A 55,133-nucleotide genomic window follows, 5' to 3' on the forward strand; every position below is an offset into this window, starting at 1 on the left:
CACGAGGGAGGCTGACCAGGGGAGTGGTCGTCAGGGAGGGGACGGAAGTCCGGGCAGGTCAGGCCGCCTCGTCGTCGATGTTCTCCTCCCGGCGGATCATCCGCCAGGCTGCCCGGCGCGCACTCTGGTTGAGCGACTGCTTGAAGCTGTCGTCGTGGCTGAAGTACTGCCGTCCCATGTCGGCGATGGTGTCGATGTGTTCGGCCATCTTGTCCTCGAAGACCTCGTCGAAGACGAGACCGAAGTTCTCCTCGTCGTTGACGGCGGCGGCGCGTACCTTCGGATCCGCCTTCGCCTCCGAGAACGGCGTGATCACGTCCTGATCAGTGAAGCTGGTGCCGTACTTGTCGTTGAACTTCTCGATCAGCTCCGACAGCAGCGACTTCTCCGGCTCCTTGGCGCCGCCCGCACCTTCGCCGAAGCCGCGCAGCTCCGCCGCTCCCTCGGAGGTGAGCGCGAGGTCGTGCTCGCCGGTCTTCTGGATGCGCAGGTGGCTGAGGTCGACGTCTCCTATGTCGACGCCGCCGTCTCCGCGTCGCGGCAGGCGGTTGAGCAGGTGACGGCCGTAGAGGTAGAGGCATTCGAGGTCGGCGTCGCGGTAGGGCACGATCTGCGAGAGGAAACCGTACTTCCGTACGTAGTCGTTGAGATCCGCGCGGAACTGCTCGGCGGCCTCGGCGGCTTCCTCGTCGGGGTCGCCCGCCTCGTCCTTGCGGTCCAGCAGGTCGGTAAACCGCTGGACAGCTGGGGCGAGTTGCCGGTACAGCTCCGCATGCAGCTTCTCCCAGCGGGCCACCGAGCCCGCCGCCTTCTCCTCGGCCGCCAGATAGGCGTCGGCGAATTCCCGCATCTCCTCCTCGACGAGGATGTCGGGCTGCATGACCTGGCTCTGCGCGATGTAGAGCAGGTTGGGGTCGGAGGGAAGGGTGTTCGCCTCCTCGAAGTACGGGCGGAAGGACTCCTTGATGTCCTCGGCGTCGTTGACGAAGTCCAGTACGGCCAGGTCCGCCTGCGACTTGCGGTCGGCGGTGCGGTTCAGACGGGAGAGGGTCTGGACGGCGCTGATGCCCGCGAGCTTCTTGTTCACGTACATCGTGGTGAGCAGCGGCTGGTCGAAGCCGGTCTGGTACTTCTCGGCGACGACCAGGATGCGGTACTCGCGCTGAGTCACCGTCCCGCCGGTGCGCACGGCCTTGTCGTCCTTGCGCGTGTACGCGAACGCCTTCGGCAGCGCGGACTCGGCCAGACCGCCGTTCTCCTTCGGCTCGGTCGTCTCCTCGCCGTCGTACGTAAGGCTGCCGGAGAACGCGACCAGAACGCCGGGGTCGGCGTACGCGTTGTCGCCGACGTACTTCCTGATCGCACGGGCCATCTGCACGGCACTGTGCCGGGAGGCCGTCACTACCATGGCCTTGGCCCGCCCGCCGAGCCGGCCGGCGGTGTGCGTGCGGAAGTGCTCGACGATCACCTGCGCCTGCTGCGTCACGGTGGAGTCGTGCGTGAGCGCGTACCGGGCGAGCAGGGGATTCGCCTTGGACGGATCCACCTCGCGCTCGTCCGGGTTCTTGTTCACCAGCTTCCAGTACGTGTCGTACGTGACGTAGGTACGCAGTGGGTCGAGGATGAAGCCTTCCTCGATGGCCTGGCGCATCGAGTACGTGTGGAAGGGGACGTACGTAGGCTTGCCTTTCACGCTGTCCAGGGTGCCGAAGAGTTCGAGCGTCTTATCCTTGGGCGTGGCCGTGAACGCGAAGTAGGAGAGGTTGGAGGCCTTGCTGCGCTGGGCGGCCTTGCGGATGAGTTTGACATCGGTGGTGGCAGCCGCCACTTCCACCTCGGTTGCCCCGGCGTCGTCGGAGTCCGAGTCCAGGCCGAGGTCACGCAGCGCCGCGCGTACGGCCGTGGCCGCGTCGCCGGACTGCGAGGAGTGCGCCTCGTCCACGATGATCGCGAAGTTGTGGCCCTGTATCTCGGTCGGGTTGCGGCGCAGGTAGTCGATGAGGGCAGGGAAGGTGTGCAGCGTGACGGTGATGATTCTTCCGGTCTCGCGGGACAGTGCCTTGGCGAGCTGGTCGGACTTCGCGCCGTGCTTCTCATCGATCTTCACGACCAGACCGGCGGTCTTCTCGAAGCTGCCGACGGTCTCGCGGAGCTGGGCGTCGAGATTGCGGCGGTCGGTGATGATCACGACCTTGTCGAAGACGGGCACACCGGGCTTGAGTCCGGCGGCCAGGGCATCGGGGTCGATCTCGGCGGGGTCGGTAGGCGTGTGCAGCGACGACAGGCGGTGCGCCAGCCACCCGATGGTGTTCGACTTGCCGGAACCTGCGGAGGCCATCCCCAGGTAGTTGTGACCGGCACCGTGGCGGGCCGCGTGGCCGGCGAGCTTCTTGACGATGTCCCACTGGTGGTAGCGCGGGAAGATCAGCTTCTTCCGTGTCCGTCCGTCCGGGCCCCTCTCCTTGCTGAGGTGCACGAACCGCTCGATCAGGTCCAGCCAGGTGTCCCGCTCCCAGATCTGTTCCCAGAGGTAGGAAGTCGCGTACGTCCCGGGGACGGTGGGCGCAGGATTCCCGGCACCGCCGGGCCTCCCTGGGCCCTCCGATCCCGTGTTGAACGGCAGGAACCGCGTCAGCTTGCCGCGCAGTTCGGGCGCGACGTAGACCACGTCCGTGTCGATGGCGAAGTTCGCGATGACGCGTCGCGCGAAGATCAGCTCAGTGGGGTCCCGCTTGAGTCGGTACTGCTCTTTCGCGTGCTCCGCTCCCTGCCGTGTGAGGGCGTTCTTCAACTCGGCAGTCGCCAGCGGGATTCCGTTGAGGAACAGGGTGAGGTCCAGCTCGTTGCCCTTGTCCGCCTGCTTCGCCGCGTACTGCAATTCCTTGACGAAGGTCAGCCGGTTCGCCCGATAGTCGTCCAGGACAGCGTCCGAAGCTACGAGCGACGGCTTGAAGTACGCGAGCCTGATCAGGACTCCGTGGTCCTTCACGCCCTTGCGGAGTACGTCCAGCACACCGTCGGTTCCGATCGCCTGGTCCACGCGCTTGGCGAACCCGGCCTGGGCGGCGTTGGCGTCGTCACCGTAGAGGGCGATCAGTTCGGCCCAGTCGTCGGCTTGGGTCTTGCCGATGAACTCGAAGAGCTGGGCGGTGTCCAGGCCGAGTTGGGGTTGGTAGTCCTGCTTGTTTCCCTCACTCCAACCGCGCTCCAACAGGGCGGCGACTATGGCGTTTCCGAATGCTGCTTCGTCGTGGACGGACATGAGCGGCTATTCCCCCCGCTTTCCGGTAACCAGATAGGTGATGTCGCGGCAGAACTTGTCGAACGACGGTGAGTTGCCGCGGGCCAGGTCGAGATCCATGTCCTGGGTCAGTGCCGGCTGGTCCACCCGGGGGCGGTACCGCACCCCGTCGCGCCGCTGGTGGGTCAGCCAGCCCTTGCAGTCGCGTCGCGTCTCGCTGTCGGCCGGAACCTCCAGCTGCTCGGCGAGCCCCGCCCGGCCGCTGAGGGAGGGTGCCGATGCGAGGAACCACGCCTCGAACTCCCGGTTCGCCAGCACGACAGCCGTCCGGCGGTCCGGGCGGGTGGCTTCGGCCCTCGCGAGCAGCGAAGGCCCGAGGCTGGCCGGGCAGTCGTCGTCGGCGTCGATCACGACCAGGATGCCGCCCGGGTGGTCGGCGGGTACACGTCGAGCCTGGGCCTCCACGGCGTTTTCCACGCCGCCTGGCCTGACGAGGCGGCCACGGTCGACCAGGAAGGGCGGCTGGATGTCGGCGTCCCAGATCTCAGCCTCGTACATCAGCCGCCGGAGAAGGACCGGCAGCGCGCCGATCTCGCCCTCGCCCTCCACGACGGAGGCGATCGTGACTCTCGGCTGGTTCACTCCTCACCCTCCGGTTGCTCGTCCGGTTGGGCTGGGGGCTGGACGACCGGGCGTAGTTGGTCGGAGCGCAGCAGCTCGGCCGTGGTGGCCAGGCCGTCGGCCACGATCGACCGACTCACCGGGTCGACTTCGCCGATCACCGTGACCCCGTGCTCGGCGGCGACCACGCGGATGGCCGACAGGTCGGCCTCCTTACGGTCGAACAGCTCCGTGCTCTGTGTGGTGGCGAGAACCTGTACGTGCTCACTGGCTTCCGTGAGCGCGTCGTAGAGGGCTCCGGCCGCGAGTGGGTGCAGCGCCAACTCGGGCTCCTCGACGGCGATGAGCGGAATCCACCCGTCGCGGGCGTCGTGCTGGAAGAGTGCGGTCAATAGACCGATGGCGCGGATGGTCCCTTCCGACATGGACTCGGCCCGGAAGATGTGCGGTTCGGTGTCGCCGTCAGCGGCGAAGCTGATCCGCGCCGCGATGTAGTCGGCGGAGGGGTCTGTGGGGCCGACCTCTACGACTCCGGGCACGATCGCCCCGAGATATTGCGAGATGCGCTCCCGCTGCCGCTCGCCGAGCGCGGCCAGTGCCGGGCCGAGGCCGCTGCCGTCCTCCTTCAGCATCCCGGCGGTTGGCGTGTTGGGACGGACCGCACGGAGGTTGGACAGGTCAGGGCTGTAGAAGAACATATCCGCGAGCGTCCCGTGAAGTTTGAAGAACGGCTCTGTGTCAGCCACTCGTGCAAGCTCCAGTCGACCCTTACGATGTCCCGTTTCCGGGCGGTCTCGCACCTCGAATCGCTTGGTGTCAGTCCCGCTCTGATCGCCAGGTCGGTGCATTTCGCAGAACTCACGCTGAATGCGGAAACCAGATCCTGTGTCGCGGCCCAACCTGGCGGCGGCCGCCGGTGCGAGGGTGATCTCGTACGACCCCACCCATGGCTTCCTGTCATGGGGAGGGAACGCTGGCAGGTAAAACTCCAGACCGATCGTGCAGGAGGTCGCCGGCTTAGGGACCCGGCGCACAACTTCCTCCCACCCGCCACGCGCCGCCACAGCCTCGGCCGGACCGTCCAACAGCGCGTCGCGGACGAAGCGCAAGGCGTCCAGGAAGTTCGACTTGCCTGCTGCGTTCAGTCCGAACAACACGGTGAACGGGCCGAGAGCCACGTCGCAATGGGCGATGGACTTGTAGTTGCCGACGCGGACACGGGTGATGATCGGCATCGGGAGGTGAGACGCGGCGGGACTCATGGCGCGATCATTCCTCGATCCCTCGTCCACTGGCGGTGGACACGTCGATCTGGCCGGTGACGGCGGCGGTGATCAGGGCTTGGCGCCGCTCAGTGAGGAGAGCAGAGTGTCGTGCAACTCGCGAGCGGAGCGCCTCATGTGTACCCAGTGATCGGCTGACGGAAGCGGCAAGGGAAGCTTGCTCTGCCAAGCTGGGGGTCGGTACCAGAACACGCTTCAGGTCCCAAATGTTGATGCCCTTGATTGTTGCCCCTGTGACTCGCTGCTGAATTTGATGAACCACTGCGGGTGACTCCAGGACAAGGCGTAGCCAATCGGCGGAGATTCCAGAAGCAACTGAAATGCGAGCCGCATCTTGTGTCAGGTTCGCGCCAGTCAATTCATCCGGCACTACAGCGATCTCGCCTACGCTTCCACGGATGGCGATAACAATGTCACCGCCCTTGACGCGAGAGCGAGCGTAGCCCGACTCAATCTCCCGAGTTGTGCGATTCAAGGTGCCTAGCGACAACCTGTCGGCTGCTACGTCGCCGCCCTTGATGATGGGAACGCCCTCTGTCACGTTAGGGCCAGGCAAGACAATGCCGTACATAATTTGCCGGAATTGATCCGTCACGTGTGCCAGTGGCGTCCACTTCCAGCCATTTGGAAGGCTGTCACCTGGCTTCTCGGCGCCCGGATGGAGCATCTGCGCCAGTACGGCCTGCTCTCTTTCGCGGACGACCCCATCGAACCGTGACAACGAGGAACGAAGCCTGTCCATGCGAGCGGTCTCGGCATCGAGGAAGTCGGCGATTCGGCGCTGCTCAGCAGTCGAAGGAACTGGAACCCTCAATTGCTCAATGTCCGGCATGTAGATCGTCTTGTGAGTGGACCCTGTGGAAATTCGCTTGAAATCCGGAGTCATCGCCCTGAGGCAATGTAGGAGATACCTGGGGTCCAACTTGGGCCCGCACGTCCACGTGGCAAAATCCTGACTCGTCGCCATATCCGTACCCATGATGGCGGAGTAGCCGACTGATGCGGTACGTGAGAGAATTACAGTACCGGCTGGATGTTTTACCGCTGCCGAATTGGCCAAGCCCAGCGTGCTAACTTTTTCTTTTGTCTCCTGAATGACATCGGTGGTGCCGCTGCGCAACTGCCATACGTCTGCCAGGGTAATCCAGGGAACCGTGCAATTATCCCAATATTCGGGCATGCTCCGGCTGGGCGTGTGCCCGGAACCAAGCCGGGCAACAAGCCGAATTGGCACGGTTGGCCAGTGGGATTCTTCAAGCCATGGGGCGACGGGAGTTCGTGTCACTTCGTCACCTCCCCGAGCAGCGCCTGAATCTCCGCCTCCAGAGCCTGCAACTCCGCGTCGATCTCCCCCAACGGCCGCGGCGGCTTGTACACGTAGAAATGCCGCGTGAGCGGAATCTCGTATCCCACCTTCGTCTTACTGTGGTCGATCCACGCGTCCGGCACATGCGGCAGCACCTCCCGCCGCAAGTACGCCTCCGCGTCCTCCTCCAGCGGAACGTTCTCGTAGTCCCGCAGCTCCGGATCGGGCTCCGGCTCGCCCTTGACCTTCTGCACCTCGCCCCCCGGGTCCCGGACACCCACCGCCTCCCGCAGCGCCTTTCCGAACGGCGCGCCCGTCGGCCACAGCAGGCCGGCCGCGACGACCGCGTCTTTGAGGTCGATCCACGCGTCGGATTTCGTCGTCCAGGACTTGCCGACCAGCGGGCGCAGCGCCGCCACGAATGCCTCGGCGTCCGTGGCCCGTGCGATCGGCTTTGAAGCGACGATGGTCGCCAGTGTCTCCTCCGTCACCTCGAAGCGGAGCTTCAGCGGCCGTTCGACGGTGATCCGGTGATACCCGAAGTCCTCGTTGCGGAAGACCTTGATCTTCCCGGCCCGGTCGGCCAGGTCGTGCCCGCCGCCCCTCTCCGCCGCGTCGAGGACCGCCAGCGCCTCCGTGTAGAGCCGCGTGATTTCAGAGATGTGCTGTGCGCTCAGTTCCTTTCGCTTGTCGCCGAGTGACTTGCGCATCTTGCGCCAGTAGTCGCGCGCGTCCAGCAGGACGACCTTGCCGCGCCGGTCCCTGGACTTGCGATTGCTGAGCACCCAGAAGTACGTGGAGATGCCGGTGTTGTAGAAGAGCTGGTCGGGCAGGGCCACGATGCCCTCCAGCCAGTCGTTCTCCAGGATCCACTGCCGGATCTTCGACTCGCCCGACTCCGCCGCCCCAGTGAACAGCGGGGAGCCGTTGAAGACGATCGCGATACGGCTGCCGCCCGCCCCCGACGCGTCCACCGGCTTCATCTTCGAGATCATGTGCTGGAGGAAGAGCAGCGAGCCGTCGTTGATACGCGGCAGGCCGGCCCCGAACCGCCCGCTCTCACCGAGGTGTTCGTGTTCGTACTCGACCGTGTCCTTGACCTTCTTCCACTCCACGCCGAACGGCGGGTTGGCCAGCAGGTAGTCGAAGGTGGCGCCGGTGTGGCCGTCGTCGCTGAACGAGTTGCCGAACTTGATGTTCTCCGGGTCCTGGCCCTTGATCATCATGTCCGACCGGCAGATGGCCCAGGACTCGGGGTTGAGTTCCTGGCCGAAGACCTTGACGGTGGCGTCCGGGTTGTGAGCTGTGATGTGCTCCTCGGCCGCGCTGAGCATGCCGCCTGTGCCGCAGGCCGGGTCCATGACCGTGCGGACGGTGCCCGGCAGGGCGAGGGCATCGCTGTCCGGTGCGACGAGCAGGTTGACCATCAGCCGGATGACTTCCCGCGGCGTGAAGTGCTCACCGGCCGTCTCGTTGGACTGCTCGGCGAAGCGCCGGATCAGCTCCTCGAAGATGTAGCCCATCTGGTGGTTGGTGACGATCTCGACCGGCTTGCCGTCCTCGCCGAGCACGACATTGCCGTCTTCGTCCCTCTTCACCGGCCGCAGGTCGAGGTCGGCGAACCGTCCGACCACCTGGTACAGCAGTTCCGCCGCGTCCAGCCGCTTGATCTGCTGGGCGAAGTCGTACCTCTCCAGGACCTCCCGCGCGTTGGGGGAGAAGGCGCCGTAGTACTCGTTGAGGTATTTCGCCGCGTGCGAGGCATCGCCTGCGATGGCCTTCAGCGTGTAGGTGCTGGTGTTGTAGAAGCTGTGGCCGGACGCCTTGCGCAGGAAGCGGTCGGGGTTGATGTCCTGGTTCTCGTAGCGGGCGGCGACCTCCAGGACCTTGTCCTTGGTCGGGGCGAGGACACACTCCAGGCGTCGCAGGACGGTGAACGGCAGGATCACCTTGCCGTAGTCGGACTGCTTGTAGTCGCCGCGCAAGAGGTCCGCGACCGACCACGCGTGGTTCGCCAGTTCCGTGTGCTTACTGCTGTTCAACACTGTCCTTCCGGGGTTTCGCCGTCCCCGAGGGACGGAGAGGTCAAGTCTGGCCGTTCGCGGTGCCGGGCCGAAGGTTTCACGCCGATCCGTGACCGTCCGGCAACAGTGCGCCGCCGGTGAGTCCGGTGCTGAGGAGCCGTGTGACGTCCTCGGCGGCCCGGTCGGCTCGGTGGGCGGCGGTACGCAACTCGTGCAGGCGGCGGAACGCGGCGCCGTAGCGCTGCTGTTCGGCGAGTGGGAGCAAGGGGACGCGTAGTCGCCGGGGGTCCACCCGAACGATGGATGTGCCGGTGGCCGCGGCGTTGACGTTCTGTTCCGCCGCGAGGAACCCGGCCAGGAACCAGGGGTCGAGCCGACGTTGGTCCGGACGGAAGAGCAGTAGATGGGGCCCCAGGAAGCAGCCGGTCTCGTCCGGCTCGACGACCCGGGCCACGACACTGTGCCCTACCCGGAGTGACTCCGTGAGCAGCACGTCACTTCCCTGGATCAAAGGGGGAGGGGCGTCGGCGGGAAGGTCCGCTGTCGTTCCGGAGGCGGGTCGGTTCTGCACGACGTCGGCCGCCGTGAGTGTCGGACGTCCGCCGGGTTCTGGTTCAGGCCGCGGTAGCGGTTCGCCGGTGCGGGTCCGGCGGTTTGCGGGCGGGGTGCGAAGCAGGCTGAGAGCGCCGCCGCGCAGCAGATCCGCGACCGTCGCTGTCCGCCAGTCGCGGGGGCGGTCGTCGGCCGGTGGCCAGTCGCCTTGGGCGCTGAGGTCGGTCAGGTCCTGCGCGGCTCGGTGGAGTTGGCCGTACAGCTCCGATGCCTGTCGGGCCAGCAGGGCGGGGCGCAGAGCTTGTCGGGAAGCGGTTCGGATGTGGCGGGCCGGGGTCAGGTCCACGGCCTCCGCGAGGAGGTCCGTGATCGGTACGGCGCCGGCGATGCCCGGGGTCCCTGTGAAGCCGTCCCGGTCGGCGAGATATGGCCGCCACGCCGAGAGCACGGTGTCGTCGATGGCGGCCCAGTCGAGGTCCCGGTTCTCGGAAGCGGAGGCGTCGACGAGCAGAACCGTCCCCGGAGGTTCGGCCTGCGGATCGGGCCGTTCGAGCACCCACAGGTGCAGGCCGATGTGGAGCGGGGTGGCCGCGCCCTGGGGAAGCGAGACGACCGCGCGGAGGGCTCCGTCACGTACGAGCTGTGCCCGGATACGCCGGCCGGCGGTGCGTTCAGCGACGGCGGGCGGCATGAGGAGCACGGCACGGCCGCCCGGCGCGAGGTGGGCCAGACAGTGCTGGACCCAGGCGAGTTCGGGCTCGCCCTTGGGCGGCACGCCGTAGGCCCAGCGTTGGTCGTACGCCAGATCCTCGTGCCCCCAGTCACGGACGCCGTACGGCGGATTGCACAGGACGGCGACCGTGGTCAGGCCCTTGAAGGCGTCGGAGCGCAGGCTGTCCCCGGCATGTACGGAGATCGCCGCCTCGGGAGCGCTGAGCCGGAGCCGCACGGCGGCCTGGGCGGCCTGGGTGACCAGGATGTCCTGGCCGCGCAGTTCGGTCGCCCCTGCGGATGCCGCCGCGGCGAGCAGTGATCCGGTGCCGCACGCGGGGTCGAGAACGCTCGTCGGGAAGTCGCCCGCGCTGTCGGTCAGAAGTCGGGCCATGAGGTCGGCCAAGGGGCGTGGCGTGCGGTAGGTGCCGGTGCCCCCGGTGTCCTCAAGCAGGCGTTCGGCCAGGACGTCCATCGCGGCCTCGACGCCGTCCGCCGCGACGCACCGCACCAAGGCCCTCAGCGGTCCGACCGCGTCGGCGCGGTATGCGGGGCCCTCGATTCCGGGAACGTCATCCGCTTCGTCGGCCGTGGCCGACCGGGCCCACCGCAGCAGCGCGTCGTCACGTAGTTCGGGGAGGGCTTCACGTTCCTTCCCGCCCAGCTGGGCGGCGGCGAGCAGCGCGGGGAGCAGGTGCAGGGCCGGTTCGCCATCGCCGGGGTGGGCGCGCAGCGCGGTGCGGAGTTCGTCCGCCGGTGTGTCGTCGGGGAGCTGGCCACGGGCGGAGAGCCAGGCGCGTACGGCGTCGACGTCGTAGGTGGGGCTGGTGTCCGTGCCTCCGGCCGGGGCGGGAAAGTCCGGGTGCCGACGGCGCCAGTTGCTGACCGTGGCGCGGGTGACGCCGGCCAGCCGGGAGATGTCGGCGGCGGTCACGAGGGCACTGGCCTGCTGGTTCATGGGCTCCTGCGGGTGACGTGGGGGCGGGCGGGCTGGACGGCCCCACTCTATACCAGTGCCTCACTGGCGTGAAGTGTTTGACAGTGCTTTCAGTTAGAGCTGTACTGGGTGTGCTTTCACTCGGCCTCCCGGCTTCCCCGGGATTCTCAGGCCTCCCCCTGCCCATAACTCCTTTGGATGGAGCGGCGCCATGGCAACCAGTACCTCCAGTACCTCCAAGCGCACCCTGTACCGGCTCACGGGTGTCGCTCCCACGGTCGACGCGATGTTCGACGTTCTTTCCCCCGAGCAGCTCGAAGCCGTCGACGCGGAACTGCAGTTCCCGGAGGAGTGGCTGGGGGTTCCGGCGCTGCTGGTCACGGGCAGCTTCGAGCAGTCGGTCGCGAGTTGGTGCGGCGAGATCAACCGCACAACCGGGTGCGAGGTGTCGCGGCCGGTGAACCGGTCGGCCGGGCTGCTGATGCTCGCGGTCGACGGCGAGGTGTACGCCATCGGCTACGACCAGGGATTCCGCCTGGTGCCCGATCGCGTCAAGGACCGGCGGTTCGGACTGAGCTTCGTGATCCGCAGGGTGGACCCCGCCCAGATCCGCGACCTGGTCGCCCACACGCCGGGCGGCGGACGGACCGACATCACCCTAGTGCCCGGCGGCACCCCCGTCTGGAGCCTGGGCGTCCAGGAGCACGCGCAGATCGTGCGCAGGCTGGGCGGCCGGCTGGACGGGATGCGGCTCACGATCGGCCAGGACAACCGTACGAAGATCTCCAGCGTCGAGGGCGGTACCGGGCTGCGGATGCGGCTCGGCGTCGACGCCGCGGACCTGGTCGCGGACATCCGGGCCATCGCCGGTGTCCTCCGGGACGAGACCCCGAGCCCGGCACTGGAATTCGTCGAGCACATCGTCCCGGTCAAGGACGACGACCTCGTCACACGGCTTGAGGAGCGGCTCGACGACATGCTCGGTGAGCAGCCGGACGGACGTATCGCGGTCGCCGTCCCGTCCGACCACTGGGACGACTACGCCGCCGCCCAGGCGTTCGCCACCAAGGTGCACAGCACGGAGGCGTACCTCACCAACGACTTCAGCCTGGAGTACGTCCTCAACCGGGCCCGCGTGCAGAGGCCCGGAACGCGCTTCGGCGCGCTCCGGGACGGCACGGTCACCCTGTACTCGCACACCCGGGCGGAGAAAGGCGACGTCATCTGGACCTCGCCCGTGCTGCGCTGGATCGAGGCGGAGGTGGCGCTCGACGCCCGCCGGTTCTTCCTGCTGGACGGGCAGTGGTACGAGATCGGCGAGGCGTACCTGGCGGCGATTCGTTCGCAGGTCGAGCGGCTCATCACCGGCACGCCCTCGGTCGACCTTCCGGCCTGGGTGCTCGGGGACACGGAGCGGACGTACAACGAGTCGGTGCCCGACCTGCGGCCCGGGTACGTCTGCTTCGACCGTGACAACGTCCGGACGGCGCTGCACCGCGGCAACGGCGTGGAGATCTGCGACCTGCTGAGCCCGGACGACGTCCTGGTCATGGTGAAGCGGGCCAAGGGGTCCGACGCGCTGAGCCATCTGTTCGGCCAGGCCGTGGTCGCCGTGCAGACCCTGCTGCACTCGCCGGAGGCCATGGACGGGTTCGCTCGCAAGGTGGCCATGGCCCGGCCCGGTAGAGGGCTGGCGGAAGGCTTCCGGCCTTCGAAGGTCACTTTCGCGATCCTGCTGAAGAACGGAACCGACCTCACCGCCGACACGCTCTTCCCGTTTTCGCAGGTCACTCTCGTACAGACGGCCAAGCTCCTTGAGGCGTGGGGCGTCGCGGTCGAGGTCACCGGGATCCAGGCCGCGACGGCGACTCCGGGCCGGGCGGGCATCCGTCACCTGGCCGCGTAGTGGGCCCGTCTGACACGTCCATGGGTAACGAAGATCACCCGCACGAGGCACTCATCCCCTGAGGGATCACCTCGTGCCAATGCTCCTGCCGAGGCTCCGCTCGAGTTGATGGGCTCGCGGTCTACGTGGCCACCGTCGAGTTCGCCGCAGTATGCGAAGGTGGCCGAAACCGAAGTCGAGCAGCAGACAACGGCCGACCGGTTCGAAGCGCAACTCCGCGACAACCAGACAGAGGAGACCGTGCAGGGCGTTCTCGGCGTGCCGCGTTTCTGGGAACGGCGCACTCCATTTCGGCCTGACACGTGCCAGACAACAGGCGCCGCACCTGCCGGTCGGGAGACAGAGGCGTCACCCCGGGGTGGTGATGAGCTCGTCGAGTACTGCTCCAACAGGCTGTTGTCACCGAGGAAGCTCTTCACCGAGGCGTCCTCGTTGCGCTGGGGGTCCATGCCTGACCAGTTCAGGTCGTATCCCGCAGCGGTGCTGAGCTGGGCCAGGAACGCCCGCTGGGCACGGCCGTTGCCCTCGCGGAACGGGTGGAGGACGTTCATGTCGCCGTACAGCTCGGCCAGTCGGACGACGAATTCCTGCCGGGGGAGATCCCGCAGATGACCGGAGGAGGCGAGACGGCCGAAGACCTCTCCGGCGTAGGACACCAGGTTTCTCGCCGGGCAGAACGGTGTGCGCTTGGCGATGTTCACGGTGCGTAACTCGCCTGCCCACGGATGGATGTCGCCGAAGATTGCGGCATGGAACGCCTGGAGATGGCCGAGGTCGTACGCGCCGGGCAGGGGGGCGTTCGGTGAGCATGACGAGGCGCGCCCGGGTGATGTCCGCCTCCGCTGCATCGAGCAGCTGCTGGTCGGTGATACCGAGCTTGTTGCGCAGCACGCCGTTGGGCATGGCGTACGGATCGTTCACCCCGCCCGCCGCTCCGAAGTCTGCCCGTGGCGGGCGATCGCACGGGCGACAAGGGTGTCCGCGTCGAGGTCGCCCTTTACGTGCGCCTCGGTGTCGCGGTCGGATGCCTCGGAGGCGTGCAGCCCTTCGGCCTCGATGGAGCCGGTGGCCGAGGCGACGGCCGCACGCCGTGCGGCTCGGCCGCTCAGTGCCTCGAAGGCCTCGACGGACAGGAGGACGCCCTGAGGCTTGCGGTGGGCGCCGATCAGGACCGGGTCGGCATCCGCGCCGGACTCCGATAGGTCGGTCAGGATCCGCGACAGTCTGGCGCGGGCGTCGCTGACGGTCACGACCTCGGGGATCTCCATGCTGTCACCGTACCCCTATAGAGTCTTGATTCTGTACAGACTCTAGTACGGATTCTGGTGGGATGTCGCCATACCCGCCCGCCGCCCCCGGCGTGCCTCCGCATTCGTTGAACAAGGTGCAGACCTTCCGCCCCAGAGCTCGTACGACGTACGCGCCGGCCGTAACACGGTCGCTGCGCCCGGGTCCTCGACGAAGCCCAGAAGGTGCACTCCCTCGACGGCCACTCCCACAACGGCCGCTGGTTCCGCTTCGACGGTTCCCGCCTCCCCGAGGAACGGAGGCTTGCTAGCTCCAGCTCGGCCGTCCCGACCTCGCGGAAGATGCCCTCACCGTAGCCCTCGCCCAACCGCTGTCCCTGCCGCGTCGCGCAGCCGTATTGAGCGATCTTGCCGTCCTCGGGGCCCATCGGGGTGACGTAGATCAGGTCGTGCAGTACGCGGAGACGGTGCTTGTTCTGGCCGACCGGCTGAACTCGGCATTCATCGGCAAGAAGCTGGACGGACGACCTGGCAGCAGGAGACGGACTCGGCCATCTTCGAGTGCATCGAGCAGACCGTCTGAACTCCGATAGCGACGAAGCCTCCGTCCGGACCGCTCCGGCGCGGGGGCGCCTTCTTACGTAGCCATCGAGGTAGCCACGGAAGCGCCCGCCCTGAACGTTTGCGCAGGTCATAGCGTTGCGGTGATTCTCCCCGGCGTACAGCCCGACTCGTCTGCCGCTCAGGTCACTGACCTGCCGCGGCGCCCTGTGATTCACGTACGGCCAGAGTGGGTTTCAGGACGCTCCCCTTCGTCCGTGTCGCTTGCGTGGCAGCGGCCGCCTCGTGCGCTGCGGATCAACCGCGCCCGTTGCCGCAGCTTGGAATCAGAATCGGATTCGTTGGCCGATTGGCGCCCTTTCCGGCCTCGCTCCATGGTTTCACCCTGAATGAAACAAGGATGAACACCGTGCACGGGCAGCGCCGAGGGGGACGCCATGTCCGTACCGCTCTACGTTCCCGTCCTGCCGACCCGGCCGCACGCCACGGCCGCCTACCGTGAGTTGACGCCGGACGCACAGCGCCGGGTCACCCCGCTGTGGACGCTGCCTCCGCGTCCCGGCATGCTGCCGAAACCGCTGGCCGAACGGATCGGCAAGGACGCCGACGAGGTCACCGCGGCGCAGCGTCATGGATCTGCCTGGCTGGACGCGCCGTTCGCCGACGAAACCGAAACCGTGGTCCTGGCCGAAACCCTCACCCCCGACTGGTGGGACCACCGCAACCTGCGGCCGGTCACCGGGCCCGGGCGCCCCGGCCCGCAGCAGTCACTCGCGCTCGCCGTGGCGCGGCGGCGGGAAGAGCCGCTCGGTATCCGTGTGCGCCTACCCGGCGAGTGGAACGACGGCACGGCCTCGGACGTGCGCGAGTTGCTGGACCGGCTCTCCCCGGGCCACCCGGCCGCCCTCTTCCTCGACCTCTGTGCTGTCCTGCCCGACCGCCCCGAAGCTGCCAAGGAGGCGCTGCGCGCCCTTGACGCTCTGGTGCCGCTCACTTCGTGGTGCACTGTGACCGTGGTGGCGGGCGGTTTTCCCGAGCCACCCGCCGACTTCCGCGAGGGTGTTCCGTACGAGGCCCCGCGCACGGACTGGGAAGCCTGGCACGAGATCCAGCACGGTGATCGCCCGTACCTTTCCCGACTCCATTACGGCGACTACGGAATCCACCCCGCCACCTACGTCGCGCAACCCCCGCCCGCCCGCGGCGGCGGCCCGCCCTGGGGCATCCTCCGCTACACCGCTGCCCGCTTCTACCACCTGGCCAAGGTGCCGCACGGCAGGCAGTACGACGACGCGAACCGTGAGGCTGCCCAAAGCCTCACGCGCCTCACGGCCTTCCGGGGCCCCGAGGCGGGCCCGGGGGAGAGGTGGCTGCGCGACCGAGCTCAGGGCAGGACCAGTACGGGCAATCACGCCACGTGGAACCGAGTGGGGAATGTTCAGCACATGACGTTCGTGGCGCGCAGCCTTGGCAGGTAAGTGAGCCTTGACGTCGCCGGATTTCCTGGGGGTCAGCCGCACCTCGAAGTCCCGGCCCCCACGGGGCCGTGGGTGACGGCGTCGGCGGCGAGCTCGGCGCCCGGCGTTCCCGCGGCGTCGTCGTCCACGGGGAGGTTGGTCATCAGCGCAGTGCGTTCCTTGCCTGGTCGCTGCCGGTCGTCCTGAGTCGAGTGGACAGCATTGCGAACAGGGCGACCGCGTCCAGGTAATGGTCGGCGAATCCGGCGAACCGGGCCACCTGCTCGGCGACGTGTTCGGGCGTCCAGGGTTCTCGGGCGACTGACGTGACGAAGCCTCAACGGGGCGGAACATACAGGGCCCTTGTAGCACGAAGCTACTGTAGATTTTTCTGCCATGGCGCACGGTAAAGATGTCGAGAACTCCGAGTCGCGTTTCTTCTCGGTGCTGTTGGCGGCGGCGAAGCTTCCGGGTGTGCGTATCGACCGGGGGGCGTACCTCCGAAGTACGCTGGCGCGCCACTGCTCCGAGGAAGACATCCGGCGCGCGATAGATGAGACCCCCGCGGCGGCGGGCATCACCGTCGAGGTCCTCGACAAGGTCGCCAACGACTCCATCCGCTACGAGACCGCCAAGGTCAGCGCTCTCTCGGCCGCCGCCGGTATCCCCGGCATCCTCGCTCTTCCCGCCACGATTCCGGCCGACACGGCTCAATACTTCGGCCACATGCTGCGTATCGCGCAGAAGCTCGCCTATCTCTACAGCTGGCCCGATCTGTTCTCCGACGAGGGCGATGACGTCGATGATGCGACCAAGGCGGTGCTCACGCTGTTCTTCGGCGTGATGTTCGGCACCCAGTCGGCGAACGCCGCGGTAGGGAAAGTCGCGGGGATGATGGCGGAGCAGGTCGCCAAGCAGCTGCCCAAGAAGGCGCTCACCCATGGGGTCGTCTACCCCATGGTGAAGAGAGTCGCGGGCTACCTCGGTGTCAGGATGACGACGCAGTCCTTCGCGACGACCGTCTCGAAGGCCATCCCCCTCGTAGGTGCCGCAGTCTCAGGCACCCTCACTTTTGCGACTTACCTTCCGATGGCCAAGAGGCTCAAGAAACACCTCGCCGGCCTGCCGCTGGCGGATCCGTCGCAGCGAGTGACGGACGAGGAGGTCCTGGACGGCGAAGTCGTCGAAGAGCACGATTCCTTCGATGCGGCACCCGCCGAACAGCTCGGTGCAGAGCATGTTGTCGTCAAGGTGGAGGACCCTCAAGCCTGACGCGCAAAAGCCCTGCTGAGAACCGGACCGCAGCGGGGCCGGCGTGACGATCTCCCGGTGCCTTGACTTCCTTGTCGTCCACTCGATTGTCGTCCACCCGGTAGACGAGCCGGTGTTCGTCGTCGATCCGCCGTGACCAGTAGCCGGACAGGCCACCCTTCAAGGGCTCCGGCTTGCCGACGCCCGTGAAGGGGGTGCGCTGGATCTCCGCGATCAGCCGGGTGATCCTTCGGGCCATGGCGCGGTCCGAGCCGAGTCAGGAGAGGAAGTCCTCCCATTCGGCCGGGTCGACGTGGACGTTCCTGCCTCGCCGGCCCTGTCCCGTGCGACGGCTTCCATGAGACTTCGTGCGTTGGCGGGGGAGCGCAGCAGGTAGACGGTTTCCTGCCAGGAGTCGTAGTCCTCGGCGGACATCAGTACGGCGTCGCCGCTCTTGGAGCTGATGCGCACGGGGGTGTGGTCGTCATTGACGCGCTTGATGAGCGGGAAGAGATCCCTGCTGGCCTCGCCGGCGCTTATGGTCATCGCGGCACCCTCCCTGGTGGTACTGGAAAACGGTACTGCGATTCCGGTGCCGCCGGACTCCGGGTGAGTCGCCGCCCGCCCGGTCAGGGCAGTGAGCGCCGCGCCACCCGGGTCAGGTGATGGAGGAATACGCCCTCCGCCTCGGGGGTCAGGGTTCGCAGGGCCACCAGCGCCGTGATCGCCACGTCGCACAGTTCCGCCTGGACCTGCTCCCAGGTGTGGGTGGTGCCCTTGCGCGGGTTCTGGCCCGTCGCGCCGATCACCGCCTGCGCCGTCTCGCCCACCTCCTCCGACAGCTTCAGGATGCGCAGCAGCAGGGTCTCGTGGTCCCGCCCGGCAGGCCGGCCGACGTTCAGCCACATGTGCAGGGCGTCCACGATGGTCCAGAGGTCGTCGGCCTCGGCGGCGCTGTCGGTCATGGGGGCCAGCCTGCCCCACCGAGAGGCCCCCGTGGACCTCACTCCTCGAACAGCGGCTCCTGCTCGCCCTCCTTGCGCTGCCGCAGCCGCTTGTTGCGCAGGCCCACGATCACCGATGTGGCCGCCGCGGTCACGCCGAGCGCCACCGGAACCATCCAGTTCCGGTTGACCGTGTGGCCGAGGAGGTGGTCCAGGGAGTAGCGGCCGGGGCCGGTGATCGCGAGGGACGTGCCGGTCAGGGCGAGGGAGGCGGCGTACTCGTAGCCGCCGCTCTGCGCGAAGAAGCCGTTGGGGACGTGCACCGCCGACGCGCCCGCCATCGCGCCGGCCGCCGCCGCGCCCGCCGCCGGGGTGGCCAGGCCCAGCGCCAGCAGCGTGCCGCCGCCGGCCTCCGCCAGGCCCGACGCCGTGGCGCTCGCCTTGCCGGGCGCGTAGCCGACGGACTCCATGAACTGGCCCGTGCCCTCCAGGCCATGGCCGCCGAACCAGCCGAACAGCTTCTGCGTGCCGTGTGCGACCAGCACTCCGCCGGTGCCCAGCCGTAGCAGCAACAGGCCCAGATCACGTCGGTCGTATGCGGTCATGGTGACTCCCGGCTTCCAGCGCGGACGGACATGGGTGCTCCCCCTCCGGTTGTCCACCGTCGCACCCCTCACACCCGTCCGGCCCGTCGTGGACGCCGTTCGGGTGGCGGGGTGCGGGGGGCGGTGTGAGGGTGACCGGTATGACGATCCAGACCGCGAAACTCCGCGACCCGGCCGTACGGGCCTTCGTCAGCGCCGTCAACTCCCATGACCGGGAGGCCTTCCTGCGCCTCCTCACACCGGACGCGACCATGGCGGACGACGGCTTGGACCGCGACCTCGCCGAGTGGGTCGACCGCGAGATCTTCTCCACCCACGGCCACCTGCGGGTCGACAACGAGTCGAACGGCGGCCGGGCGATCCTCGCCCACTACAGCAACGACACCTGGGGCGAGATGCGGACCGAGTGGCGTTTCGTCGTGGAGGAGGACGGGCGGATCTCCCGGTTCGAGACCGGCCAGGCCTGAGGGGCTCGCAAGGAGCCCCGTCGTACGGCAGCCGTTCCCCGGGGCGGTGTGTTCCTCGCGGCCCGCGCGAGACCCACCCCCAACCCGCGCCGTGGAACGGCTGCCGTCCTCCCCCTTCGGATGCGGTCGACGGGATTCCGGCACTCCGAGTGTGAAGCTTCTATGGAGAGTGGGACGAGCATAAGCCTCCGACCGGTGACTATGGGGCGGAAGTTGTCATTCCGTTTGTGCAGATCGAGTCGGGTGTCAGTCGCGGGGCGGCCAGGCGTCGCCCCAGTCGGCGTCCCGGGCCGCCTTGTACAGGTCGCCGTGCCGCTTCGTCACCGTCGTACGGTCCAGCCGCTCTTCGCTCTCGCACAGGTCCAGAAGCACCTGGCCCTTGCGGATCTGCGGCCGCCGGACCACCCGGGCGGAGGCCGGCGCCACGGGGAGACGGGCGGCGGCGACGTAGCTGAACTTCTCGTCCTCGTACGGCAGTGAGCCGCCCTTGACCTGGCGGTGCAGCGAGGAGCGGCTGACCCGGGCCGAGAAGTGACACCAGTCCGTGCCGGGGGCGATCGGGCAGGCGGAGCTGTGCGGGCAGGGCGCGGCGATCCGGAAACCCGCGGCGATCAGGCGGTCGCGGGCCTCGATGACGCGGGCGTAGCCGTCCGGGGTGCCCGGCTCGACGATGACCACGGCCCGGGCGGCGGCCGCGGCGGCGTCGACGAGGGCGGCGCGGCCGGGGGCGGGCAGCTCGTTGAGCACGTAGGAGACGGTGACCAGGTCGACCGGGTCGAGGGCGAGCGACGCGTCGATGCGGGCGCGCTGCCAGCGGGTGTCGCGGAGGTCGGGATGGGCCGCGGCGATCTCCCGGCCGAGGGCCAGGGCGGGTTCGGCCCAGTCGAGGACGGTGACCGGGCGGGCTCCGGGCCAGGTGGCGGTCGCCGCCCAGGTCGCCGCGCCGGTGCCGCCGCCGACGTCGGTGTGGCCGGCGGGGGCCCACTCGGGCACGGCGTCCGCGAACGCATCCAGCGCGGAGCGGACCGCCTCGTACGTCGCGGGCATGCGGTACGCGGCGTAGGCGGCCACGTCGGCGCGGTCGCGCAGGATGGGGGCGTCGGTGGGGGTGGCGCCGCCGCGGTAGCTGGCGATGAGGCGGTCCACGGCCTGGGCGGCCTGCTTGGGCGGAATCCCGTCGAGCAGGGTGGCGAGGCTGCTGCGCAGGGCTTCCGTGGGGGTAACGGGGGCGTTCACCCGGAAATTCTAAAAGGGGCGCCCCGCCCTCCCTACCGCCCCGACCCGTCACCGCCCCGACCACCCGCCGCCGACCGGCGGTACGACACCCTCACCGCCCTGCCTACCGCCCCGCCCTGCCTACCGCCCCGCCCCTACCGCACCGCCCTGCCCCCCTGCTCACCGCACCGCCCGCCGCAGGCGGGTCCCCGCCCTCGCCCGGGGCGCGCTGTCCGGCGGGCGGCGGCGGGGGTGGACCGTGTTCGCCAGGAGGATCAGGAAAGTGTCCGTCGCCCGGTCCAGGACCAGGGACGTGCCCGTGAAGCCGGTGTGGCCGGCCGCGCCGCGGCCCGCCAGTTCGCCCATGAACCAGGGCTGGTCCACCGCGAAGCCCAGGCCCGGCGGGGCCAGGAGGAGGTCTACGAAGTCCGGGCCGAGGATGCGCGCGGGCCCGTAGGAACCGCCCGACAGCAGGGTGCGGCAGAACACCGCCAGGTCGTCGGCCGTGGAGAAGAGGCCCGCGTGGCCGGCGACCCCGCCGAGGGCCCAGGCGTTCTCGTCGTGCACCTCGCCCCGCAGCATGCCCCGGTCCGCCTTGGCCCAGGGGCGGCGCTGGTCCTCGGTCGCCGCCGCGCCGGGACACGGGCCGAAGCGGGTGGACGTCATCCCCAGCGGGCGGGTGATCCCGTCGCGGACGAGGACGTCGAGCGCGCGGCCGGTGAGCCGCTCCAGGAGCTGCTGGAGGAGCAGCAGATTCACATCGGAGTAGACATGACGGCCGGGCTCGGTGACCGGGGCCTCGGACCGCAGCCGCTCCAGGCGCTCCGTGTCGTCCGCGCAGTCGTACAGCGGCAGCTCGGGGCGCAGCCCGGAGGTGTGGGTGAGGAGCTGGCGGACGGTGAGGCCGTGGGCGGCGGCCGCGCGGAAGTCGGGCAGATAGGCGCCCACCCGGGCGTCGATGCCCAGCGTGCCGCGCTCGATCTGCTGCACCGCCGCGACCGACGTGAAGAGCTTGGTGAGGGAGGCCAGGTCGAAGGGGGTGTCGACGCTCATGGGGACGCGGGCCGCGGCCGGCGCCTCCACACCGGCGTCGGCCTCGGGGTCGAATGCCGTGTACCGGACCGCCCAGCCGGCCGCCTCCCGCACGGCGATCACCGGGCCGCGCCCCGCGACCACGACCGCGCCCGCCGCCCACGGGCGGTCTCCGGCGGTGAGGGCCCTGACCTCGCGGGCGAGCCGGCGCGTCTCCTCGCTGTCGAGCCCGGCACGTTCCGGGGTGTCGACCCGCAGTCTCGGTGTGCTCAGCTGTCCTCCCCGGGCCGCGAGGCCGCCCGCGCGGGCCCGCCGTCCTCGGCCGCCCGGTCCGCCCACGGCCGGCACAGCCCCACGAAGCAGGCCGCCGCCACCAGCGCGGCCGTCAGCTGGACGACGGCCATCGGCACGGCCGTGTCCTCGCCCGCGACGCCGACCAGCGGAGAGGCGATCGCGCCGATGAGGAACGACGACGTGCCGAGCAGCGCGGCGGCGGAGCCCGCGGAGTGCCGCACCCGCATCAGCGCCATCGACTGGGCGTTGGGCAGTGTGACGCCCATCGCCGACATCAGCACGAACAGGGCCGCCGCCACCGGCGTCAGCCCCACCTCGCCGAACACCCCCGTCGACATCAGCAGCAGCGCCGTCGCCGCCAGCACGACGACCGTCAGGCCGACGGCCAGGACACGGTCCAGGCGGACCCGGCCCACCAGCACCTTGCCGTTGAGCTGCCCGACCGCCACCAGCCCGACCGAGTTCACGCCGAACAGCAGGCTGAACGTCTGCGGGGAGGCGCCGTAGATCTCCTGGATCACGAACGGCGACGCCGAGATGTACGCGAACAGCGCGGCGAACGCGAAGCCGCCGGTGAGGAGGTAGCCCGCGAAGCGCCGGTCGGCGAGCAGGCCGCGCATCGCGCGCAGCGCCTCGCCGCCGCCGCCCGAATGGCGTTCCGCGGGCGCCAGCGTCTCCGGGAGCCTCGCCGCGACCAGCGCCGCCAGCCCGACCCCGACGGCGGCCAGGACCACGAACACGCCCCGCCAGTCCGTCACCCGCAGGATCTGACCGCCGATCAGCGGCGCCACCACGGGGGCGACGCCCGAGACCAGCATCAGCGTGGAGAAGAAGCGGGCCATCGCCACACCGTCGTACAGGTCGCGCACCACCGCCCGCGCGATCACTATCCCGGCGGCGCCCGCCAGCCCCTGCGCCAGCCGGAAGGCGACCAGCGCCTCCACGGTGGGCGCCAGCGCGCACAGGACCGTCGCCACGACGTACACGGCCAGGCCCGCGAGCAGCGGACGGCGGCGGCCCCAGCGGTCGCTCATCGGACCGACCACCAGCTGCCCGAACGCCATCCCGGCCAGACAGGCGGTCAGGGTGAGCTGCACGGTCGCCGCCGGCGCGTGCAGGGAGCGGGTGACCTCCGGGAGCGAGGGGAGGTACATGTCCATCGCCAGCGGGGGAGTGGCGGTCAGCCCGCCGAGGATCAGCGTCACGAGCAGCCCGGTCCGGCGGCGCGCGCGCAGCGCCCCTTCCGCGGCCCCCTGGTCCGCTTCCGCGCGCCCCGCCGTCGTGTCCCGTCCGCCGTCCTCCACCGGCCCGCGCCGTGCCGCGTCCGGCGCCGGCGCCCCGCCCTCGGGCATGTGACCCCTCCCTCTCCGACATCCGAGCCACCTATGCTCTCAGCTCGGACGAACTGCTGGGACGGCACACGAGGGCGGGCGGGATGACGTGGGACACAGTGCGGTGGGGGATCCTCGCGACCGGCGGGATCGCCGCCGCGTTCACGGCGGACCTGATCGACCTGCCGGACGCGGAGGTCGTCGCGGTCGCCTCCCGCACCGAGACCGCCGCGAAGGCCTTCGCCGAACGCTTCGGCATACCCCGCGCCTACGGTGACTGGGCCGCGCTCGCGGACGACGAGGACGTCGACGTCGTCTACGTCGCCACCCCGCACGCCGCGCACCGGACCGCCGCCGGGCTCTGTCTGGAGGCCGGCCGCGGGGTGCTGTGCGAGAAGCCGTTCACGCTGAACGTGCGCGAGGCGGGCGAACTCGTCGACCTCGCCCGCGACCGAGGGCGCTTCCTCATGGAAGCCATGTGGATGTACTGCAACCCGCTGATCCGCCGGCTGAAGGCGCTGGTCGAGGACGGCGCGATCGGCGAGGTGCGCACCGTGCAGGCCGACTTCGGGCTCGAAGGGCCCTTCCCGCCCTCGCACCGGCTGCGCGACCCCGCCCAGGGCGGCGGCGCCCTGCTCGACCTCGGCGTCTACCCGGTCTCCTTCGCCCACCTGCTGCTCGGCGAACCCGACGGCGTCGCCGCGCAGTCCGTCGTCTCCGCCGAGGGCGTCGACCTCCAGACCGCGGCCGCCCTGTCCTGGGACTCGGGCGCGCTGGCCGCCCTGCACTGCTCCGTCGTCGGCGGTACTGGCACCTCCGCCTCCGTGACCGGCTCGCGCGGCCGGATCGACATCCCGTCCGGCTTCTTCCACCCCGACCACTTCGTCCTGCACCGCGCCGGCCGCGACCCCGAGAAGTTCGCCGCCGACCCGGCCGACGGACCCCGCTCGACCATGCGGCACGAGGCCCTCGAAGTCATGCGCGCGGTGCGCGCCGGCGAGACGGAGTCCCCGCTCGTCCCGCTGGACGGCACGCTCGCCGTGATGCGCACCCTGGACTCCGTACGGGACCGGATCGGCGTCCGCTACCCCGGCGAGAGCTGACCGAGACGCCGCGTCTCACCACCTTGGTACGGTCGACCCATGGTCACCCAGTCCGGAAAGCCGGCCCCCGACACCGCCCGGCGCAGCGAGAGGTCCCGCCGCGCGATCTACGACGCGGCACTCGGCCTCGTCGCGGAGGCCGGCTACCCGAAGACCACCGTCGAGGGCATCGCCGCCCGGGCCGGCGTCGGCAAGCAGACGATCTACCGCTGGTGGGGATCGAAGGCCGACGTCCTGCTGGAGGCGTTCCTCGACCTGTCCGAGCAGGCCGCGGCGGACGCCGGACAGGTGCCCTACGTCATCCCGGACACCGGCGATCTCGCCGCCGACCTGAAGCTGGTGCTGCGTCTCACCGTCGACCAGATGGCCGACGCCCGGTTCGACGCCCCCTCCCGCGCCCTGGCCGCCGAGGGCCTCGTCAACGAGCAGCTCGGCCGCGAGTTCGTCGCCAAGCTGCTCGAACCGCAGCTCCAGCTCTACGTCACCCGCCTGCGTTCCGCGCAGCACGCCGGTCAGGTGCGCGCCGACGTCGACCCGCGCATCGCCCTGGAGCTGTTCGTCTCCCCGCTCGCCCAGCGCTGGCTCCAGCACACGGGCCCCATCACCCACGAGTACACCGACACCCTCGTCGACTACGCGCTGTTCGGCCTCGCCCCGCGCTGACTCCCCGCCCCATCCGCACCGCTCGTCCCACCTGCCCCGATTCGGCGCTCCCGACCCCCGATGCGCAGGAAGATGCGACCATGAGGCATGCTGTCCGCACCACAGCGAGGCAAGGGGATAGATGAGCGCGGAGTTCGGTGGCCGAAGCGGCCGGCAGGGCAAACTCTCCCAGTGGCTGCGCGGACGCCGCCCGAAGGAAGCCGCCGACGAGGGCGGCCGTGAGGCCCTGCTGCTCGCCGCCGCCGGAGCGGGACTGCCCCTCGCGCCCGCCGCCCACCCGGTCTCCGGCTACCGCTGCTCGTGCGACCGGGTCGGCTGTCCCACCCCCGGCCGGCACCCCGTCTCCTTCGCCTGGCAGACGCAGGCGACCACCGACCGCGCCCAGATCGAGCGTTGGGCCGGCCACCAGCCGCAGGCCAACTTCATCACCGCGACCGGTATGACGCACGACGTGCTGGACGTGCCCCTGGAAGCCGGACGCGAGGCCCTCGACCGGCTGCTCGGCTCCGGCGTCGAGGTCGGCCCGGTCGCCGTCGGCGACGACGGCCGCATGCTCTTCTTCGCCCTCACCCGCGGCACCCCCGAGGACGAGGACGAGTGGTGGCCGTGCGCGCTGGACTGCCACCCCGAGACCATGGACGAACACCCCGGCCTGCGCTGGCACTGCCGCGGCTCCTACGTCCTCGTCCCGCCCGCCCGGCTCCCCGGGGACGACGGCCAGTCCGTCCGCTGGCTGCGGGGCCCCGAACACCCCCTCCCCGACCCCCTGACCCTCCTGGAGCCCCTCACGGACGCGTGCGCGAGGCACGTGGGCGACGATGCGGACCAGGCGACAGCGGCCTGGCCCCCCCGCCACTGACCACGCAGGGCGCGGACACCCACCCAGGAGCGCGAGGCTGTGACCATGTGCGGCTCCGCCGCGTGGGCGCGACCGGCCCCCACCGGCCCGCACCGGACGACGAGACCTACTCGCCCTTCGCCGCCGTCAGCCCCTCGAGCCGGCTCAGCAACGACACGCCTTTGCCCCCGGCGGGCCCACCCCGCACGACGGCCGCCTCGTTCGCCACGAACTCCATGGTCAGCGCACGAGACACCTCTCCCGTCGTCAGCGCCCGCACGTTCTGGTTGGGCGCCGGTACCGACGTCCCCGCCGCGGCCGTCTGCTTCACGTAGTGGTGCGTGGCGAAGAACACCAGCGCCCCGCCGTCCGCCGTGCGCAGCGCCAGCGGCGCGTAGTCCCCGTCGGTGAGCGGCTCGTCGATGTACTGCGTGACCAGGCCCGGCCTGATCGAGTTCTTCGCCCGAGCGGAGCGCAGCTCGCTCGTGTACGGGCCGTCGGCGAACGTGGTCCCGCCGCTCCGCAGGTACGCGGTGTAGTCCTTGCTCAACTCGCCGGGAACGCGGGACAGTCCACGCGATCCGGCCGGAACGGCCTGCGCCCAGCCGTCCTTGTCCTTCGCGAACGCGGGCATTGCGCCCGGGGCCACCAGCGTCAGGTACGCCGCCTCCCACGGGTCCGACAGCGCGTCCCGGGTGAACACCAGCACCCAGCGCGCGTCGCCGCCCTTGTTGGCCTTCGCGTCGGCGACGAACCACCGAGGCCAGCCCGCCTTCTTGACGATCGTGTACTTGACGTCCGTCAGCGTCAGCGGGGTGTGCCGCGGGTTGCCGCCCGGGTTGTTGGCCCGGCCCGCCTTCAGCCGCGCGGCGTCGATCGCGCCGAGCGCGCCCGTGGTGTGACCGGCGTCGAGGGAACCGTCGTACGCCGCGTCGGCCTTGTTGTACGCGGTCGTGAACTCCTGGAGCGCCTCGGCCGCTTCGGCCCGGGACACGGCGGGGAGCACCTCGCGCTCCCCGTGGACCACCACGCAGCCGCTCGCCGTCAGAGAGACGACGGTGAGCGTGGCGGCGACGGTTGCCTTCCGGTCACGCCCGAGGAGCCGTGGACGGCCGGTCGTCAGGCTGCGTTCCCTGGTCATCAGGTGCCTTCACCTTCCCCTTCCCGGAGGCGAACCCTACCGGGGCGAGGAACAGGGCGAGCGTCGGGACCAGGTAGAGCAGCCACACCGTGACCTGGAGGACCGTCGGATCGGGCTGGAAGTTGAACACGCCCTTCAGCAGCGTCCCGTACCAGCTGTCCGGCGGGATCGTGCCGCTGACGTCGAAGGCCTTGTCCGTCAGGCCCGGCAGCCAGTCGGCCTCCTGGAGGTCGTGCAAGCCGTACGCCAGCACGCCCGCCGCGACGACGACCAGCATGCCCCCCGTCCAGGTGAAGAACTTCGCCAGGTTGATCCGCAGCGCGCCCCGGTAGAACAGCCACCCGAGCGCGACGGCCGTCGCGATGCCGAGGATCACGCCGATCAGCGGGCGCGGGGTGCCGTCCCCGGCCGCGTGCACCGACGCCCACACGAACAGGGCGGTCTCCAGGCCCTCCCGGCCGACGGCGAGGAACGCGGTGGCGACCAGCGCGCCCGTGCCCATGGCGAGGGCCGCGTCCAGCTTGCCGTGCAGCTCGGTCCTCAGATGCCGGGCGGTGCGCCGCATCCAGAACACCATCCACGTCACCAGGCCGACCGCGATGATCGACAGGGAGCCGCCGAGCGCCTCCTGCGCCTCGAACGTCAGCTCCTGGGAGCCGAATTCGAGCGCGGAGCCGAAGCCCAGCGCGAGCAGCACCGCGACGGCGATGCCTGCCCACACCGGCTTCAGCGCGTCCCGGCGGCCGGTCTTGACCAGGTAGGCGATGAGGATGCAGACGACGAGAGACGCCTCCAGGCCCTCGCGCAGTCCGATCAGGTAGTTGGAGAACACCGGCTACGCACCCTTCCCGCTGCCGTCGAACAGGGCCCGGCCCCACCAGTCGTCCGCGTCCCGGACGCCGGGCGGTACGGCGAAGACCGCCGAACCCACGTGCCGGATGTACTCGTTGAGCGCGTCGGTCGCCAGGTTGCGCTGGACGGGGATGAACCCCTTGCGCACGTCCCGCTGGTAGGCGAGGAAGAACAGGCCCGCGTCGAGGCGGCCGAGGCCGTCGGAGCCGTCGGTGAAGGAGTAGCCGCGGCGCAGGATCGTCACCCCGCTGTTGGAGTCGGGGTGCGCGAGCCGCACGTGCGCGTCCGGTTTCATCGCCTTCAGGAACGGCTCGTCCCGCTCCTTGGCCTTGCCGACGGGTGCGCCCTCGCCCTTGTCCCGGCCGAAGATGTCCTCCTGCTCCTGCAGCGAGGTGCGGTCCCAGGTCTCGATGTGCATACGGATCCGGCGGGCGACCAGATACGAACCGCCCTTCATCCACGCGGAGTCGGCGTCGACGTCCTTGTCCCCGACCCAGACGAACTTCTCCAGCCGGTCCGTCTCGGTGCCGGCGATGTTGCGGGTGCCGTCCTTGAAGCCCATCAGGTTGCGCGGGGTCTGCGCATCGGGCGTCGTGGAGGAGGTCTTGCCGAAGCCGAGCTGCGACCAGCGGATCACGACCTTGCCCATGCCGATCCGGGCCAGGTTGCGGATCGCGTGCACCGCGACCTGCGGATCGTCCGCGCAGGCCTGCACGCACAGGTCGCCGCCGCTGCGGGCGGCGTCCAGGTTGTCGCCGGCGAACTGCGGCAGGTCCACCAGCGCCTCGGGCCGCCGCGAGGCCAGGCCGAACCGGGTGAACAGGGACGGCCCGAAGCCGACGGTCAGCGTCAGCCGGGACGGCTTCAGCCCGAGCGCCTCCCCGGTGTCGTCCGGCGGCGCCTCGGGCAGCCCGCCGTACGCGCCCTCCCCGACGGCCTTCCCGGCCGTCATCAGCCGGGCCGCCTCGGTCCAGTCCTTCAGCAGCTGGACGAACGCGGCGCGGTCGTCGGTCTTGACGTCGAACGCGGCGAAGTGCAGCCGGTCCTGCACCGGCGTGGCGATGCCCGCCTGGTACGGGCCGTGGAAGGCGACGGCCGCGCCCGCCGAGGCGGCCGGCTCGGCGTCGTCGCCGGTGCGGGCCATCGCGGCCGCGCCGCCGGCCGCGGCTGCCCCGATCGCGAGCCCCGCCCCGCCCCAGCCGATCACCGCGCGCCGGGTGGGCGAGGGGGTGGCGGTGACGTCGGTGTCCTTGGTGTCTTCGCTGTCCGTCATGACCGTCGCCCTCCGCTCACTTCGCCGTGGCGGCGGCGAGCTTCGACAGCGGCTCCGCGAGTGAGTTCACGCCGTCCGACAGCTCCTTGCGCCCCGCCGCGTCGACCTTGTCGTACGAGGTGAAGTCGTACGCGTTCTTGTCCGCGCGGTACTTGTCCAGCAGCGCGTTCAGCGCGGCGAACTGCTTGTCCAGCTCGGTGACCAGCGCCGCGTCGTTCTCCCGGACCACGGGCTTGAGCAGCTCGTACGACTGCTGCGCGCCCTCCACGTTGGCCTTGAAGTCGACCAGGTCGGTGTGCGAGTAGCGCTCCTCCTCGCCGGTGACCTTGCCGGTGGCGACCTCGTCGAGCAGTTCCTTGGCGCCGTTGGCCATGGACGTCGGCGTGATCTCCGCCTTGCCGACCCGCTGCTGCCAGTCCTTCAGGTCGGTGACCAGCTGACCGGCGAGCGCCTTCTCCTCGGCGCCGATCTTCTTGTCCTGCCAGAGCGCCTTCTCCAGCCGGTGCCAGCCCGTCCACTTCTGGCCGGCCTCCAGGCCGTCCGCGCGGACGTCGACCTTGGGGTCGATGTCGCCGAAGGACTCCGCGACCGGCTCGGTGCGCTCCCAGCCGATGCGGGAGGACGCGTAGGCCTTCTTCGCCGCCTCCACGTCCCCGGCCTTGACCGCGGCGGCGAACGCCTCCGCCTTGGGCAGTGTCTCGTCGGCCTGCTGCTGCGCGTAGGCGCGGTAGGAGGCCACGGCCTTGTCCAGACGCGGGTCGCGCTTCGCCGCCGCGCCCTCTCCGGTGACCTTGAGGGCCTGGCGGATGCCGTCGCCCTTCATGCCCGGCTTGCAGGCGATCTCGTAGTCGCCGGCCTTCACCTCGGCGGTGACGCGCTGCTTGGTGCCGGGGCCGATGTTCTCGCGCTCGGTCACCACCCGGTCGTCGGGGAAGAGGACGTAGACCTCGGTGACCTTGGAGCCCTTGTTCTCGATGGCCAGCTCGACGTGCCCGGCCGCGATCTCCTTCTTGGAGATCTCGCACTTGTCGTCGGAGGCGGTCACGCTGATCACGCGGTCGCCGTCGGAGGAGCCGCTCTTCTGTGTGCAGCCCACTGCGGTCAGGGCCACCGCGGCGGCGGTGGCGGTGACGACGGAGAGTCTGACGGCGTGCATGAAGGCTCCCAGGGTGGCCGAAGAACAGCGTGACGGCGCGCTCAGCGCATAGTGAGGCTCGCCTAACTTAGCTGCCCCTTATCTACCCAGTACCTGCCCGTGCCGTGATTCAGCTCTCATAGACGCTGTAAGAGCACGAGACGATCACGATGGGCAAAAACGGACACCATGGGAAGGTCAAAGAAGGTTCAAGGGTCGGCGAGCGGTCGTGCGCCTCCGTCCGCGGCTTCTCGCTCGTGGTCACGGCGTCCGCGATGCTTCAATGCCCGCGTGACTGATTACGACGTGCTCCGCGTCTTCTGCGCGCCCAACGGCGGATACGGCAACGAACTCGGCGTCGTCCGCGACGGTTCCCGGGTGCCCGAGCGGAGCGACCGGCAGGACATCGCGGCCAAACTCGGCTTCAGCGAGACCGTGTTCGTGGACGATCCCGAGCGTGGGGTCGTCGACATCTACACCCCCACCCTGCGCCTGCCCTTCGCCGGCCACCCCTGTGTCGGCACCGCCTGGCTGCTCGACGTGCCCGAACTCGTCACCCCCGCCGGGACGGTGGGCGTCCGACTGGACGGGGAGTTCAGCTGGATCGAGGCCCGCGCGGAGTGGGCCCCGCCGCGCACCCTGCGCCAGTACGCCACCGCCGCCGAGGTGGACGACCTGCCGGTGCCGCCCCCCGGCGAGTGGATCTACGCCTGGGCGTGGGAGGACGAGCCGGCCGGGCGGATCCGCGCCCGCGGCTTCCCAGGCCGCGACGACGGCATCGAGGAGGACGAGGCGACGGGCGCGGCGGCGCTGCTCCTCACCGACCGCCTGGGCCGGGCGCTGAACATCACCCAGGGCGCGGGCTCCCAGATCCTCACCGCCCCGCAGCCGTTCGGCTGGGTGGAGATCGGCGGCAGGGTGCTGCTGGAGCGCTGAATGGTACGCAGGACGCGGGCGTCCGGCGTGTTCTGGGGGGCCGTACGGGTGGTGGCGCGTGTGCGCGGGGTGACGAGCGGTTACCTCTGGGCGTGACCACACCGCCTCCGTGAGAGGAGCACCATGCGTATCCGCTCTGCCCTGGCCGCCGCCGCCCTCGGGATCGCCCTGGCCGCCACCGGTGCGACGAGCGCCGTCGCCGACGAGCAGCCGCACCACGACAGGCCGGGGCACCACTTCGCCGGGGACCACGAGGTGTGCAGCCCCTACATCGGCTTCGTCGACACGGCCGCCAGTGACATCTTCTGGGCCGGCGCGCACTGCGACAGCGGCCGCTGACCCGACGCCGACACGGCGCCGGGCCCCCTTCCGTCTCGGGAGGGAGGCCCGGCCCCCGGCCTCCGGCCCCCGGCCCCCGGCCTCCGGCCCCCGGCCCCCGGCCTCCGGCCCCCGGCCTCCGGCCCCCGGCCTCCGGCCCCCGGCCTCCGGCCCCCGGCCTCCGGCCCCCGGCCTCCGGCCCCCGGCCCCCGGCCTCCGGCCTCCGGCCTCCGGCTCCCGGCTCCCGGCTCCCGGCTCCCGGCTCCCGGCTCCCGGCCTCCGGCCTCCGGCCCCCGGCCCCCGGCCCCCGCGGCCCGTGCGCGGGCCTGGTCAGGCCGACAGCGGGAACTCCTCGCCCAGCGCCCGGAACACCGCGGTGTTCAGCGCGAACGCGTTCCCGCACTCCGCCACGACCCGCTGCTTCTCCAGGTCGTCGGCGCGCACCGCGTCCAGCAGTTCCCGGTACCCGCGCTTGAACGCGGCCGGGTTGCCTATCTCCTCGAAGACGTAGAAGCGGACGCCGTCGCCCTTCCTCTCGAAGCCCCAGGCCTTCTCGGCCCGGTCGCGGATGATCTGCCCGCCGGAGAGGTCGCCGAGGTAGCGGGTGTAGTGGTGGGCGACGTACCCGGCCGGCCAGCGCTCGGCGCACTCGCGCACCCGCTCCGCGTACGCCCGGGTCGCCGGCAGCGCGGACACGCCGGCCCGCCAGTCGGGGCCGCGCAGATGCGCCAGGTCCCGCTCCAGCGCCGCGCGCCGGAACAGCTCCGGCCGGATGAACGCCCCGGCCACCGGATCCGACGCCAGCCGCCCGGCCTCCGCCTCCAACGCCTCGTAGACGAACCACAGCTGCTCGGTGTACCGCGTGTACGCGTCGACGGCGAGGCGCCCGCCGAGCAGGTCGCTCATGAACGTGGAGGTCTCCGCCTCCACGTGCTGCTCGTGGGACGCGGCGCGGATGACGGTCGAGAAGGAGTCCATGGACCGGGATTCTCTGTGGTGGGGTCACCTGATTCAACGGGTGCCGACTCTCTGTCGGCAAGTTTACCGACAGTCCGTCGGCAAGGCCTGCCGGGTCGCGGAGGCCCCGGTACGGCGAAAGCCCGCCCTCGCGAGGAGAGCGGGCTCGTGAGCGGGAGCTCCTACGGCAGCGTGAGGATGTCCGCGCCCGACTCCGTCACCACCAGGGTGTGCTCGAACTGCGCCGTCCGCTTGCGGTCCTTCGTCACGACCGTCCAGCCGTCGTCCCACATGTCGTACTCGTGCGTGCCCAGCGTCAGCATCGGCTCGATGGTGAACGTCATCCCGGGGCGCATCACGGTCGTCGCGTGCGGACTGTCGTAGTGCGGGATCACCAGCCCGGAGTGGAAGGACGAGTTGATGCCGTGACCGGTGAAGTCCCGCACCACCCCGTACCCGAACCGCTTCGCGTACGACTCGATGACCCGCCCGATCACGTTGATCTGCCGGCCCGGCCGGACCGCCTTGATCGCCCGGGTGAGCGACTCCCTGGTCCGCTCCACCAGCAGCCGGCTCTCGTCGTCGACGTCCCCGACCAGGTAGGTCGCGTTGTTGTCGCCGTGCACCCCGCCGATGTACGCCGTGACGTCCAGGTTGACGATGTCGCCGTCGCGCAGCACCGTCGAGTCCGGGATGCCGTGGCAGATCACCTCGTTGACCGACGTGCACAGCGACTTGGGGAACCCGCGGTAGCCGAGCGTGGAGGGGTAGGCCCCGTGGTCGCACATGTAGTCGTGCGCCACCCTGTCCAGCTCGTCGGTCGTCACTCCCGGCGCGATCAGCTTCGCCGCCTCCGCCATCGCCCGCGCGGCGATCCGGCCGGCGACGCGCATCGCCTCGATCGTCTCGGGGGTCTGCACCTCCGACCCGGTGTAAGGAGTGGGCGCCGGTTTGCCGACGTACTCGGGACGGCGGATGTTTCCGGGCACGGAACGGACGGGGGACAGCTCCCCGGGCACGAGCAGCGACTGGCTGGACATGCCGGCGAGTCTAACGAGCCGCCGTGGGGGAACATGACGGTGGCGAGAGGAGCTGGTCATGCCCCTGTTCAAGAAGCGCACCACCGGCAAGCCCGGCGAGTGGTTCTACTGCATGGAGCACAAGAAGGTCGAGGAGGGCCCGGACTGCCCGGGCAAGGACCGTTTCGGTCCGTACGCCACACGCGGAGAGGCGGAACACGCGATGGAGACCGCCCGTGAGCGCAACCTCCAGTGGGAGAACGACCCCAAGTGGCACGACGCCCCCACGGGCGGCGCCACGGACGACGACTGACCCCGGCCGTGGGGCCCGGCCCGGCCTTCCGGTCGGGCCCCCGCAGCGTCAGCTCCCCACCGCGGGCGCCGAGCCCTCCCGGCTCTCGCGCCGCTGCTCGCGCAGCCGGACCGCGTGCTCGTTCGTCCGCGCGTCGTAGCGCATCAGGCCCGGCAGGCACAGGGCCAGCAGGCCCACCGCGCCCACGCAGAGCAGCCCGCCCGACCACACGGACGCCCGCACCCCGAGCAGGCCGGCGAACCCGCCCGCGCGCACCTGCCCGAGCTGCGGACCCACCGAGTACGACAGCAGCTCGATCCCGGCGAGCCGGCCGCGCAGGGAGTCCGGGATCGTCTGGTTCCACATGGCCGCCCGGAAGACGCCGCTCACCATGTCGCAGGCCCCGGCGACGACCAGGCACAGCAACACCAGCCACACGTTCCGGGTGAGACCGGCCCCGGCGATCGCCACCCCCCACAGCGCGGCCGAGACCGCGACCATCCGCCCGTGCCGGTGGATCCGCGAGGTCCAGCCGCTGGTCAGACTCACCAGCAGCGCCCCCGCCGGCACACTCGCGTACATCAGGCCCAGCGCCCACTCGGCGTCCAGCTCGTCCGCGAGGAACGGCAGCACCGCGAGCGGCATCGCCAGGAACATCGCCGCCAGGTCGACGGCGTACGTGCCGAGCAGCTCCTTGCGGTTCCAGGCGTACCGCGCGCCCTCCGCGATCGCCCGCAGCAAGGGTGTGGCCGCCTCGTGGGCGGCGGGTGAGGCGGCGATCCCCACCGTGAGGGCCACCGAGACGGCGAACGTCGCGAAGTCCGCCGCGTACGCCCAGCCGAGCCCCGCGTAGGCGACGACCACGCCCGCCACGGCCGGGCCGGCCACCCCGCCGACCGTCCAGCGCAACGCGTTCAGCGAGGCCGCCGCGGGCAGGTGCTCGTGCGCCACGATCCGCGGCCACAGCGAGTCCAGCGCCGGCCGTTGAACCGACACCAGCGCCGAGGACAGCGCCGCGACGACGTACAGGGGCCACACCGCGGGCGTCGGCAGCAGCACGTTCAGCAGCAGCACCGCCGACAGCAGGCCCTGGCCGGCCTCCGTCCACAAAATCAGCTTCCGCTTGTCCCAGGCGTCCGCGAGCGCGCCGCCGTACAGCCCGAACACCACCAGCGGCACCAGCTCCACGGCCCCGATCGCGCCGACCGCCGCGGCGGACCCGGTCAGCTCCTTCAGCTGCACGGGCAGCGCGACGAAGGTGAGGAAGCTGCCGAAGTTCGACACCAGCCCGGCCGCCCACAGCCGCCGGAAGTCACGCGAGGCCCGCCACGGGGCGAGGTCCGGAAGCAGCGCCCGCAGACCGGAGGGCGGGGCGTCGGCGGCGGGGGGAGGGGCGGTGGTGGGGGAGTCGTCGGTCACGAGGGGCCATGGTCGGCATGAGGCGGCCCCACGGCAACCGCTTTTCCGCTCACCACAGGGGCGGTGGCGGCGCCGTCAGGTGTTCCGCCAGCTGGGACAGACGGTCGCGGAAGCGCCGGCGGGATCCCTTCGGGGGCATCGTCTCCCCGGCCGCCGCGCTCACCAGGTGCTGCACGGTGTCCAGGTCCAGCTCCGAGCCTTCCGGCACCGCCAGCGCCTCGTGCGCCAGCGCCGTCAGCTCCCGCCCGCCCGGACCGAGGGCGAGGACCGTCACCCCGGCCCGGCGGGCGTCGGACACCCGCTCCAGCAGCGGCGCGTCCTCCTCCGGCGCCGCCACCAGCAGCGTCTCGCCCCGCCGCGCCGCCTCGATCCGGCCGAGGCCCACCGCAAGGTGCGCGGGATCGGAGGGACGCGCGCCGTGGCGTACCAGTGTGGGCGCCAGTTCCGGCGTCCCCGACCATGCCGCCTCGTCCACCAGATGCGCGGCCAGATGCCACGGCTCGTGCTCCTCGGCGCCCACGAGCAGCAGCCCGCCCCCGTGCGCGAGCACCGAGCCCCGCAGCACCGCGCCGAACCTGCGGGTGGCCCCCAGCCACTCCGTCCCGGCGAGCACCTCACGCAGCAACGCGACTCGTACGGCGTCCATGCGCCGGCATCCTGCCGCACCGGATACGGCCCGGCGCGGGATTCGCCCGGGATTCCCCCGACCGGGGAACCCGCCCGCCGCGACCCCGCCCGACGGGGCCGCCCCGGCGCACGTAAAGTCGGCCCATGACCTCTAGCGACAGCGCACAGAACGCCCCCGCGAAGGCCCCCGCCAGGGACCCGTGGGACCTCCCCGACGTCTCCGGGCTCGTGGTCGGCGTGCTCGGCGGGACCGGGCCGCAGGGCAAGGGCCTCGCCTACCGGCTCGCCAAGGCCGGCCAGAAGGTGATCATCGGCTCACGTGCCGCGGACCGCGCGCAGGCCGCCGCGGAGGAACTCGGCCACGGCGTCGAAGGGGCCGACAACGCCGAGACCGCCCGCCGCAGCGACATCGTGATCGTCGCCGTGCCGTGGGACGGCCACGGCAAGACCCTGGAGTCCCTGCGCGAGGAACTCGCGGGCAAGCTCGTCGTGGACTGCGTCAACCCGCTCGGCTTCGACAAGAAGGGCGCCTACGCGCTGAAGCCCGAGGAGGGCAGCGCCGCCGAGCAGGCCGCCGCCCTGCTGCCCGGCTCCCGCGTCGCCGCCGCCTTCCACCATCTGTCGGCCGTCCTCCTCCAGGACCCCGCGATCGACGAGATCGACACCGATGTGATGGTGCTGGGCGAGGAGCGCGCCGACGTCGAGATCGTGCAGGCGCTGGCCGGCCGCATCCCCGGCATGCGCGGCGTCTTCGCCGGCCGGCTGCGCAACGCCCACCAGGTGGAGGCGCTGGTCGCCAACCTGATCTCCGTCAACCGCCGGTACAAGGCGCACGCCGGGCTCCGCGTCACCGACGTGTGAGCCTGAGGGAGCGATGGGGGACACTGGTCGTCGTGACAGACCGGTGCCCCCGACGAGTCCGGACGAGTTCCGGCGAGTCCCCCGGGCCCCGGCCCCCCGACGGACGTATCCGGCAGGAGAACAGCCCCCATGCCCCGCCTCGCTCTCTACTCCCTCGCCGTGTGCGTCCTCGCCGTCGCCGCGGCCGTGGTCTCCTTCGTCCAGGGCAGCTGGCTGGGCGTCGTGTGGGTGCTGCTGGCCGGCCTCACGTCCAACATGACCTGGTACTACATCCGGCGCGAGCGGATTCGCCGGTCCGTCAGGGGCTGACCGAGCAGAAGTCCGGCGTGCTCTGCCAGAAGCGGTAGAGGGTCTGACCGCAGTACGTCTCGAGGTCCCCGATGCCGAGGCCGCGCAGCGCCGCGTCGACCACGCCGAAGAACGCGGAGTTCACCGCCGGCAGCCACAGCAGCGCGAACACGAACAGCAGTCCGAACGGCGCGAACGGCTCCACCTGGCGCTTCACCCCGTACGGCAGCCAGGGCTCCAGGACGCCGTAGCCGTCCAGGCCCGGCACCGGCAGGAAGTTCAGGATCGCCGCGGTGACCTGGAGCAGGGCCAGGAACGCGAGCGCGTAGCGGAAGTCCGCCGGCACGCCGTCCAGCGCGTCCAGCCAGAACGGCGCGGTGCACACGGCGGCGAACAGCACGTTCGTCAACGGCCCCGCCGCCGAGATCAGACTGTGCCGCCACCGCCCCCTGATCCGCCCCCGCTCGATGAACACGGCGCCGCCGGGCAACCCGATCCCGCCCATGATCACGAACAGCACGGGCAGGACGATGCTGAGCAGGGCGTGGGTGTACTTCAGCGGATTGAGCGTCAGATACCCCTTGGCCCCGACGCTGATGTCCCCCGAGTGCAGGGCGGTGCGGGCGTGCGCGTACTCGTGCAGGCACAGGGAGACGATCCAGGCGGCCGTCACGAACAGGAACACGGCCACACCGGGCTGCGCGGCGAACCCGGTCCAGGTGGCCCACCCCGTGACCGCGGTGACGGCCGCGATCCCGACGAAGACGGGACTGATCCGCCGGTCACTGCGACGACTGAGGGCGGTGGTCATGAGGACAGGACTCCTGAGGTCGGACATCGGGTGTGCGGGTCGACGGTACCGGTGGTGTGGGTGAAACGTCCCGGGGGCGACCCGGGGTTCCTGAAGACGCGGGCCGTGAGCGGCAGGTCGCGAGTCGGCGGACGCGGATCGCGCGCCGGTCATGCGGAGCGGATCAGTCCGTAACGGCGGGGCCCGGGGGCGGAAACCCGGGGGCGTCGGTGGTGCGTCGCCGGAGAGAATGGACCCCGTGCGCTACCGCATCCTCGGAACGACTCAGGCCATCCGTCCCGACGGCACTCCCGTCGCCGTCGGCGGTGCGCGGCTGCGCGCGCTGCTCACCGTCCTCGCGTTGCGCGCCGGGCGGACCGTGCCCGCCGGGCTGCTGGTGGAGGAGGTGTGGTCCGGGGACCCGCCCGCCGACGCGCCGGGCGCGCTGCAGGCGCTGGTCGGACGGCTGCGCCGGGTCCTCGGCGCGGAGGCGGTCGCCTCGGCGGAGGGCGGCTACCGGCTCGCCGCCGGCCCCGACGCCGTCGACCTGCACCGTTTCGAGCGGCTGACCGGCGACGGGCTGAGCGCCCTCGCCGACGGCGACCCCGCCAAGGCGGCCGTCCTCCTCGACGACGCCCTCGCCCTGTGGCGCGACCCGGCCCTCGCCGACCTGCCCGACCGCACCTCCGAGGCCGCCCGGCGGGAGGCCCGCCGCCTCGACGCCGTCCGCGGCCGCCACACCGCCGCCCTCGCCCTCGGCCACGGCGGGCAGTCGCTGCCCGAACTGAGCGCGCTGTGCGACGAACACCCCCTGGACGAGCCGCTCCAGGCGCTGCGCCTGCGGGCCCTGCGCGCCGCCGGCCGCACCGCCGAGGCCCTCGTCGCCTACGACGGCATACGCCGGCTCCTGGCCGACCGCCTCGGCTCCGACCCCGGCCCCGAACTGCGCTCCGTGCACGCCGAGTTGCTCGTCTCCGGTGAGCCGCCGCCCTCCGTGGAGCCCGCCCCGGCTCCCGTCCGGGCGCCTGCTCCCGCCCCCGCCCCGGGCAACCTCCGCGCGCGGCTCACCTCCTTCGTCGGGCGGGAGGGAGACATCGAGGTCATCCGCGCCGACCTCGCCGGCGCGCGGCTCGTCACGCTGCTCGGGCCCGGCGGGGCCGGCAAGACCCGGCTGTCGCAGGAGGCCGCCGAGGCCGTGCGCGGCGGCCTGGCCGACGGGGTGTGGCTGGCCGAACTGGCGCCCGTCGCCGACCCGGACGCCGTGCCGCAGGCCGTCCTCACCGCCCTGGGAGCGCGCGAGACCGTGCTGTACGGCGCCGGCGCCGAGGAGATGCGCGCGGTCGCCGAGCGGCACGACGACCCCGTGGAGCGGCTGATCGAGCACTGCGCCCGGCGCCGCATGCTGATCGTCCTCGACAACTGCGAGCACGTCGTGGGGGCCGCCGCCCGTCTCGCCGAGGAACTCCTCGCGCACTGCCCGAACTTGACGATCCTGGCCACCAGCCGTGAACCCCTCGGCGTGCCCGGCGAGGCGCTGCGCCCCGTCGACCCGCTGCCGGAGCCGGCCGCGCTGCGACTGCTCGCCGACCGGGGCGCCGCCGCCAGCCCCGGCTTCCGCGTCGACGCCGACGACGAGACCGCCGCGGCCTGCGCCGAGATCTGCCGCCGTCTGGACGGCCTGCCCCTCGCCATCGAACTGGCCGCCGCCCGGCTGCGGATGCTGACCGCCCGCCAGATCGCCGACCGCCTCGACGACCGGTTCCGGCTCCTCACCTCGGGCAGCCGCACCGTCCTGCCCCGTCAGCAGACCCTGCGCGCCGTCGTCGACTGGTCCTGGGACCTGCTCGACGAGGACGAACGCGAAGTCCTGTGCAGGCTCTCGGTGTTCGCCCGCGGCTGCGACCTCGCCGCCGCCGAGGCCGTCTGCGGCCCCGCCGCCCTCGACGCGCTCGGCTCCCTGGTCGACAAGTCGCTGGTCGTGGCCGCCCCGGCCGCCGACGGCACGATGCGCTACCGGCTCCTGGAGACCGTCGCCGAGTACGCAGGCGAACGCCTCGACGAGTCCGGCGACCGCAGCGCCGCCGAACGCGCGCATCTCACCTACTACCGCGAACTCGCCCGCACCACCGAACCGTTGATGCGCGGTCCCCGGCAGCGCGCCGCCATCGACCGGTTCCAGCTGGAGTACGAGAACCTGCGCACCGCGCTGCGCCGGGCCGTCGCCGCCCGCGACGAGCAGGAGGCGCTCTGCCTCGCCCTGTCCCTCACGGGCTACTGGCAGATGCGCGATCTGCGGATCGAGGCCCGCGCCTGGTGCGAGGAGGTCATGGCCCTCGGCCCCGACCCCTTCACCGAGCCCGTCCGCCACGCCGCCCCCGTGTGGAAGCCCTGCACCGACGCCCCGCCGCCGATGACCGGCGAGGTCCTGGCCGAGGCCCGGCGCGGCGTCCACCTGGCCCATCTCGCCTGCATGGACACGGACCTGGCGGCCTGGGAAAGTCCCGAGGCCCAGACGAAGCTGCGGGTCATCGCCGAGGCCTACCGGCCCGGTCTCCCGCAGACCTGCCGTGTGCCGGGCATGCTCTGGTTCTACGCCGTGATGCTCAGCGGCGACGCGGACCGCGTCCGCGTGATCATCGACGCCAACGTCCGCACCTGCCGTGAGAGCCCCGGATACGAGTGGGAGCTCGCCGCCTGCCTCCAGATGCGCGCCAACGTCCTGGCCAACCGCTCGGACTGGGCCGGCGACGCGCTGGCCGACGCCGACGAGGCACTGGAGATCTTCCGTCGCGTCGGCGACGCCTGGGGCATCGGCGAGGCCCTCTCCGCGCGCGCTGAGGCCCATGAACGGCTGGGCCGCTACCTGGAGGCCGCCGCACTCTACGAGGAGGCCATGGAGCAGGCCGAACGGCTCGGCGCCCGAGCTCAGTTCTCCGTCCTGTCGGCCCGGCTGGGCGCCGCGCTGCTGGAGGCCGGCGAGCCCGAGCGGGGCGAGCGGATCCTGCGCGGCGTGCTGGACGAAGTGGGCGGCACGCACACCGAGGCGATGCCGTTCAGCCACATCGTGCTCGCCGCCTGGACCAGCATCACCGGCCGCGTCGCGGAGGCCCGCGAGCACATCCGCAGCCTGCGCGAGGACTTCGCCATCGCCCACTTCGTGGTCTTCGACACGTTCATCCTCAGCCAGGAGGCCTGGCTGGACGCCCTGGAGGGCTGCCACGCGGAGTCCCGGGAGAAGATCCGGCGCGGGGTGGAGCTGGCCATGACCCCGCTGGCGCGGGCCATGTCCCCGCACGTCCTTGCGGTGTTCCTGAACGTCGCCGCCCTGGCCCTCGCCGAAGGCGGCCGGGAGGGCGACGGGGACGCAGCCGACGCCGGGGCGCGTGACGGCGCCCGCTGCCTCGGGGCCGCCGACGCGATGCTGCCCCCCGGTCATCTGCGCACCGCCGCGGAGCGCGTCGCCCGCGAACGCGCCGAGGCCGCCGTACGCGCCGCGCTCTCCGCCGAGGAGTACACGGCCGCCTACGACGAGGGCGGCGCCCTCACCGGAGAGGAGGCCGCCGCCCTGGTCTGAACGCCTCACCGGAGGGCTCCGGTCAGTTCTTCGTGCGGAACTTGTGGATGGCGACGGGAGCCGCCACCGCGGTGATCGCCACCGACCAGGCCAGGGTCACCCACAGGTCGTGCGCGACCGGGCCGCCGACCATCAGCCCACGGGCTGCGTCGGCCAGCGTGGACAGCGGGTTGTAGTCGGTGAAGGCCTGGAGCCAGCCCGGCATCGACTGCGTCGGCGCGAAGATCGACGAGCCGAACTGGAGCGGGAACAGCACCAGGAAGCCCATCGCCTGCACGGACTGCGCGTTCTTGAGGATCACGCCCAGGGTGAGGAACACCCACATGATCGACGAGGCGAACACCGTGGACAGGCCCACGGCCGCGAACAGGCCGGGCCAGCTGCGGATGTCGAAGCCGACCAGCACCGCGACGACCATCAGCACGGACGTGGCGAACAGCATCCGCAGCAGCTCGACGGAGATCTTCGCGAACAGCACCGAGCCGCGCCCGATCGGCAGCGACCGGAACCGGTCCATGACGCCGGAGTTGAAGTCCTGGCTGAAGCCGGTCCCGACGCCCTGCGACAACGTCATGCTCATCATCGCGATCATGCCGGGGATCACGTACTGCACGTACCCGTCCTGACCGCCGCCCAGGGCCTGCCCGATCGAGCCGCCGAAGACGTACACGAACAGCAGGGTGAAGACGACCGGCATGAGCACCGCGTCGAACATCGACTCCGGGTCCTGCCGGATCCACAGCAGGTTGCGGCGGACGAGGGCGCCGGTGTGGCGCAGATGGCCGCGCAGCGTGATCCGCGCGTCGGCGGCCGGCGGGGTGAGGGTGGCGGAGCTCATACGGCGACCTCTTCGCGGTTGTCGGCGGGCACGGTGTCCTGCGGGGCGCCGGCGCGGTGGCCGGTGAGGGACAGGAACACCTCGTCCAGACTGGGGAGTTCGGTGGTGACGGAGGAGAGCGTGATGCCGCGCGCGGTGACCGCGCCGATCACGGCGGTGAGCTGCTCGTCGCTGAGGATCGGCACCAGCACCGAGCCGCGCTCGGCGTCGACGGTCGTGCCGGCGAGCCCGGTGACGCCCAGGTCGTCGATCCAGCTCGCGAGCGGCCTCAGCTGCGCCGGATCGGCCGGGCGGACCCGCAGGGTGCGGCCGCCGACCTTGGCCTTCAGCTCCTCGATGCCGCCGCCCGCGATGACCTTGCCCCGGTCGACCACGGTCAGTTCGGTGGCGAGCTGCTCGGCCTCCTCCATGTACTGGGTGGTCAGCAGCACGGTCACGCCGTCGCCGACCATGCGCTTGACCTCGTCCCACACCTCGTTGCGGGTGCGCGGGTCCAGACCGGTGGTCGGCTCGTCGAGGTAGAGCACCGCGGGGCGGCCGATCATCGACGCGGCCAGGTCCAGGCGGCGGCGCATGCCCCCGGAGTACGTGCTCGCGGGGCGCTTGGCGGCCTCGGTGAGGGAGAACCGCTCCAGGAGTTCGTCGGCGCGGGCGCGGGCCTCCTTGCGGGGCAGGTCCAGCAGGCGGCCGATCATGTACAGGTTCTCCCAGCCCGGGAGCTTCTCGTCGACCGAGGCGTACTGGCCGGTCAGACCGATGACCCTGCGCAGCTGGCGGGGCTGGCGGACGACGTCGTAGCCGGCGACGGTGGCCTGCCCGGCGTCGGGCGTGATGAGGGTGGAGAGGATACGGACGAGGGTGGTCTTGCCGGCGCCGTTGGGGCCGAGCACCCCCATCACGGTGCCCTCCCGGACGTCGAGGTCCACCCCGTCCAGGGCCTTGGTCTCGCCGTAGTGCTTGACCAGGCCCCGGACGGTGACGGCGGTCCCCGTGGCGGCGTGGGGGTTCTTGTCGGTTCGCGTCATGGGAACGACGGTGCCGCCTCCCACCGACAGCCGGCCGACAGCCCGCGCCCGCCGCCGGCGGACCGCCTACAGATCACCGACAGAGCTCAGCCGACTCGACAGCCGGCACAGCTCAGTGGACCGAGTGCTGCTCCGTCGGGAACGTCCCGGCGACGACCTCGTCCGCGAACGCCCTGGCCGCCCCGCTCATGACCTCCCGGAGGTTCGCGTACTGCTTGACGAACTTCGGGACCCGCCCGCCGGTCAGGCCCAGCATGTCCGTCCAGACGAGGACCTGCGCGTCCGTCTCGGCGCCGGCCCCGATGCCGACCGTCGGGATGTGCAGCACGCGCGTCACCTCGGCGGCCAGCTCCGCCGGAACGAGCTCCAGCACGACCGCGAACGCCCCCGCGTCCTGCACGGCCTTGGCGTCACGCAGCAGCTGCGCGGCCGCCTCCTCGCCGCGCCCCTGGACGCGGTAGCCCATGGCGTTCACGGACTGCGGGGTCAGACCGATGTGGGCCATGACCGGGATGCCGGACTCCACCAGCAGCTCGATCTGCCGGTGCGAGCGCTCGCCGCCCTCCAGCTTCACGGCCCCGACCCCGGCCTCCTTGACCAGACGGGTCGCCGAGCGCAGCGCCTGCACCGGGCCCTCCTGGTAGGACCCGAAGGGCAGGTCGCCGACGATGAGGGCACGCCGGGTGCCGCGTACGACGGCCGCCGACAGCATGGTCATCTCGTCGAGGGTGACGGGGACGGTCGTGTCGTACCCCAGGTGACAGTTGCCCGCCGAGTCGCCGACGAGCATCACGGGGATGCCGGCCTCGTCGAACACCGACGCGGTCATCGCGTCGTAGGCGGTCAGCATGGGCCATTTCTCGCCGCGCTCCTTGGCGGCGGCGATGTCGCGGACGGTGATGCGGCGCGTGCCCTTGCCCCCGTACAGCGCGGTGCTGCCGTCGGAGGGAGTCGACTTCGCAGTCTGGGCAGCCGAAAGCTGCGTCATTGCAACGGCTCCTAACGTCATCTCGAGGCGCCCTCACGGCGTCCCCGGACCACTGCCCATGGTGGCACCTCGCCCCGGGGAGAGCCAGACCGGCTCCTGTGGGTAAGACCTCAGTAAGAGAATTCCGATACGAGACGGTCTCGTATCGGAATACCTCTAGCCTCGACCGCATGACTACTCCCGCCGCTTCCACCGGGCCGGCAGCCTCGCGCATACCCGAAGAGGTCCACAGACGCCGCTGGGCGATCCTCGCCGTGCTGATGTTGAGCCTGCTGATCGTCGTCCTCGACAACTCGATCCTCAACGTCGCGATCAAGACCATCTCCACCCCCGCGCCGACCGGTCTGGGAGCCACCCAGAGCGAGCTCGAGTGGGCGATCAACTCCTACACGCTCGTCTTCGCGGGACTGCTGTTCTCCGCCGGTCTGCTCGGCGACCGCGTGGGCCGCAAGAAGGTGCTGCTCGGCGGCCTCGCGGTGTTCGGCATCGGCTCCGCGCTCGCCGCCGAGTCCGGCTCGCCCGCCCAGCTCATCGCCTTCCGCGCGGTGATGGCCCTGGGCGCCGCCTTCGTGATGCCGGCCACCCTGGCCGTCCTGATGAACGTCTTCGAGCGGGAGGAGCAGCCCAAGGCGATCGGCCTGTGGGCCGGCGGGGTCGGTCTCGCCATCGCCACCGGCCCCATCACCGGCGGTCTGCTCCTCGACCACTTCTGGTGGGGCTCGGTCTTCCTGATCAACGTGCCGATCGTGATCCTCGCCATCGCGCTGATGCTGTGGCTGGTGCCCGACTCCCGCGACCCGAACCCCGGCCGGATCGACCCCGTCGGCGTCGTCCTGTCCGTCGTCGGCCTGGTCCTGCTCGTCTACGGCATCATCAAGGGCGGCGAGCTCGCCGACTTCTCCGACCCGACCGTGCTGTCGACGATCGGCGCCGGACTCCTCGTCCTCGTCGCGTTCGTCCTCTTCGAGAAGCGCAGCGACCATCCCTCCATCGACGTCACCTACTTCAAGAACAAGGTGTTCTCGGCCGCGATCAGCGTCATCGCGCTGGTCTTCTTCGCGCTGATGGGCGTGACGTTCTTCGCCGTCTTCTACACCCAGAGCGTGCGCGGCTACTCGCCGCTGCAGACCGGTGCGCTGATGCTGCCGCTGGCCGCCGCCCAGATGATCTTCGCGCCGCGGGCCCGGCTGGTCGTCGACCGCTTCGGCATCAAGGTCACCACCACGACCGCCATGCTCGTCATCGCCGCGACCCTGGTGGCGTTCGCCACGCTCGACGAGGACACCCCGATCTGGATCCTCGAGGTCGTCTTCTTCTTCATGGGCGCAGGAATGGCCCACATCATGACTCCCACCAGCGTCGTCATCATGCAGGCACTGCCCCGCGAGAAGGCCGGCTCCGCCTCCGCGCTCAGCAACACCTTCCGCCAGGTCGGCGGCGCGCTCGGCATCGCCGTCCTCGGCTCCGTGCTGTCGACCACGTACCGCACCGGCATCGAGGACCGGCTCGGCGCGCTCCCGGCCGGGCTGCGCGACACGGCGGGGGAGTCCATCGAGGCGACCCTCGGCGTCGCGGCCAGGCTCGGCGACCAGGGCAAGGCGCTGGTCGGCCCTGCCGACGCCGCGTTCCTGCACGCGATGCACGTCACCGCGCTGTGGGGGGCCGGCGTGGCGGTGGTGGGCGCCGTGGTCGTCGGGATGTGCCTGCCCGGCAAGCCGAAGGCGCCCCAGGAGGCGGAGAAGGACGAGGACTTGGTGCGGGCCGAGTCGTAGGTCCGGCCGGCGGCGTCCCCTGAGCGACAATCTCCCCAGTGTTCCCGGTACGACGAAGGGACGGACACACGTGAGCCTCGCCGACAGCGACACCGGTGTGGAGCAGCCCGCCCGCGGGCGACCCCGCAGCGAGGCGGTGGAACGGGCCATCATCGAGGGGACGATGAGACTGCTGGAGGAGGGGGTTCCGCTCGGTGAGGTGTCCATCGAGCGGATCGCCCGCACCGCCGGCGTCGGCAAGGCGACCATCTACCGCCGCTGGAGCGGCAAGGCGGAACTCTTCGTCGACGTGTTGCGGGCCGTCGAACCCGAGGACCTCGCCCTGCCCGGCACCTCCCTGCGCGACGACCTGGTCGCGCTGCTGGAGTCGATGCGCCGGCGCGGACTGGCCAACCGGTCCTCCGCGCTGCTGCACAACGTCCTCGCCCAGATGAAGAGCAGCCCCAGCCTGTGGGCGGAGTACCACAGCACGGTCGTCGCGCCGCGCCGCAGGCTCGGCCTCGAAGTCCTGCGCCGGGGCCGGGAGAACGGCGACCTGCGCTCCGACATCGACCTGGAGCTGATGTACGACATCGTCATCGGCCCCATGCTGGTACGCACCGTGCTGCACCCCGACGCCGACCTCGCCGACGGCCTCGCGGAGCGGATGGTCGACGCCGTGCTGGCCGGCCTACAGGACGTCAGTTCAGCGCGGACCGGGCCCTGATGTGAGTGTTTCGTCACAGACCTGTCCCCGGCTCCGACGACCGGAACCCGACGCACCGCCCCCTTCGTCATCGCCGCCGTACGGCCGTCACGGACGGCAGGACCAAGGCCCGACATCCCCTAGGGTCGTACCCGGGGGACGGACGGTGCACGGCAGGCAGTGAGGCGACGGTATGGCGCGGCAGGCGTACATGACGGAGACGGAGAACGGCGGCTCGGGGCCCGAGCGCCGAGGAGCCCGGTTCCGGCGCCTGTTCGGCCGGCTGGCCGCCCGGATGCCGGACGGCTGGCGCGGCGACCCGAGGATCTGGCGGCGCGGCCTCGTCGTCGCCGTCCTCGCCCTGCTGCTCGCCGCGGTGATGGTGGTGCACTCCCGCATCCCCAACCGCTTCGGCAACCTCGGCAGCCTCACCGAGACGTTCCTGCCCTGGCTCGGCGTCTTCATCCCGCTGCTGCTGGTGCTCGCGCTGGTGCGCAGGTCGGCGACGGCGCTGATCGCGGTGGTGGTCCCCGCCGTCGTGTGGACGAATCTCTTCGGCGGGCTGTTCACCGACAAGACGGCCCCCGGCGGCGACCTCACGGTGGCCACCCACAACGTCAACGCCGACAATCCCGACCCGGCCGGCACCGCCCGCGACGTCGCCGCCTCCGGCGCTGACGTGGTGGCCCTGGAGGAGCTGACCGCCTCGGCGGCGCCCGTCTACGAGAAGGCGCTGGCGGGGACCTACCGGTACCACTCGGTGCAGGGCACGGTCGGCCTGTGGAGCAAGTACCCGATGAGCCAGGTCGCGGACGTCGACATCAAGCTGGGCTGGGTGCGGGCGATGCGGGCCACCGTGACGACCTCCGAAGGGCCGGTCGGGTTCTACGTCGCCCACCTGCCGTCCGTACGCGTCAAGCTCCAGGCCGGGTTCACCGCCCGTCAGCGGGACACGAGCGCGGACGCGCTGGGCGAGGCGATCGCCGCCGACCCGCTCAGCCGGAAGATCCTGCTCGGGGACCTCAACGGCACCATGAACGACCGTTCGCTGAACGCCGTCACCTCCCAGATGCGTTCGGCGCAGGGCGCGGCCGGCAGCGGCTTCGGCTTCAGCTGGCCGGCGTCGTTCCCCATGGCGCGCATCGACCAGATCATGGTCACCGGCGTGGAGCCGGTCACCTCCTGGACGCTGCCGCAGACGGGCAGCGACCATCTGCCGGTGGCGGCACGTGTGAACGTCACCACACCGTGAGCGGCTGAACTGCCGGAATAGCGGGCCGGGCGGGGTTTGTTCCGTAGTTGAACATACGATGGTCGCAACCCCCTCCCGGAAAGGAACAGGCCCCTCTATGCCCTTGGCGCTGCTCGCCCTGGCCGTAGGTGCCTTCGGCATCGGCACCACCGAGTTCGTGATGATGGGCCTGCTGCCCGACGTCGCGGACGACCTGAACATCTCGATCCCGACCGCCGGACACCTGGTCTCCGCGTACGCCCTCGGCGTCGTCGTCGGCGCCCCGCTGCTGGCCGCGGCGACCTCCCGGATGTCCCGCCGCACGGTCCTGATGTCCCTGATGGGGCTGTTCGTCGTGGGCAACGCGCTGTCGGCGCTCGCCCCCGACCACCACTGGCTGCTGGCGGCCCGGCTGCTCAGCGGACTTCCGCACGGCGCGTTCTTCGGCGTCGGCGCCGTCGTCGCCACCGGCATGGTCGCCCCCGAGCGCAAGGCGCGCTCCGTGTCCCTGATGTTCCTCGGCCTGACCGTCGCCAACGTCGCGGGCGTCCCCGTCGCCACCCTCATGGGCCAGCACCTCGGCTGGCGGGCCACGTTCCTCGGCGTGAGCGCGATCGGCCTGGTCGCGATAGCCGCCCTGGCGCTGCTCATCCCGCACGACCACCAGCACGCTGCCTCCGGCGCCGGACTGCGCGGCGAACTCGCCGCCCTGCGCTCGCTGCCGGTGTGGCTCGCACTCGGCACGACCGTCGCCGGCTTCGGCGCGCTGTTCTCCGCCTACAGCTACATCACCCCGATGCTGACCGAATCCGCCGGGTTCGCCGAGTCGGACGTGACGCTGCTGCTCGCGCTGTTCGGCGTCGGCGCGACGGCCGGCAACCTGCTGGGCGGACGCCTCGCCGACCACCATCTGCGCGGCACCCTGTTCGGGGGACTCGGCTCGCTCGTCGTCGTGCTGTCGCTGTTCCCGCTGCTGATGTCGGCGGGGTGGAGCGCGGCGCTGGGCGTGATCCTGCTGGGCGTGGCCGCCTTCGCGACCGGCTCGCCGCTGCAGCTGATGGTGATGGAGAAGGCCGCCTCGGCCCCCTCCCTCGCCTCCTCCGCCAACCAGGCGGCCTTCAACCTCGCCAACGCCGGCGGCGCCTGGATCGGCGGCCTCGCCCTGGCGGCCGGCCTCGGCGCCACGTCCCCCGCGGTGGCGGGCGCGGCTCTGGCCGTCCTCGGCCTCGCGGTCGCCGCGACGGCCTGGACGGTCGACCGCCGCAGGACCTCGGCCCCGTCCCCGGCCCGCATCGTCGCGAAGTCCGCGGCCCGACGCGAGGAAGCCCTGCACCACTGACCCGCCCGCGCGCGGCGCAGCCGCCGCGCGCGGAAGGACCCCGGAGCTTCAACTCCGGGGTCCTTTTCGGTTCCGGCCCGCCTGCCGGGCCGGCCGGTGGGCCGTCAGCGGCGGCGGAAGGACGGCACGTAGCCCCGTGCGGGCGTGCCCACGCCGGTGACGTCGTCGTAGCCCCGGACCGCCGACAGCGAACTGTCCTCACCGAGGCTGCGCACGGACGTGACCAGACCCTCCGCCCCGTCGAAGCCGTTCACGTAGTCGACGCGGGCCACCGCGAGCCCCGCCGCACCCGTCGGCCGGTCGGTCACGTCGTGGTACGCCGCCGAGCCGTACCGGGCGTAGATCGCCGGGTTGGCGAAGCCGATCGCCCCGCCCCGCGCCTGCTGTGCTGTTGGCCGTGGCGAACGTCTTCGGCACCACGCGCGATGTCGGCGAGGGTAGTTGTCGACGACCTTCCCGAGCGGGGTCGAGCAGATCGTCGTCTTGACATGCTCCTCGCCTTGAGGGGCGAGGATTCTGGCCTTCTCGACGGGTTGCCGTGCCGCTAGGCGGCACGGTGGGCGGTCGGGATTCCGTGGCTTCCTGTTTCTTCGCGCTGTGCCGGGATCGCTCCCGGTCTTACCGGCGCTCCGCAGGCCGATTCCGCCAGTCCGGCGGCCGTCTCGATGTTGATCGCGGCGTTGTGGTCCCGGTCGTGGACGGTGCCGCAGGCGGGGCAGGTCCATTCCCGTACGTTGAGGGGTTTGGGCCCGGATATGGCGCCGCAGGTGGAGCAGGTCTGGGAGGTCGGCGTGAACCGGCCGATCTTGACCAGGGTACGCCCGTACCGTTGCGCCTTGTACTCCAGCATGCTGACAAACTGTGCCCATCCGGCGTCGTGCACGGACTTGGCCAGTCTGGTGCGGGCCAGTCCCGTTACCGACAGGTCCTCCACGGCGATCCCTTGGTTGTCGGCGATCAGCCTGGTGGAGAGGCGGTGGTGGAACTCGCGGCGCGCGTCGGCGACCTTGGCGTGGGCGCGGGCGACTTTCAGGCGGGCTTTGGCCCGGTTCTTCGATCCCTTCTGCTTGCGGGACAGCTCCCGCTGGGCCTTCTTCAGTTTCTTCTCCGCGCGCCGCAGGAAGCGCGGGGAGTCGATCTTCGTGCCGTCGGAGAGGACAGCGAAGTGGGTCAGGCCGAGATCGATGCCGACGGTGCGGTCGGTCTGCGGCATGCGGGCGGCGTCGGCGGCGGGATCGGTGTCGATGACGAACGAGGCGAAGTACCTGCCGGCCGCGTCCTTGATCACCGTGACGGAGGTCGGAGTGGCTGGCAGGGTGCGGGACCATTTCACCTTCACCGCGCCGATCTTCGGCAGGTGCAGACGGTGGCTGTCGGTGATGTCCCAGCGGGCGTTGGCCGTGAACCGGACCGACTGCCGCGCGTCCTTGCGGGACTTGAACCGCGGTGCCCGAAGTTTCGGTCCCTTGCGGGTGCCCTTGAGGGAGGCGAAGAAGTTGCGGTACGCGCTCTCGGCGTCCCGCAGGGACTGCTGGAGCACCACCGCGGACACCTCACCCAGCCACACCCGCTCGGCGGTCCGCTTCGCCTCGGTGATCAGCTTCCGGGACAACTGGCTGACCGTCGGGAACGGCTGCCCAGCCCGACGGGCGTCCTCACGGGCGCGCACCGCGTCGTTGAACACGACCCGGGCGCACCCGAACGCCTTCGCCAACGCCGTGCGCTGACCGGCATCCGGGTAGAGCCTGTACGCGTACCGGAGTTGCATGACGGTCACTCTAGAAAGCCCGAACACCCACTGTCTTTGGGAACATGTGCGCGAGATATCACCGGCCCTCCCGCTGCTGCCCGGCTCCGCCGGAACAGCACCACGACGCTCCGCGTCGCCACGACGAGATGCGCTTTGTTCCCGGCCGACGGACTCCGGGGGGAACCCGTAAAACCGGTTCCTCGCGCTGGCCGCCGCGATCCGGCGCAACGGCGCGATCGGACGAACCGCTCTACGGTCACTGATCGCGTACAATCACCGACCCTTGGCATAGATCATCCAGAGGGTTCGTGCCTGGGAGCCAGGTGCCTAGTGGGCCTTCGCTCCGCGCTCCTTGAGGAGATCCGCCATCAACCGGATCTCCGACTCCTGCGCCTCGACCATCCCCTGCGCCAGGCGCTTCTCCACGGGGACCTCGCACCGCGAGACGCATCCCTCGGCCATGTGGACGCCGCCCCGGTGGTGGGCCGTCATGAGCTGGAGGTAGTAGACCTCCGCCCGGCGGCCGTCGAGCGTGCCGAGCTTCTTCATCTCGGCGTCGGTGGCCATGCCCGGCATCAGGGCGCCGTCCTCGCCGCCGGCCATGCCCTTCATGCCCATCCACGCCATCGGTCCGTCCGACGACACCTTCGGCAGCTCCCACAGATCCAGCCAGCCCAGCAGCATCCCGCGCTGGTTGGCCTGGGTCTGGGCGATGTCGTAGGCGAGCCGTCGGATCTCCTCGTCCTTCGTGCGGTCGCGCACGACGTACGACATCTCGACGGCCTGCTGGTGGTGCACCGCCATGTCCCGGGCGAACCCGGCGTCGGCCGAGGCGGCGGACGGGACCTCGGGGCCGTTGTCCCCGGCCGCCGAGTAAGTGATCGCACCGGCCGCGACCAGCACCCCCGCCACGGCCACGGCGACTGACGCGTACCTCACTGCGACAGACCGCCCGTGCACGCCGCGCCCGGCTCGGGCGTCTGCTTGCCCTGCACGAACTTCTCGAAGAACGCGGCCAGCTTCGGGTCGCTCGCCCCCGTCACCGTCCGCTGGTGCCCCCACGCGCTCAGCATGATCGGGTCGGCCTGCCCCTTGACCGGGCTCATCAGGGTGTACGGCGTCTTCTTCACCTTCGCCGCCAGCGCGTCCACCTCGGCCTTGGGGACCTTGTCGGTGTACGTGACCCAGACCGCGCCGTGCTCCAGCGAGTGCACGGCGTTCATGTCGTTCAGCGCCTCGGTGTAGACGTCGCCGTTGCAGTTCATCCACGCCCGGTCGTGGTCGCCGCCGACGGGAGGCTCGGTCGGGTACTTCACCTTCTTGGTGACGTGGGTGCGGCCGAGCGTCCCCTTCCACGTCTTCACGCCGTCGGCGCCGGCGACGAACTTGCCCGTCGCCTTGGCGTCGGCGGCGGCCGTCTCACCGTCGTCCGACTGCGACCGCACGAGGACGACGGTACCGGCGACGAGCGCGGCGACCGCGACGACGCTCGCGGTGACGATCAGGACCCGGTTGCGGCGCTCCCGGGACTGCTCGGCGCGCCGCATCTCCTCTATGCGCGCCTTGCGCGCGGCGTTGTTGCTCTTGCTGGCGGAACCCATGGGGCAGTCCTTCGGGGGCTCAAGGGGACGGAGGGGCCGGGCGGGGCGGTGCGGGGAATGCCGAATGATCGTAAGGGCCCCCGTGCGGATTCAGTAGGCCGCGCTCGGTCGACGACGCTCCGGAGCCTCTCCGTCGAGGATAATTTGAAGCGCAGATGCGCATTATCTACTCTTCATCTCATGCGGCTCTTGCGATCCACCGACCTGGCGCTGCGCGTGCTCATGCGGCTCGCGGTGGCCGAGGAGACCTCCCCGACCACCCGTGAGGTGGCCGCCGCGATGGAGGTCCCGTACACCCACGCGGCCAAGGTCGTGGCCGAACTCCAGCACATGGGCCTGCTGGAGGCCCGCCGCGGCCGGGGCGGCGGCCTGTCCCTCACCGAGCGGGGCCGCACCGCGTCCGTCGGCGCGGTGGTCCGCGCCTTCGAGGGGGACGGCGACGTCGTCGACTGCGAGGGCGGCGCCACCCCCTGCCCCCTCAGCCCCGCCTGCCACCTCCGAGGCGCCCTGCGCCGGGCCCAGGAGGCCTTCTTCGCGTCCCTGGACCCGCTGACGATCGCGGAGATGGTCAGAACCCCGACGGGCCCCCTTCTCCTCACCATCGGCCGCGGGCCCGGCGACTGAGCCTTCCCCCAGGCGGGGAGGGGATCAGTCGCCGGGCCCGCGGCCGGAGAACGGAGGACGAGGCTCAGGCCGCCGCCAGCCAGAGGTCCGGGCCGAAGACCTCGTAGTGGATGTTCGCCGGGGACACGCCCTTGGCGATCAGCTGGGCGCGGACGGCGCGCATGAAGGGCAGTGGGCCGCACAGGTACGCGTGCGTGGCGGGTGCGTCCGGGACGTCCGTGAGGTCGGCCAGACCGCTGTGGGCGTCCCCGGGGGCGTCCTGCTCGTAGAAGAAGCGGACCGACGCCTGCGGGAGCTTCGCCGCGCAGGCCTCATGGTCGGCGCGCAGGGCGTGGGCGGCGGGGGAGCGGTCGGCGTGCACGACGGTGACGGGGGCGCCGTGGCCCTCCTCGGCGAGGTGGGCCAGCATCGCGACCATCGGGGTCACGCCGATGCCGGCCGAGGCCAGCAGCAGCGGCGCGTCGCCGGCGCCGAGGACCAGGTCGCCGTACGGCTCGGAGAGTTCCACGACATCGCCCTCGCGCACACGCGCGTGGAGGTGCCCCGAGACCTCGCCCGCCGGCCCCGCCGCGTCCTCGGGCACCCGCTTGACGCTGATCTGGCGTACGGCCGCCCCCGGCGCCCCGGACAGGCTGTACTGGCGGATCTGCCGCGCGCCGTCGGGGAGTTCGACGCGGACGGAGACGTACTGCCCGGCGCTGAAGTCGCGTACCGGCCCGCCGTCGGCCGGCCGCAGCCGGAAGGTGACCACGTCGGCGGTCTCGACGACCCGCTCCACGACCTGCCAGGGGCGCCACACCGCGCCCCCGCTCTCCTCGTACAGCCGCTTCTCGATCGCGATCAGCGCGTTCGCCATCAGCCAGTAGACCTCGTCCCACGCGGCCGCCACCTCGGGGGTGACCGCCTCGCCGAGCACCTCGACGATCGCGGCGAAGAGGTGCTCGTGGACCACCTCGTACTGCTCGGGCGCGACGCCCAGTGAGGCGTGCTTGTGGGCGATGCGGGTGAGCATCGCGTCCGGGCGGGTGTCCGGGTGTTCGACGAGGTGGGTGGCGAAGGCGGCGATGGAGCCGGCCAGCGCCCGGCGCTGGGTGCCGGCGGCCTGGTTGCCGCGGTTGAACAGGTCGCGCAGCAGTGCGGGGTGGGCGGCGAACAGACGGGCGTAGAAGCGCTCGGTGATCTCGCCGATGGCCGCGCCGACCACGGGGAGCGTGGCACGGACGGTGGCTGCGGACGGTTCGGACAGCATGAGGCCTCCTCGGGGCTCTCCCGCCGGCGTCCTGTTCGACGCCCGGCGGGAGCAAGATATTAAAAGTTGCATGTGAGATGCAAATTAAAGAGGCGGGAGGGGACGCGGGGGGCCGGGCATTACGGATGTCGGTCCGAGCAGGCAAGATGGGCGGCAGGGCAGTACGCCCGCCGTGCGGGCGGTGCGTCTCGCCGCACCGGCGCGACACCCGCCGTGCGCGGGGCGTTCAGGCCGGGGTCGCCGCGTCGATCATGGTCCGCAACGCGTACGAAACGCATGTGTGGTGGGATGCTCAGGTGCCCGACCGCCCTCCCGCGGGACCGGGACAGGCGGCCTGACCAGCAAGGATGGGGAAGCGGAAGATGGACAAGCAGCAGGAGTTCGTGCTCCGGACCTTGGAGGAGCGCGACATCCGGTTCGTACGCCTGTGGTTCACGGACGTGCTGGGCTTCCTCAAGTCCGTCGCCGTGGCCCCGGCCGAACTCGAGCAGGCGTTCGACGAGGGCATCGGATTCGACGGTTCCGCCATCGAGGGCTTCGCCCGGGTCTACGAGTCCGACATGATCGCCAAGCCGGACCCCTCCACCTTCCAGGTCCTGCCCTGGCGCGCCGAGGCCCCCGGCACCGCCCGCATGTTCTGCGACATCCTCATGCCGGACGGCTCGCCCTCCTTCGCCGACCCGCGCTACGTCCTCAAGCGCGCCCTCGCCCGCACCTCCGACCTGGGCTTCACCTTCTACACCCACCCCGAGATCGAGTTCTTCCTGCTGAAGGACCGCCCCCTCGACGGCAGCCGCCCCACCCCCGCCGACAACTCCGGCTACTTCGACCACACCCCGCAGAACATCGGCATGGACTTCCGCCGCCAGGCCATCACCATGCTGGAGTCGATGGGCATCTCCGTCGAGTTCTCCCACCACGAGGGCGCCCCCGGCCAGCAGGAGATCGACCTGCGCTACG

At 71.0% G+C, this 55,133-nt stretch carries 50 protein-coding genes and 2 pseudogenes (2 of these 52 only partly in view); 20 read left to right on the plus strand and 32 right to left on the minus strand.

Annotated features, from left to right (window positions below):
- Positions 1 to 15, plus strand: the 3' portion of a protein-coding gene (locus ACIRS4_RS24960; RefSeq protein WP_404199899.1) for an ATP-binding protein. Its footprint begins 399 nt before the window's first position; only the last 15 of its 414 coding nucleotides appear in the window; its start codon lies off the left edge, out of view; the stop codon is at positions 13 to 15.
- A gap of 43 nt (positions 16 to 58) precedes the next feature.
- Here ACIRS4_RS24960 and ACIRS4_RS24965 read toward each other — a convergent pair whose 3' ends face one another.
- The 6 genes from ACIRS4_RS24965 to ACIRS4_RS24990 all read right to left on the minus strand — a co-directional run bounded on the left by ACIRS4_RS24965 (position 59) and on the right by ACIRS4_RS24990 (position 10,696).
- Positions 59 to 3,262: a type I restriction endonuclease subunit R gene (locus tag ACIRS4_RS24965; protein WP_404199901.1), complete on the minus strand. Its 3,204-nt coding sequence runs from the start codon at positions 3,260 to 3,262 to the stop codon at positions 59 to 61.
- Positions 3,263 to 3,268: 6 nt separating this feature from the next.
- Positions 3,269 to 3,883, minus strand: coding sequence for a DUF4276 family protein (locus ACIRS4_RS24970; protein ID WP_404199904.1), 615 nt, complete (start codon positions 3,881 to 3,883; stop codon positions 3,269 to 3,271).
- Positions 3,880 to 5,097 carry an AAA family ATPase gene (locus ACIRS4_RS24975; RefSeq protein ID WP_404199907.1) on the minus strand — a complete coding sequence of 406 codons (1,218 nt, stop codon included), beginning with the start codon at positions 5,095 to 5,097 and terminating at the stop codon, positions 3,880 to 3,882. The genes ACIRS4_RS24970 and ACIRS4_RS24975 overlap by 4 nt, the downstream gene beginning before the upstream one ends.
- A 34-nt stretch (positions 5,098 to 5,131) precedes the next feature.
- Positions 5,132 to 6,430, minus strand: a complete 1,299-nt coding sequence (locus ACIRS4_RS24980; RefSeq protein WP_404199910.1) for a restriction endonuclease subunit S — start codon at positions 6,428 to 6,430, stop codon at positions 5,132 to 5,134.
- The gene (locus ACIRS4_RS24985) at positions 6,427 to 8,493 is read right to left on the minus strand and encodes an N-6 DNA methylase (protein WP_404199913.1); all 2,067 of its coding nucleotides are present in this window, start codon (positions 8,491 to 8,493) and stop codon (positions 6,427 to 6,429) included. The genes ACIRS4_RS24980 and ACIRS4_RS24985 overlap by 4 nt, the downstream gene beginning before the upstream one ends.
- 79 nt (positions 8,494 to 8,572) lie before the next feature.
- Positions 8,573 to 10,696 carry an N-6 DNA methylase gene (locus tag ACIRS4_RS24990; RefSeq protein ID WP_404199916.1) on the minus strand — a complete coding sequence of 708 codons (2,124 nt, stop codon included), beginning with the start codon at positions 10,694 to 10,696 and terminating at the stop codon, positions 8,573 to 8,575.
- Between the two features lie 190 nt (positions 10,697 to 10,886).
- Between ACIRS4_RS24990 and ACIRS4_RS24995 the strand changes: the two genes are divergently transcribed.
- Positions 10,887 to 12,581 carry a TIGR04141 family sporadically distributed protein gene (locus ACIRS4_RS24995; protein ID WP_404199919.1) on the plus strand — a complete coding sequence of 565 codons (1,695 nt, stop codon included), beginning with the start codon at positions 10,887 to 10,889 and terminating at the stop codon, positions 12,579 to 12,581.
- On the opposite strand, the gene ACIRS4_RS25000 is transcribed toward ACIRS4_RS24995, so the two are convergent.
- On the minus strand, positions 12,566 to 13,429 hold the full coding sequence (locus ACIRS4_RS25000; RefSeq protein ID WP_404199922.1) for a Fic/DOC family protein: 864 nt from the start codon (positions 13,427 to 13,429) through the stop codon (positions 12,566 to 12,568). The two genes, ACIRS4_RS24995 and ACIRS4_RS25000, sit on opposite strands and share 16 nt — an antisense overlap.
- Positions 13,430 to 13,498: 69 nt before the next feature.
- Positions 13,499 to 13,849 (minus strand): type II toxin-antitoxin system Phd/YefM family antitoxin, encoded by a 351-nt coding sequence (locus ACIRS4_RS25005; protein ID WP_404199925.1) that lies wholly within the window; start codon positions 13,847 to 13,849, stop codon positions 13,499 to 13,501.
- A gap of 977 nt (positions 13,850 to 14,826) precedes the next feature.
- On the opposite strand from ACIRS4_RS25005, the gene ACIRS4_RS25010 reads away from it, so the two are divergent.
- The gene (locus ACIRS4_RS25010; protein WP_404199927.1) at positions 14,827 to 15,867 is read left to right on the plus strand and encodes a beta family protein; all 1,041 of its coding nucleotides are present in this window, start codon (positions 14,827 to 14,829) and stop codon (positions 15,865 to 15,867) included.
- 375 nt (positions 15,868 to 16,242) lie between these two features.
- Positions 16,243 to 17,118 carry a hypothetical protein gene (locus tag ACIRS4_RS25015; protein WP_404199930.1) on the plus strand — a complete coding sequence of 292 codons (876 nt, stop codon included), beginning with the start codon at positions 16,243 to 16,245 and terminating at the stop codon, positions 17,116 to 17,118.
- 79 nt (positions 17,119 to 17,197) lie between these two features.
- On the opposite strand, the pseudogene ACIRS4_RS25020 reads toward ACIRS4_RS25015, so the two are convergent.
- The 4 genes and pseudogenes from ACIRS4_RS25020 to ACIRS4_RS25035 all read right to left on the minus strand — a co-directional run.
- Positions 17,198 to 17,356: pseudogene (locus ACIRS4_RS25020) on the minus strand (Txe/YoeB family addiction module toxin); the annotation flags it as partial.
- The gene (locus tag ACIRS4_RS25025; protein ID WP_404199933.1) at positions 17,332 to 17,643 is read right to left on the minus strand and encodes a type II toxin-antitoxin system Phd/YefM family antitoxin; all 312 of its coding nucleotides are present in this window, start codon (positions 17,641 to 17,643) and stop codon (positions 17,332 to 17,334) included. The gene ACIRS4_RS25025 and the pseudogene ACIRS4_RS25020, both read right to left, overlap by 25 nt.
- A gap of 83 nt (positions 17,644 to 17,726) precedes the next feature.
- Positions 17,727 to 18,062 carry a MazG-like family protein gene (locus ACIRS4_RS25030; protein ID WP_404199936.1) on the minus strand — a complete coding sequence of 112 codons (336 nt, stop codon included), beginning with the start codon at positions 18,060 to 18,062 and terminating at the stop codon, positions 17,727 to 17,729.
- Between the two features lie 38 nt (positions 18,063 to 18,100).
- Positions 18,101 to 18,646 carry a DoxX family protein gene (locus ACIRS4_RS25035; protein WP_404199939.1) on the minus strand — a complete coding sequence of 182 codons (546 nt, stop codon included), beginning with the start codon at positions 18,644 to 18,646 and terminating at the stop codon, positions 18,101 to 18,103.
- A gap of 140 nt (positions 18,647 to 18,786) precedes the next feature.
- On the opposite strand from ACIRS4_RS25035, the gene ACIRS4_RS25040 reads away from it, so the two are divergent.
- Positions 18,787 to 19,113 carry a nuclear transport factor 2 family protein gene (locus ACIRS4_RS25040; protein ID WP_404199942.1) on the plus strand — a complete coding sequence of 109 codons (327 nt, stop codon included), beginning with the start codon at positions 18,787 to 18,789 and terminating at the stop codon, positions 19,111 to 19,113.
- Between the two features lie 246 nt (positions 19,114 to 19,359).
- Here the strand turns inward: ACIRS4_RS25040 and ACIRS4_RS25045 are convergent, their stop codons facing one another.
- The 3 genes from ACIRS4_RS25045 to ACIRS4_RS25055 all read right to left on the minus strand — a co-directional run bounded on the left by ACIRS4_RS25045 (position 19,360) and on the right by ACIRS4_RS25055 (position 23,006).
- Entirely contained in the window at positions 19,360 to 20,349 is a 990-nt protein-coding gene (locus tag ACIRS4_RS25045) for a small ribosomal subunit Rsm22 family protein (RefSeq protein WP_404199945.1), read from the minus strand.
- Between the two features lie 159 nt (positions 20,350 to 20,508).
- Positions 20,509 to 21,699 carry a serine hydrolase domain-containing protein gene (locus ACIRS4_RS25050; RefSeq protein WP_404199947.1) on the minus strand — a complete coding sequence of 397 codons (1,191 nt, stop codon included), beginning with the start codon at positions 21,697 to 21,699 and terminating at the stop codon, positions 20,509 to 20,511.
- Positions 21,630 to 23,006 carry a multidrug effflux MFS transporter gene (locus ACIRS4_RS25055; protein WP_404199950.1) on the minus strand — a complete coding sequence of 459 codons (1,377 nt, stop codon included), beginning with the start codon at positions 23,004 to 23,006 and terminating at the stop codon, positions 21,630 to 21,632. The genes ACIRS4_RS25050 and ACIRS4_RS25055 overlap by 70 nt, the downstream gene beginning before the upstream one ends.
- 83 nt (positions 23,007 to 23,089) lie before the next feature.
- Between ACIRS4_RS25055 and ACIRS4_RS25060 the strand changes: the two genes are divergently transcribed.
- The 3 genes from ACIRS4_RS25060 to ACIRS4_RS25070 all read left to right on the plus strand — a co-directional run bounded on the left by ACIRS4_RS25060 (position 23,090) and on the right by ACIRS4_RS25070 (position 25,610).
- Positions 23,090 to 24,088, plus strand: coding sequence for a Gfo/Idh/MocA family protein (locus ACIRS4_RS25060; RefSeq protein WP_404199953.1), 999 nt, complete (start codon positions 23,090 to 23,092; stop codon positions 24,086 to 24,088).
- Positions 24,089 to 24,127: 39 nt separating this feature from the next.
- Entirely contained in the window at positions 24,128 to 24,751 is a 624-nt protein-coding gene (locus ACIRS4_RS25065; protein ID WP_404199956.1) for a TetR/AcrR family transcriptional regulator, read from the plus strand.
- A 121-nt stretch (positions 24,752 to 24,872) separates the two neighbouring features.
- The gene (locus ACIRS4_RS25070) at positions 24,873 to 25,610 is read left to right on the plus strand and encodes a bifunctional DNA primase/polymerase (RefSeq protein WP_404199959.1); all 738 of its coding nucleotides are present in this window, start codon (positions 24,873 to 24,875) and stop codon (positions 25,608 to 25,610) included.
- A 106-nt stretch (positions 25,611 to 25,716) separates the two neighbouring features.
- Here ACIRS4_RS25070 and ACIRS4_RS25075 read toward each other — a convergent pair whose 3' ends face one another.
- From ACIRS4_RS25075 to efeO, 4 genes are read right to left on the minus strand one after another with little or no spacing between them, the layout of a single operon-like run.
- Entirely contained in the window at positions 25,717 to 26,730 is a 1,014-nt protein-coding gene (locus ACIRS4_RS25075; protein WP_404199961.1) for a hypothetical protein, read from the minus strand.
- Complete coding sequence (gene efeU / locus ACIRS4_RS25080; protein ID WP_404199964.1) at positions 26,678 to 27,562, minus strand: iron uptake transporter permease EfeU; 885 nt, start codon at positions 27,560 to 27,562, stop codon at positions 26,678 to 26,680. Before efeU ends, ACIRS4_RS25075 begins: the two co-directional genes overlap by 53 nt.
- A gap of 3 nt (positions 27,563 to 27,565) precedes the next feature.
- Complete coding sequence (gene efeB / locus ACIRS4_RS25085; protein ID WP_404199966.1) at positions 27,566 to 28,855, minus strand: iron uptake transporter deferrochelatase/peroxidase subunit; 1,290 nt, start codon at positions 28,853 to 28,855, stop codon at positions 27,566 to 27,568.
- Between the two features lie 16 nt (positions 28,856 to 28,871).
- Positions 28,872 to 30,011, minus strand: coding sequence for an iron uptake system protein EfeO (gene efeO / locus ACIRS4_RS25090; protein ID WP_404199969.1), 1,140 nt, complete (start codon positions 30,009 to 30,011; stop codon positions 28,872 to 28,874).
- A 270-nt stretch (positions 30,012 to 30,281) separates the two neighbouring features.
- On the opposite strand from efeO, the gene ACIRS4_RS25095 reads away from it, so the two are divergent.
- A complete protein-coding gene (locus tag ACIRS4_RS25095; RefSeq protein ID WP_402154495.1) occupies positions 30,282 to 30,926 on the plus strand; it encodes a PhzF family phenazine biosynthesis protein in 645 nt (214 codons plus the stop codon).
- Between the two features lie 123 nt (positions 30,927 to 31,049).
- The gene (locus ACIRS4_RS25100; protein WP_404199973.1) at positions 31,050 to 31,265 is read left to right on the plus strand and encodes a hypothetical protein; all 216 of its coding nucleotides are present in this window, start codon (positions 31,050 to 31,052) and stop codon (positions 31,263 to 31,265) included.
- Positions 31,266 to 31,574: 309 nt separating this feature from the next.
- Here ACIRS4_RS25100 and ACIRS4_RS25105 read toward each other — a convergent pair whose 3' ends face one another.
- Positions 31,575 to 32,222: a heme oxygenase (biliverdin-producing) gene (locus tag ACIRS4_RS25105; RefSeq protein WP_404199976.1), complete on the minus strand. Its 648-nt coding sequence runs from the start codon at positions 32,220 to 32,222 to the stop codon at positions 31,575 to 31,577.
- Positions 32,223 to 32,383: 161 nt separating this feature from the next.
- The gene (map, locus tag ACIRS4_RS25110) at positions 32,384 to 33,241 is read right to left on the minus strand and encodes a type I methionyl aminopeptidase (protein ID WP_404199979.1); all 858 of its coding nucleotides are present in this window, start codon (positions 33,239 to 33,241) and stop codon (positions 32,384 to 32,386) included.
- A gap of 58 nt (positions 33,242 to 33,299) precedes the next feature.
- Here map and ACIRS4_RS25115 point away from each other — a divergent pair, with 58 nt between their 5' ends.
- Positions 33,300 to 33,533, plus strand: coding sequence for a hypothetical protein (locus tag ACIRS4_RS25115; RefSeq protein WP_404199982.1), 234 nt, complete (start codon positions 33,300 to 33,302; stop codon positions 33,531 to 33,533).
- 48 nt (positions 33,534 to 33,581) lie between these two features.
- Here ACIRS4_RS25115 and ACIRS4_RS25120 read toward each other — a convergent pair whose 3' ends face one another.
- Positions 33,582 to 34,931, minus strand: coding sequence for an MFS transporter (locus ACIRS4_RS25120; RefSeq protein WP_404199985.1), 1,350 nt, complete (start codon positions 34,929 to 34,931; stop codon positions 33,582 to 33,584).
- 49 nt (positions 34,932 to 34,980) lie between these two features.
- Complete coding sequence (locus ACIRS4_RS25125) at positions 34,981 to 35,577, minus strand: hypothetical protein (RefSeq protein ID WP_404199988.1); 597 nt, start codon at positions 35,575 to 35,577, stop codon at positions 34,981 to 34,983.
- A 125-nt stretch (positions 35,578 to 35,702) separates the two neighbouring features.
- On the opposite strand from ACIRS4_RS25125, the gene npdG reads away from it, so the two are divergent.
- Both npdG and ACIRS4_RS25135 read left to right on the plus strand, forming a co-directional pair.
- Positions 35,703 to 36,419, plus strand: coding sequence for an NADPH-dependent F420 reductase (npdG, locus tag ACIRS4_RS25130; protein WP_404199991.1), 717 nt, complete (start codon positions 35,703 to 35,705; stop codon positions 36,417 to 36,419).
- Between the two features lie 129 nt (positions 36,420 to 36,548).
- Entirely contained in the window at positions 36,549 to 36,728 is a 180-nt protein-coding gene (locus ACIRS4_RS25135; RefSeq protein WP_404199994.1) for a hypothetical protein, read from the plus strand.
- Here ACIRS4_RS25135 and ACIRS4_RS25140 read toward each other — a convergent pair.
- Positions 36,718 to 37,518 (minus strand): site-2 protease family protein, encoded by an 801-nt coding sequence (locus tag ACIRS4_RS25140; RefSeq protein WP_404199997.1) that lies wholly within the window; start codon positions 37,516 to 37,518, stop codon positions 36,718 to 36,720. The genes ACIRS4_RS25135 and ACIRS4_RS25140 overlap by 11 nt on opposite strands.
- Positions 37,519 to 37,747: 229 nt before the next feature.
- On the opposite strand from ACIRS4_RS25140, the gene ACIRS4_RS25145 reads away from it, so the two are divergent.
- Entirely contained in the window at positions 37,748 to 41,071 is a 3,324-nt protein-coding gene (locus ACIRS4_RS25145; protein ID WP_404200000.1) for a BTAD domain-containing putative transcriptional regulator, read from the plus strand.
- A 22-nt stretch (positions 41,072 to 41,093) separates the two neighbouring features.
- Here ACIRS4_RS25145 and ACIRS4_RS25150 read toward each other — a convergent pair whose 3' ends face one another.
- The 3 genes from ACIRS4_RS25150 to panB all read right to left on the minus strand — a co-directional run bounded on the left by ACIRS4_RS25150 (position 41,094) and on the right by panB (position 43,922).
- Complete coding sequence (locus ACIRS4_RS25150; RefSeq protein WP_404200002.1) at positions 41,094 to 41,909, minus strand: ABC transporter permease; 816 nt, start codon at positions 41,907 to 41,909, stop codon at positions 41,094 to 41,096.
- Positions 41,906 to 42,934 carry an ATP-binding cassette domain-containing protein gene (locus tag ACIRS4_RS25155; protein ID WP_404200005.1) on the minus strand — a complete coding sequence of 343 codons (1,029 nt, stop codon included), beginning with the start codon at positions 42,932 to 42,934 and terminating at the stop codon, positions 41,906 to 41,908. The genes ACIRS4_RS25150 and ACIRS4_RS25155 overlap by 4 nt, the downstream gene beginning before the upstream one ends.
- 112 nt (positions 42,935 to 43,046) lie before the next feature.
- Positions 43,047 to 43,922, minus strand: a complete 876-nt coding sequence (gene panB, locus ACIRS4_RS25160) for a 3-methyl-2-oxobutanoate hydroxymethyltransferase (RefSeq protein ID WP_404200008.1) — start codon at positions 43,920 to 43,922, stop codon at positions 43,047 to 43,049.
- A 170-nt stretch (positions 43,923 to 44,092) separates the two neighbouring features.
- On the opposite strand from panB, the gene ACIRS4_RS25165 reads away from it, so the two are divergent.
- The 4 genes from ACIRS4_RS25165 (at position 44,093) to ACIRS4_RS25180 (ending at position 48,949) form a co-directional block, all read left to right on the plus strand.
- Entirely contained in the window at positions 44,093 to 45,694 is a 1,602-nt protein-coding gene (locus ACIRS4_RS25165) for an MFS transporter (protein ID WP_404200011.1), read from the plus strand.
- A gap of 70 nt (positions 45,695 to 45,764) precedes the next feature.
- Positions 45,765 to 46,400, plus strand: coding sequence for a TetR/AcrR family transcriptional regulator (locus ACIRS4_RS25170; protein WP_404200014.1), 636 nt, complete (start codon positions 45,765 to 45,767; stop codon positions 46,398 to 46,400).
- A 274-nt stretch (positions 46,401 to 46,674) separates the two neighbouring features.
- The gene (locus ACIRS4_RS25175; protein ID WP_404200138.1) at positions 46,675 to 47,631 is read left to right on the plus strand and encodes an endonuclease/exonuclease/phosphatase family protein; all 957 of its coding nucleotides are present in this window, start codon (positions 46,675 to 46,677) and stop codon (positions 47,629 to 47,631) included.
- A gap of 97 nt (positions 47,632 to 47,728) precedes the next feature.
- Positions 47,729 to 48,949: an MFS transporter gene (locus ACIRS4_RS25180; RefSeq protein WP_404200017.1), complete on the plus strand. Its 1,221-nt coding sequence runs from the start codon at positions 47,729 to 47,731 to the stop codon at positions 48,947 to 48,949.
- 104 nt (positions 48,950 to 49,053) lie between these two features.
- Here ACIRS4_RS25180 and ACIRS4_RS25185 read toward each other — a convergent pair.
- From ACIRS4_RS25185 to ACIRS4_RS25200, 4 genes and pseudogenes are all read right to left on the minus strand, one after another.
- A pseudogene (locus ACIRS4_RS25185) lies at positions 49,054 to 49,338 on the minus strand (serine protease); the annotation flags it as partial.
- 155 nt (positions 49,339 to 49,493) lie between these two features.
- Positions 49,494 to 50,717: an RNA-guided endonuclease InsQ/TnpB family protein gene (locus ACIRS4_RS25190; protein WP_404200020.1), complete on the minus strand. Its 1,224-nt coding sequence runs from the start codon at positions 50,715 to 50,717 to the stop codon at positions 49,494 to 49,496.
- Between the two features lie 309 nt (positions 50,718 to 51,026).
- Positions 51,027 to 51,638, minus strand: a complete 612-nt coding sequence (locus ACIRS4_RS25195) for a DUF305 domain-containing protein (RefSeq protein WP_404200023.1) — start codon at positions 51,636 to 51,638, stop codon at positions 51,027 to 51,029.
- A complete protein-coding gene (locus ACIRS4_RS25200; protein ID WP_404200027.1) occupies positions 51,635 to 52,300 on the minus strand; it encodes a DUF3105 domain-containing protein in 666 nt (221 codons plus the stop codon). The genes ACIRS4_RS25195 and ACIRS4_RS25200 overlap by 4 nt, the downstream gene beginning before the upstream one ends.
- A 180-nt stretch (positions 52,301 to 52,480) precedes the next feature.
- Here ACIRS4_RS25200 and ACIRS4_RS25205 point away from each other — a divergent pair, with 180 nt between their 5' ends.
- Positions 52,481 to 52,924 carry an RrF2 family transcriptional regulator gene (locus tag ACIRS4_RS25205; protein ID WP_404200030.1) on the plus strand — a complete coding sequence of 148 codons (444 nt, stop codon included), beginning with the start codon at positions 52,481 to 52,483 and terminating at the stop codon, positions 52,922 to 52,924.
- A gap of 64 nt (positions 52,925 to 52,988) precedes the next feature.
- Here ACIRS4_RS25205 and ACIRS4_RS25210 read toward each other — a convergent pair whose 3' ends face one another.
- Positions 52,989 to 54,173: a globin domain-containing protein gene (locus tag ACIRS4_RS25210; protein ID WP_404200033.1), complete on the minus strand. Its 1,185-nt coding sequence runs from the start codon at positions 54,171 to 54,173 to the stop codon at positions 52,989 to 52,991.
- 362 nt (positions 54,174 to 54,535) lie between these two features.
- Here ACIRS4_RS25210 and glnA point away from each other — a divergent pair, with 362 nt between their 5' ends.
- Positions 54,536 to 55,133 carry the beginning of a type I glutamate--ammonia ligase gene (gene glnA / locus ACIRS4_RS25215; RefSeq protein WP_130437089.1) on the plus strand. 764 nt of this gene lie beyond the right edge of the window, so only the first 598 of its 1,362 coding nucleotides appear in the window; its start codon is at positions 54,536 to 54,538; its stop codon lies beyond the right edge, outside the window.

The sequence above is a fragment of the Streptomyces sp. NPDC101166 genome, assembly GCF_044768125.1.
Classification (GTDB): Bacteria; Actinomycetota; Actinomycetes; order Streptomycetales; family Streptomycetaceae; genus Streptomyces.

What these genes read in the sequence shown, in the direction of transcription:
- ACIRS4_RS25075 (WP_404199961.1), bottom strand. Translation starts at nt 26,730, where the DNA reads ATGACCAGGGAACGCAGCCTGACGACCGGCCGTCCACGGCTCCTCGGG.
- ACIRS4_RS25205 (WP_404200030.1), top strand. Translation starts at nt 52,481, where the DNA reads ATGCGGCTCTTGCGATCCACCGACCTGGCGCTGCGCGTGCTCATGCGG.
- ACIRS4_RS25105 (WP_404199976.1), bottom strand. Translation starts at nt 32,222, where the DNA reads ATGGACTCCTTCTCGACCGTCATCCGCGCCGCGTCCCACGAGCAGCAC.
- ACIRS4_RS24990 (WP_404199916.1), bottom strand. Translation starts at nt 10,696, where the DNA reads ATGAACCAGCAGGCCAGTGCCCTCGTGACCGCCGCCGACATCTCCCGG.
- ACIRS4_RS25210 (WP_404200033.1), bottom strand. Translation starts at nt 54,173, where the DNA reads ATGCTGTCCGAACCGTCCGCAGCCACCGTCCGTGCCACGCTCCCCGTG.
- map (WP_404199979.1), bottom strand. Translation starts at nt 33,241, where the DNA reads ATGTCCAGCCAGTCGCTGCTCGTGCCCGGGGAGCTGTCCCCCGTCCGT.
- npdG (WP_404199991.1), top strand. Translation starts at nt 35,703, where the DNA reads ATGACCTCTAGCGACAGCGCACAGAACGCCCCCGCGAAGGCCCCCGCC.
- ACIRS4_RS25005 (WP_404199925.1), bottom strand. Translation starts at nt 13,849, where the DNA reads ATGGAGATCCCCGAGGTCGTGACCGTCAGCGACGCCCGCGCCAGACTG.
- ACIRS4_RS25190 (WP_404200020.1), bottom strand. Translation starts at nt 50,717, where the DNA reads ATGCAACTCCGGTACGCGTACAGGCTCTACCCGGATGCCGGTCAGCGC.
- ACIRS4_RS25010 (WP_404199927.1), top strand. Translation starts at nt 14,827, where the DNA reads ATGTCCGTACCGCTCTACGTTCCCGTCCTGCCGACCCGGCCGCACGCC.
- ACIRS4_RS25070 (WP_404199959.1), top strand. Translation starts at nt 24,873, where the DNA reads ATGAGCGCGGAGTTCGGTGGCCGAAGCGGCCGGCAGGGCAAACTCTCC.
- ACIRS4_RS25115 (WP_404199982.1), top strand. Translation starts at nt 33,300, where the DNA reads ATGCCCCTGTTCAAGAAGCGCACCACCGGCAAGCCCGGCGAGTGGTTC.
- ACIRS4_RS25145 (WP_404200000.1), top strand. Translation starts at nt 37,748, where the DNA reads ATGGACCCCGTGCGCTACCGCATCCTCGGAACGACTCAGGCCATCCGT.
- efeB (WP_404199966.1), bottom strand. Translation starts at nt 28,855, where the DNA reads ATGACGGACAGCGAAGACACCAAGGACACCGACGTCACCGCCACCCCC.
- ACIRS4_RS24965 (WP_404199901.1), bottom strand. Translation starts at nt 3,262, where the DNA reads ATGTCCGTCCACGACGAAGCAGCATTCGGAAACGCCATAGTCGCCGCC.
- ACIRS4_RS25030 (WP_404199936.1), bottom strand. Translation starts at nt 18,062, where the DNA reads ATGACCGACAGCGCCGCCGAGGCCGACGACCTCTGGACCATCGTGGAC.
- ACIRS4_RS25055 (WP_404199950.1), bottom strand. Translation starts at nt 23,006, where the DNA reads ATGCCCGAGGGCGGGGCGCCGGCGCCGGACGCGGCACGGCGCGGGCCG.
- ACIRS4_RS25140 (WP_404199997.1), bottom strand. Translation starts at nt 37,518, where the DNA reads ATGACCACCGCCCTCAGTCGTCGCAGTGACCGGCGGATCAGTCCCGTC.
- ACIRS4_RS24975 (WP_404199907.1), bottom strand. Translation starts at nt 5,097, where the DNA reads ATGCCGATCATCACCCGTGTCCGCGTCGGCAACTACAAGTCCATCGCC.
- ACIRS4_RS25155 (WP_404200005.1), bottom strand. Translation starts at nt 42,934, where the DNA reads ATGACGCGAACCGACAAGAACCCCCACGCCGCCACGGGGACCGCCGTC.
- ACIRS4_RS25165 (WP_404200011.1), top strand. Translation starts at nt 44,093, where the DNA reads ATGACTACTCCCGCCGCTTCCACCGGGCCGGCAGCCTCGCGCATACCC.
- ACIRS4_RS25125 (WP_404199988.1), bottom strand. Translation starts at nt 35,577, where the DNA reads ATGGACGCCGTACGAGTCGCGTTGCTGCGTGAGGTGCTCGCCGGGACG.
- ACIRS4_RS25180 (WP_404200017.1), top strand. Translation starts at nt 47,729, where the DNA reads ATGCCCTTGGCGCTGCTCGCCCTGGCCGTAGGTGCCTTCGGCATCGGC.
- ACIRS4_RS25175 (WP_404200138.1), top strand. Translation starts at nt 46,675, where the DNA reads ATGCCGGACGGCTGGCGCGGCGACCCGAGGATCTGGCGGCGCGGCCTC.
- panB (WP_404200008.1), bottom strand. Translation starts at nt 43,922, where the DNA reads ATGACGCAGCTTTCGGCTGCCCAGACTGCGAAGTCGACTCCCTCCGAC.
- efeO (WP_404199969.1), bottom strand. Translation starts at nt 30,011, where the DNA reads ATGCACGCCGTCAGACTCTCCGTCGTCACCGCCACCGCCGCCGCGGTG.
- ACIRS4_RS25060 (WP_404199953.1), top strand. Translation starts at nt 23,090, where the DNA reads ATGACGTGGGACACAGTGCGGTGGGGGATCCTCGCGACCGGCGGGATC.
- ACIRS4_RS24995 (WP_404199919.1), top strand. Translation starts at nt 10,887, where the DNA reads ATGGCAACCAGTACCTCCAGTACCTCCAAGCGCACCCTGTACCGGCTC.
- ACIRS4_RS25150 (WP_404200002.1), bottom strand. Translation starts at nt 41,909, where the DNA reads ATGAGCTCCGCCACCCTCACCCCGCCGGCCGCCGACGCGCGGATCACG.
- ACIRS4_RS25040 (WP_404199942.1), top strand. Translation starts at nt 18,787, where the DNA reads ATGACGATCCAGACCGCGAAACTCCGCGACCCGGCCGTACGGGCCTTC.
- ACIRS4_RS25025 (WP_404199933.1), bottom strand. Translation starts at nt 17,643, where the DNA reads ATGACCATAAGCGCCGGCGAGGCCAGCAGGGATCTCTTCCCGCTCATC.
- ACIRS4_RS25065 (WP_404199956.1), top strand. Translation starts at nt 24,128, where the DNA reads ATGGTCACCCAGTCCGGAAAGCCGGCCCCCGACACCGCCCGGCGCAGC.
- ACIRS4_RS25035 (WP_404199939.1), bottom strand. Translation starts at nt 18,646, where the DNA reads ATGACCGCATACGACCGACGTGATCTGGGCCTGTTGCTGCTACGGCTG.
- ACIRS4_RS25100 (WP_404199973.1), top strand. Translation starts at nt 31,050, where the DNA reads ATGCGTATCCGCTCTGCCCTGGCCGCCGCCGCCCTCGGGATCGCCCTG.
- ACIRS4_RS25135 (WP_404199994.1), top strand. Translation starts at nt 36,549, where the DNA reads ATGCCCCGCCTCGCTCTCTACTCCCTCGCCGTGTGCGTCCTCGCCGTC.
- ACIRS4_RS25200 (WP_404200027.1), bottom strand. Translation starts at nt 52,300, where the DNA reads ATGGGTTCCGCCAGCAAGAGCAACAACGCCGCGCGCAAGGCGCGCATA.
- ACIRS4_RS25000 (WP_404199922.1), bottom strand. Translation starts at nt 13,429, where the DNA reads ATGCAGCGGAGGCGGACATCACCCGGGCGCGCCTCGTCATGCTCACCG.
- ACIRS4_RS25015 (WP_404199930.1), top strand. Translation starts at nt 16,243, where the DNA reads ATGGCGCACGGTAAAGATGTCGAGAACTCCGAGTCGCGTTTCTTCTCG.